The following is a 54524-nucleotide window of genomic DNA, read 5'->3' on the forward strand; positions in this document are numbered from 1 at the left end:
CTGGACGCGGATCACGTCCGGCTGCACGAGCGCGAAGTCGACGTGGAAGGCGACGAGCGCGCCCAGCCGCGGCGCGCCGTCGTCCGTCTCTGCGGCGACCCGGCGCCCGCCCTCCAGGAGCGCCTCCGACACCTCGAGCAGGAGGGCCCCCAGGACGGCCTGCTTTCCGGGGAAGTGGCGGTAGATCGCGGGCCCGCTCACGCCGGCCGCCGCACCGAGGTCCTCGAGCGACGCGCCGGCGAAGCCCTGCGCCGCGAAGAGCCCGGCCGCGGCGTCGAGGAGTGCCTGCCGGCGTACGGCCTTGGCCTCGCTGCGTGCGCTGGGTGACTCGCTCATGTCCCTCCTGTGCCGGACATCCCCGCTGTGCCTGGCTTCCCTGCTGTGTCTGGCTCCGCTGCTGTGCTGGACATCACAGTTAATACACATTAACCTAGATTCCGGTTAGTCACCACTAACTGAACCCGCCCACCGGAGGATCGATGGAGACCCTGACCAGCCGGATCGACCCGGCCGGCGCAGCGTTCGCCGAGAACGACGCCGCCCAGCGGGCCCTCGCCGCGGGCCTGCGCGAACGCCTCGCCGCGGCGGCCCTCGGCGGCCCGGAACGCTCCCGGGAACGGCATGTGGCCCGCGGGAAGCTCCTGCCGCGCGAGCGCATCGACGCGCTCCTGGACGAGGGGTCGCCGTTCCTCGAGGTCGGCGCCCTCGCCGCCAACGGCATGTACGACGACGAGTGCCCGGCGGCGGGTGTGATCGCCGGCATCGGCCTGGTCCACGGCCGCCACGTGATGGTGGTGTCCAACGACGCGACGGTCAAGGGCGGCACGTACTACCCCATGACGGTCAAGAAGCACCTGAGGGCGCAGGAGATCGCGCTCGAGAACCGCCTTCCCTGCATCTACCTCGTCGATTCCGGCGGGGCCTTCCTGCCCAAGCAGGACGAGGTCTTCCCGGACCGCGACCACTTCGGCCGCATCTTCTACAACCAGGCCCGGCTCTCCGCGGCCAAGGTCCCGCAGATCGCCGCGGTTCTCGGTTCCTGCACGGCCGGCGGCGCGTACGTCCCCGCGATGAGCGACGAGACGGTGATCGTGCGCAACCAGGGCACGATCTTCCTGGGCGGCCCGCCGCTCGTGAAGGCCGCCATCGGTGAGATCGTGACGGCGGAGGAACTGGGCGGCGGCGATGTCCATGCCAAGGTCTCCGGCGTCGCGGACCACCTCGCGGACAACGACGAGCACGCGCTCGAGATCGTCCGCAGCATCGTCGAGACCCTGCCGCCCCCCGCGGACGCTCCGTGGGCTGTGCGCCCCGTGGTCGAGCCGAAGGCCGACCAGGAGCAGCTCTACGGCGTCGTCCCGACCGACGTGAACGCCCAGTACGACGTCCACGAGGTCATCGCCCGGCTCGTGGACGGGAGCGCCTTCCACGAGTTCAAGAAGGACTACGGCGCGACCCTCGTCACCGGCTTCGCGCACATCGACGGCCACCCGGTCGGCATCGTGGCCAACAACGGCGTCCTGTTCGCCGAGTCGGCCATGAAGGGCGCGCACTTCATCGAGCTGTGCGACCAGCGCGGCATCCCGCTGCTCTTCCTGCAGAACATCTCCGGCTTCATGGTGGGCCGCGACTACGAGCACGGCGGCATCGCCAAGCACGGGGCCAAGATGGTCACGGCCGTCGCGACCACGCGCGTGCCCAAGCTGACCGTGGTGATCGGCGGCTCGTTCGGGGCGGGCAACTACTCCATGTGCGGCCGCGCGTACTCACCGCGGTTCCTGTGGATGTGGCCTGCGAGCCGCATCTCCGTCATGGGCGGCAACCAGGCCTCATCCGTCCTCGCGACCGTCAAGCGCGACCAGCTCGAGGCGCGCGGCCAGGAATGGTCCGCCGAGGAGGAAGAGGACTTCAAGGCCCCGGTCCGCGCCCAGTACGAGGCGCAGGGCAGCCCCTACTACTCGACCGCCCGCCTGTGGGACGACGGGATCATCGATCCGGCCGACACGCGCCGCGTGCTCGGCATGGCCCTCGCGGTCGTCGCCCAGTCCCCGCTGCCGGAGACGTCCTTCGGCGTCTTCAGGATGTGAGCCCCATGTCTGCAGATACCCCAGCCCCGGCCAGCGCGGGCCGCCCGTTCGCCAAGGTCCTCGTCGCGAACCGCGGCGAGATCGCCGTCCGCGTCCTGCGCACGCTCCGCCGCCTCGGCATCGCCTCCGTCGCGGTGTACAGCGACGCCGACGCCGGGGCCCGGCACGTGCGCGAGGCCGACGAGGCCGTGCGCATCGGCCCCGCGCCTGCGGCCCAGAGCTACCTGAGCATCCCCGCGATCGTCGCGGCCTGCCGCGCGACGGGAGCCGAGGCCGTCCACCCCGGCTATGGATTCCTGAGCGAGAATGCCGATCTTGCCCGTGCCCTCGCGGAGGCGGGCATCGTCTTCGTGGGCCCCGGCGCCGAGGCCCTCTCCGTCATGGGCGACAAGATCCGCGCCAAGAACCACGTGGCCTCCTTCGGCGTGCCCGTGGTCCCCGGCGTCGCCGAACCCGGCCTCACCGACGAGGAGCTCATCGCCGCGGCCGACGGCGTGGGGTTCCCCCTGCTGATCAAGCCCTCCGCCGGGGGCGGCGGCAAGGGCATGCACGTGGCCGAGTCCGCGGCCGAGCTCCCCGCGGCCCTCGCGACCGCACGCCGCGTGGCGACGGCCGCCTTCGGCGACGGGACGCTCCTCATCGAGCGCCTCATCCGCGCGCCCCGCCACATCGAGGTCCAGGTCCTCGCCGACTCGCAGGGCACCACGGTCCACCTCGGCGAACGCGAGTGCTCCCTGCAGCGCCGCCACCAGAAGGTCATCGAGGAGGCTCCCTCGCCGCTGTTCGACACCGAGGGCGGCGCCGTGACGCGCGCCCGGATCGGCGAGGCCGCATGCAACGCCGCCCGCAGCGTCGGCTACGTCGGGGCCGGCACGGTCGAGTTCCTCGTCTCCGACGAGGCGCCGGACGAGTTCTTCTTCATGGAGATGAACACCCGCCTCCAGGTCGAGCACCCCGTGACGGAGATGGTCACGGGCGTGGACCTGGTCGAGCAGCAGCTGCGCGTCGCCGCGGGGGAGCCCCTGGCCCTCGCCCAGGAGGACATCCGCCTGGACGGGCACGCGATCGAAGCCCGCATCTACGCCGAGGTCCCGGCCAAGGGCTTCCTCCCGGCCACCGGCCGGGTCGAGCTCCTGCGCGAGCCGGTGGGGGACGGCATCCGGGTCGACAGCTCCCTCACCGAGGGCCTGGCCATCGGCTCGGACTATGACCCCATGCTGTCCAAGGCGATCGCCTGGGGCGAGAATCGCGCCGAGGCCCTCGCCGGGCTGGACGCCGCACTGGCCGACTACACCGTCCTCGGCGTGGCCACGAACATCGAGTACCTGCGGCTCCTGCTCGCAGACCCGGACGTGCAGGCCGGGCACCTCGACACGACTCTGATCGAACGCCGCCTGGACCACCTCGACTTCCAGGCGCCGGGCGACGCGGAGTACGCCGCCGCGGCCCTCCTGGCCCTCGGTACGGCCGCCCCGGACGGGCGCCCGTGGGCACTGGACGGATGGCGCATGGGGGCGCCGGCCACCCGTCGCGTCTCGCTCGGATCGCCCGAGGGAGGCCTCGTGACCGTGAACGTGCACCCCGGTGACGGGCGCACGGTGCGGATCGACCGCGGCGATCAGCGCGGCCCCGAGCTCAAGGCGAGCCTGACGCCGGCCGGGGAGCGCGCCGTCGTGCTCGAGCTCGACGGCGAGGAGCACCGCTACTCCACCGCCGAGCGCGCCGCTGGGCACGGGTCCGGCGGCGAGGGCGCGGAGCGCACGGTCTTCCTGGGCGAGGGCGGCTGGTCGGTCGCGCTGCCCGTCCTGGACCGGGCCGGCCGGCTCGAGCGGGTCAGGGCCGCGCTGCACCGCCACGAGGGCGAGGCTGATCCGCAGGTCCGCACGCCGATGCCCGGCACGGTCGTGTCGGTGTCCGTCGAGAACGGGGCGCGGGTGGAGGCCGGGCAGGCTCTCGTCTCGGTCGAGGCCATGAAGATGGAGCACCAGCTCACGGCGGCCGTCACGGGCACTGTGCAGCTGCATGTGGCCGCGGGAGCCCTCGTCAAGGCCGACCAGGTCGTCGCGACCGTGGAGCCCGAACCCGCGCCGGCCACCTGACCTTCCACGACCCACCAGCACACGCCTCACACCACGAGCCAACCACCACCAGGAGATCCCATGGTCGACTTCCAGCTCAGCGACGAATACCGCGAGCTCAGCGACACCGTCCGCGAGTTCGCCGACGAGGTCGTGGCCCCCGTGTCCGCCAAGCACGACGAGGAGCACAGCTTCCCGTACGAGATCGTTGCCCAGATGGGGGAGCTGGGCCTGTTCGGCCTGCCGTTCCCCGAGGAGTACGGCGGGATGGGCGGGGACTACTTCGCCCTCGCGCTCGCGCTCGAACAGCTCGGCCGCGTGGACCAGTCGGTCGCTATCACGCTCGAGGCCGGGGTCTCCCTCGGCGCCATGCCGGTGTACCGCTTCGGGACGGACAAGCAGAAGGAGTCACTCCTGCCGGACCTCGCGGCGGGCCGCGCGCTCGCGGGCTTCGGCCTGACGGAGCCGGAGGCGGGCTCGGACGCCGGCGGCACCAAGACCACCGCCCGCCTCGAGGACGGCGCCGGCCCGGCCTCGGAGGGGCGCGAGTGGGTGGTCAACGGCTCCAAGGAGTTCATCACGAACTCGGGCACGGACATCACGAAGTTCGTGACCGTCACGGCGGTCACCGGCACCCAGGAGCGCCCGGACGGCAGCACCCGCAAGGAGATCTCCACGATCATCGTGCCCTCCGGGACCCCCGGCTTCCGCGCCGAGAAGGCCTACAGCAAGGTCGGCTGGAACGCCTCGGACACGCACCCGCTGAGCTTCAAGGACGTCCGGGTCCCGGAGGAGAACCTCCTGGGCGAGCGCGGCCGCGGGTACGCGAACTTCCTCTCCATCCTGGACGAGGGCCGCATCGCCATCGCCGCCCTGGCCACGGGCGCCGCGCAGGGCTGCGTGGACCAGTCGGTGAAGTACGCGAAGGAGCGCAGCGCGTTCGGGGCGAACATCGGCAAGTACCAGGCCATCCAGTTCAAGATCGCCCGCATGCAGGCCCGCGCGCACACGGCGCGCCTCGCGTACTACGACGCCGCCGCGCGCATGCTCGCGGGCAGGCCGTTCAAGACGGAGGCGGCCATCGCGAAGATGGTGGCGGGCGAGGCGGCGATGGACAACGCCCGCGACGCGACCCAGGTGTTCGGCGGCTACGGCTTCATCAACGAGTCGGTCGTGGCCAGGCACTACCGGGACTCGAAGATCCTCGAGATCGGCGAGGGGACCACGGAGGTCCAGCTCATGCTCATCGCGCGCGAGCTCGGCCTCTGACGCCAGGCCACCGCGGGGTGGGCCCTAGCCAAGGGCGCGCGGCGCGTATTGGATGGATTCCAGGCGGGCCCGACGAGGGCGAGAGGCCGGCAGGCTGCTGGCTCGACGAGGAGGGGAATGTGATCGACAAAGTGGTGGCAACCGCCGAGGAGGCGGTCGCGGACATCGGCGACGGCGCGTCGCTCGCCGTGGGCGGCTTCGGCCTGTGCGGCATCCCCGTGGCGCTCATCGATGCCCTGCACCGGCAGGGCACGAGGGACCTGACGACCATCAGCAACAACTGCGGCGTGGACGACTGGGGCCTCGGCATCCTCCTCGCGGACGGGCGGATCGCGCGCACCATCAGCTCCTACGTCGGGGAGAACAAGGAGTTCGCCCGGCAGTTCCTCGCCGGCGAGCTCGAGGTGGTCCTCACCCCGCAGGGCACGCTCGCGGAGAAGCTGCGGGCAGGCGGAGCGGGCATCCCCGCGTTCTTCACCGCGGCGGGGGTGGGCACGCTCGTCGCCGAGGGCGGTCTCCCGCAGAGGTACGACGCCGAGGGGACCGTCGCGCTCGCGTCCTCGCCCAAGGAGGTGCGCACCTTCAACGGCGCCGACTATGTGCTCGAGGAGTCCCTCACGCCGGACTTCGCCCTCGTCCACGCGCAGAAGGGCGACCGCCACGGCAACCTCGTGTTCCACGCGACCGCGATGAACTTCAACCCGCTGTGCGCCATGGCGGGGCGGATCACGGTCGCGGAGGTCGAGGAGCTCGTGGAGCCGGGGGAGCTCGACCCCGAGCACGTCCACCTGCCCGGCATCTTCGTCCAGCGGGTGGTGCACGTGCCGCCTGGCGGGCCCCACTCCGAGAAGCGGATCGAGAAGCGGACCGTGTCCGCGGGAGGGGAGTCCTGATGGCCTGGACGCGCAACGAGCTCGCGGCACGGGTCGCGGCCGAGCTCGAGAACGGGCAGTACGTCAACCTGGGCATCGGCATGCCCACGCTCATCCCGAACTACATCCCGGCCGGGGTCGAGGTGGTGCTGCACTCGGAGAACGGCATCCTCGGCACGGGCCGCTACCCGCGCGAGGACGAGGTGGACCCGGACCTCATCAACGCGGGAAAGGAGACCGTCACCGTGAACAAGGGCGCGGCGTTCTTCGACTCCGCGACCTCGTTCGGCATGGTCCGGGGCGGGCATGTGGACGTCGCGGTGCTCGGAGCCATGCAGGTCTCAGCCCACGGGGACCTCGCCAACTGGATGATCCCGGGCAAGATGGTCAAGGGCATGGGCGGCGCGATGGACCTCGTGTTCGGCGCGAAGCGGCTCATCGTCATGATGGAGCACACGGACCGGGACGGGAACCCGAAGATCCTCCCCGAGTGCACCCTGCCTCTCACGGGCCGCGGCTGCGTGGACCGGATTGTGACGGACCTGGGCGTGATCGACGTGGTGAGCGAGGGCCTGGGCGCGGGCATGGAGCCGGGGACGGGGCCCGTGCTCGTGCTGCGCGAGCTCGCCCCGGGCGTGAGCGAGGCCGAGATCCAGGCCGCCACGGGAGTGGAGCTGGAGGTGGAGATCCATGACAACGAGCCCTGACCCGGCACCCACGGCGGGCGAGCAGCGCGACGACCTGCGCGTCGTCGTGCAGCGCGGCCTGTACTTCGACGAGCTCGAGGAGGGCGTGGTGTACGCGCACCGGCCGGGCCGGACCGCCACGGAGACGGACAATGTGCTGTTCACGACCCTGACGATGAACACGCAGGCGCTGCACCTCGATGCGGCGTGGAGCGGGTCGCAGCCGTTCGGGCAGCGGCTCGTGAACTCGATGTTCACGCTCTCCACGATGGTGGGGCAGTCCGTCGCGCAGCTAACGCAGGGCACGATCGTCGCGCAGCTGGGCCTGACCGACGTGGTCTTCCCGCACCCCATGTTCCACGGGGACACCCTGTACACCGAGACGGTGGTGACCGAGAAGCGGCTCTCGTCCTCCCGCCCGGGGCAGGGGATCGTGACCATGGAGCTCACGGGACGCAACCAGGACGGCACCGTGGTGGGGCGGGCGAAGCGCTCGTGCCTCATGTGGCTGCGCGAGGCGCATAGGGTGGACGCATGATTCCCGCCGATCCCTGGAGCGCGCCCTTCGCCATGGGCCCGGCGCTGCTCTTCTGCCCTGCAGACCGCCCCGAGCGGTTCGCGAAGGCCGCAGACCGCGCCGACGCGGTGATCCTGGACCTCGAGGACGCCGTGGCCCCCGACGCCAAGGCGGACGCGCGCCGCAACCTCGTGGAGGTCCCGCTGGACCCCGAGCGGACCATCGTCCGTGTCAATGCCCTGAGCTCGGCGCACTTCGAGGCGGACCTCGAAGCGCTCGAGGAGACGCCCTACACGACCGTCATGCTCGCCAAGGCGGAGTCCGCCGAGGACCTCGCCCTCCTGCGCTCCTACCGGGTCATCGCGCTGTGCGAGACCGCCGCGGGCGTCCTGACCGCCCCGGCGATCGCAGCGGCGCCCAACACCGTGGCGCTCATGTGGGGCGCCGAGGACCTCATCGCCTCCCTCGGCGGGACGTCGAGCCGGTCCGCGGACGGCGCCTACCGTGCGGTCGCGCTGCACGCCCGCTCGAGCGTCCTGCTCGCCGCCGGGGCACACGGCAAGGCGGCGGTCGACGCCGTCTACACCGACATCCCGGACCTCGCCGGCCTCGCGGAGGAGGCGGCAGACGCGGCTGCCTCGGGCTTCGCGGCGAAGGCCTGCATCCACCCGAACCAGGCCGGGCCGGTGCGGGCCGCGTACGCGCCGACGGCCGAGCAGGTCGCCGAGGCGCGCGATCTCCTCGCCGCCGCCGAGGCCGCCGGGACCGGCGTCTTCCAGCACCGCGGCCAGATGGTGGACGGACCCATCCTGCGCCATGCCGAGTCAGTGCTCCGCCGAGCCGGTGACGAGGACTGACGCCGGAGACGAGGGCTGACCCGGAAGCCCGCCCCGACGTCCACGGTGTCCGTCGGCGTCCCGGGCCCACTCATCCGTTCCAGCGGTACCGGTTCTCCGGGCGTCCGGCGGTGCCGTAGCGGGGCAGCACGTCGACGAGCTGACGGGCTGCGAGGAATTCGAGGTAGCGCCGCGCGCTCACGCGCGAGAGGCCCAGCCCGCTCGCGACTTCGGCAGCCGACGCATCGGCTCCCGAAGCGCCCAGCTCGTCCATGCGCGCGGCGACGAGGCGCAGCGTGGTGGGCGACAGGCCCTTCGGCGGCTCGATTCCGTCGAGACGGGGCCGCGAAGGCCCGTTGGAGCTGGGGGCTGCCAGGAGCCGGTCGATGGACCCCTGGTCCAGCTCCGAGCCTCTCGTGTCCCGGACATAGGCCAAGGCCGCATGCCGATCAGCGAGTGTGGAGAGCCGTTCATGGAGCTGCTGGGAGCTGAACGGCTTGACGAGGTAGTGGAAGACGCCCCCCAGCATTGCCTCGCGCACCGTCTCGAGCTCGCGCGCGGCGCTGATGACCATCACCTCGGGGCTCTCGGCGCCGAGCCCGCGCAAGGAGCGGAGCACCTCGAGGCCGCTCGCGTCCGGCAGGTGGATGTCCAGGAGCACGAGGTCCGGCAAGAGCTCGCCGACGAGCCGGACCGCGTCCTCTGCCGTGTGGGCCACCCCAACGACCTCGAAGCCCCCACGGGCGAGCAGGAATCCCTGATGGACCCCGGCCACGGCAGGTTCGTCGTCCACCACGAGGGTCCGGATCACCGCGCACCGTCCAGGACCGTGCCGGGCGGCCCTGCCGTGCCGGCCGCTCCCGTGCTGGCCGCCAGACGCAGCTCCACCCGCACGCACGCCCCGCCCAGCGGGGACGGTCCAGCCGTGGCGCTGCCGCCCGAGCGTTCCGCGATGCGCTTCACGATCGCGAGCCCGAATCCCCGCGACGGCGCCGTGCCCTCCCCGCTCGCTGTGCCCTCCCCGCTCGCTGTGCCGCGCCGGCTCCCGACCGGCTTGGTGCTGAAGCCGATCTCCCACAGGCGGTGGGCCTCAGGCGGGAGCCCCGGACCGTCGTCGTGCGCTTCGACGACGAGCTCGTCCCCGGTGCGCGCCACGAGCAGCTCGATCCGGCCGCGGTGCCCCACCGCGTCGATGGCGTTGTCGAGGAGGTTCCCGACGACGACCGCGAGGTCAGCGGTCTGCTCGCCGCGGAGCCCCTCGGCGGGCCCGCACGCCAAGGCCCCCTCGGCCGGGGACGCACCGTCCGCCTCGACGACGAGCTCGATGCCCTTCTCACGGCACAGCGCGCCCTTGGCCAGGACCAGCGCCGCGAGCTCCGCGCTGCCCAGACGCTCGGCGTCGCCATGCACCGACGCGGCAGGCCCCGCGCCGAGCCGCTCGAGGTAGGCCGCCGCGGCGTCGGTCCGGCCGAGCTCGAGGAGGCCCGAGAGGACGTGGAGCTGGTTCGAGAACTCGTGGGCCTGGGCGCGGAGCGACTGCGTGAGGTCCCGCGCGCCGTCCAGGTCGCGCAGCATGGCCGTGACCTCGGTGCGGTCGCGGAGCACGAGGACCGCGCCCACGTGCTGGCCCTCCACCCCCACGCGCCGCGCCTTCGCGAGGAGGACCCGCTCGCCGGCGAGGACCGGCTCCTCGGTCCCCGCCGCCCGGGCGAGGAGGCCTGCCACCTGTGGCTCGAGGACCGCTGCCGCCAGCTCGCCCTCGGCGCCCTCGGCGAGGCCGAGGAGGCGGCGCGACTCGTCGTTGGCCAGGACGATCCGGCCCTGCTCGTCGACGGCGAGCACCCCGTCCCCGATCCCGTGCAGCATCGCGTCCCGCGCCTCGAGCAGCGCCGCGATCTGCTCGGGCTCCTGCCGGTAGACCCGGCGCCACGCGAGGCGCGAGATCCAGAACGCGCCCGCCGTCCCCACCCCGCCAGCAGCGAGGAGCCACGCGAGGAGCTCCGGCGCGCGGGCCCACAGCGCCTCGCTCAGCTCTGACTCGAGGATGCCCACGCTGACCGTGCCGATCACGTCCCCGGACTCGCTCCGCACGGGGACCTTCACCCGCCAGGACGAGCCGAGCGTGCCGGTCTGGGTGCCCACGTAGGTCTTCCCTGAAAGGGGCACGGAGGCGTCGGTCGAGACGGGCAGGCCGATGAGGGAGGGGTTCGGGTGGGACAGCCGCAGCCCGCGCGCGTCCGTCACGACGACGTAGCCGAGGTCCGCGGAGGTGCGGATGAGCTCGGCGAGGGGCTGGATCGCCAAGGCGGGCTCGTCGTCGTCGAAGGCCGCCAGGACGCTGGGCAGGCGCGAGACGCTCGTCGCGACCGCGACCATCCGCTCCTCGTAGGCGTCGCGCAGCTGCTGCTCCTGCAGGCGCAGCGTGACGGCGCCGACGATCGCGAGGACGCCGAGCACGATCCCGACCTGCAGCAGGAGGAGCTGGAGGCGGAACGGCACAGCGCGGGGGAGGAAAGGGAGCCGCGCCGTCGCGGCCCGCGGCACTGCGACGGGCATCACAGCAGTATCCCACGATGGGGCCTCACGTCCGGGGTGCATCCCGCGACCAGAACGACCAATACCACCACTACCACCGCATGCTTCCGGTCGCGCCGGGCGCGTTCCTACGCTCGTGCCGTGTCGGTGATGCGGGTCACACTCCCGCGGCCGCCGGCTTCCACACCGCCCCCTCATACCAGGACAAGGACGTCCCATGCTCCCCACCAGCCCCTTCCGCTCCCGTTCTGCAGCGCGGCCATTCACCCGCCGTGCCCTCCTCTCCGCCGCCGCGGCAACGGCGGTCCTCGTGACCGCCACCGCGTGCGGGGGAACCGCCCAGTCCGGCACCGCCGCCGCAGGGGAGGGCATCAAGAAGCTCTCCATCGTGGTTCCGGCGAACACCGGCGGCGGCTGGGACCAGACCGGCCGCGCGCTCGCGGACGCGGTCAAGGCCGGCAGCCTGGCCGGCTCCTCGCAGGTCGAGAACGTCCCCGGTGCGGGCGGCACCAACGGCCTCGCGAAGCTCGCCACCGAGAAGGACCCCAACACGCTCATGGTCATGGGCTACGTCATGGTCGGCTCGGTCGAGACGAACGGTTCCAAGAACCGCCTCGAGGACACCACGCCGATCGCACGGCTCACCGAGGAGCCGCTCGTGCTCGTGGTCCCGAAGGACAGCCCCTACCAGTCCGTGGACGACCTCGTGGCGGACATTGCCGCGAAGGGCAAGGACGTGGCGGTGACCGGCGGCTCCGCCGGCGGCGCGGACCACATCCTCATGGGCCAGATCCTCAAGGCCGCGGGCATCCCGAGCAGCCAGCTCAACTACATCGGCTACTCCGGCGGCGGCGAGTCCCTCGCGGCGCTGCTCGGCAACAAGGTGCAGGCGGGCATCTCGGGCGTCGGCGAGTACGCGGAACAGGTCAAGGCCGGCACGGTCCGCGCGCTCGCGGTCTCCGGCAGCAAGCCCTCCCCGGCCCTGCCCGAGGTGACGACCCTCACGGACCAGGGCATCGACGTCGTCCTCACCAACTGGCGCGGGGTCGTGGCCCCCGGCAGCATCGACGCCGACCAGAAGGCCGCGCTCGTCGAACTCGTGGGCAAGGTCCACGAGAGCGCCGAGTGGAAGGAGACCCTCGCGGCGAAGAACTGGGACGACGCCTACCTCTCGGGCGACGAGTTCGACTCCTACCTCGCGGAGGAGATCGAGGCCGTCAAGGCGACGCTCTCCGAGATCGGCCTGGTCAAGTAGCCATGCCCTCCCTCGGTTCCCTGCACGGCGCGTCCTCTTCGGACGCACCGCACGCCGCGGGCGGGCCGGGCGCACGGGAGGCCACGCGGGGCGCGGCGGGGAGGCGCCTCGGCGGCCTCCTCGCCGCGCTCGGCGTACTCGGCACCGGCGCGTTCATCCTCGCCACCGCCGGCTCCATCCCCGTCCCGCCGCTCGAGACCGGGATCGGGCCCCGAGCCCTGCCCTACGTGGTCGGCGCCCTCCTCACGGCCGTCGGCGCCGCGCTCGCCGTCCAGGAGCTGCGCGGCCGCACCGTGGGCGCCGAGGAGGGCGAGGACGTGGACTCCGCGGCGTCGATCGACTGGGCCACCCTGCTCAGGCTGGCCCTCTTCCTCGCCGCGCATGTGGTCCTCGTCGAGCCCGCCGGCTGGCCCGTGGCCGCGGCCGTCCTCTTCACCGGCGCCGCCTGGTCCCTCGGCGCGAGGCCCGTGTGGCGGGCAGCCGCCGTCGCCGTCGTCCTCGCCCTCGCCCTGCAGGCCGTCTTCGCGGGCCTGCTCGGCGTGGGCCTGCCCGCTGGACCGCTCCTGGAAGGGGTGCCCTTCCTGAATGGATAGCCTCACCGCCCTGCTCGAGGGCTTCGCGACCGCTGCGCAGCCCGTCTACCTGCTCTACGCGCTCTTCGGCGTCTTCATCGGCACCGCCGTGGGCGTGCTGCCGGGGATCGGGCCCGCCATGACCGTGGCGCTGCTCATGCCCATCACGTACTCGCTCGATGCGACGCCGGCCATGATCGTCTTCGCGGGGATCTACTACGGCGGCATGTACGGCGGCTCGACCACCTCGATCCTGCTCAACACCCCCGGGGAATCCTCGTCCATCGTCACGGCGCTCGAGGGCAACAGGATGGCCAAGCTCGGCCGGGGCGCCGCGGCATTGGCCACGGCGGCGATCGGCTCGTTCGTCGCGGGCACCGTGGCGACCGTCCTCCTGAGCTTCCTGGCCCCCGCAATCGTCCAGCTCGCCGTCCAGCTCGGCCCCGTGGACTACGTGGCGCTCATGGTCGTGGCCTTCCTCACCGTCGGGGCGCTCCTGGGCTCGTCGCCGCTGCGCGGGCTCGCCTCGCTCGGGCTCGGGCTCTTCGTCGGCATGGTCGGCGTGGACGACTCGACCGCGCAGCAGCGCTTCACGTTCGACAACCCCGCGCTCATCGACGGGATCGACGTCGTGCTCGTCGCCGTGGGCCTCTTCGCAGTGGGCGAGGCGCTCTACGTGGCCGCGCGACTGCGCCGGGGCCCGGTGCAGGTCATGGCCGTGGGCAAGGGGAAGCACTGGATGTCCCGCGAGGACTGGCGCCGCTCATGGAAGCCCTGGCTGCGCGGGACGGCGATCGGCTTCCCGATCGGCACCATCCCGGCCGGCGGCGCGGACGTCTCGACGTTCCTCTCCTACGCAGCGGAGCGGAAGCTCGCCAGGGGGAAGGCACGCGAGGAGTTCGGCCGGGGCGCGATCGAGGGTGTGGCCGGCCCGGAGGCAGCGAACAATGCGGCCGCCGCCGGCGTCCTCGTGCCCCTGCTCACCCTCGGCATCCCGACCACCGCCACCGCGGCGATGATGCTCACCGCGTTCCAGCACTACCAGATCCAGCCGGGCCCGCTGCTGTTCGCGAACGAGGGGCCGCTCGTGTGGGCCCTCATCGCGAGCCTGTACATCGGCAACCTCATGCTCCTCGTGCTGAACCTCCCGCTCGTGGGCCTGTGGGTGCGCATCCTGCGGATCCCGCGCCCGTACCTCTACGCGGGGATCCTCACGTTCGCCGGCCTGGGGGCCTACGCGGTCAACCTCAGCACGGCGGACCTCGTGGTCCTGGCCGTGGTGGGCGTGCTGGGCTTCCTCATGCGGCAGTACGGGTACCCGGTGGCGCCGCTCGTCATCGCCTCCATCCTCGGGCCGATGTTCGAGGTGCAGCTGCGCCGCTCGCTCCAGCTCTCGCAGAACGACCTCACCACGCTCGTCTCGACCCCGTTCACCGTGGCCGTCTACGCCTCGCTGCTGCTGATCTTCCTCGGCACGGTGTGGCTGCGCCGCCGCGAGCGGGCGATCCAGGCCGCCGTCCACCGGACGCCCGAGGGAGCCGCCCTCTGACCGGTGCGGAATACTGGGGGCATGCATTCCTCCGGCGCAGACCCGCGCTCCGATGACCCGCATGCCCACTCCACCCCTGGCGGCAGCAGCTCGGCTGGCAGCCGGCGTGCCGTGGGCCGGCGCGCTGGGGGCCCGGGCTCCGAGGGCCCGGGCTCCGAGGGCCCGGGCTCCGAGGGCCAGCGCACCGTCGTCCTCCTCGGATCGACGGGGAGCATCGGCACCCAGGCGATCGACGTCGTCGACAGCGCCCCGGACCGGTTCAGGGTCACCGCCCTCGCCGCTGGCGGGGCCAGCCTCGATGCGATCGCGGCCCAGGCCGTGCACACGCGGGCCGAGGCGGTCGGGGTCGCGGCCGGGAGCGTGGACGCGCTGCGCGAGGCGATCGCCGCGCAGGCGCGCCGGGCCGGCGTGCAGGGCTACAGCCCGGAGCTGTTCGCCGGCCCGGACGCCACCACCCGCATTGCCGCCTGGGACGGCGGGAGCGGCCCCGCCGACGTCGTGCTCAACGGGATCACCGGCAGCATCGGCCTGGCCCCGACCCTCGCCGCGCTGCGCTCCGGGGCGACCCTCGCCCTGGCCAACAAGGAGAGCCTCATCGTCGGCGGCGCCCTCGTCACCGGGGCCGCCGCCCCCGGGCAGATCGTGCCGGTGGACTCCGAGCACTCCGCCATCGCGCAGTGCCTGCGCTCCGGCCGGCCCGACGAGGTCCAGAAGCTCATCCTCACCGCCTCGGGCGGGCCGTTCCGCGGCCGCACCCGGGCGGAGCTCGCGGGCGTGACGCCCGCCGAGGCGCTCAACCACCCCACGTGGGACATGGGCAGGGTCGTCACGACCAACTCCGCGACCCTCGTGAACAAGGGCCTCGAGGTCATCGAGGCGCACCTGCTCTTCGGCACGCCGCTGGCGGCGATCGACGTCGTCGTGCACCCCCAGTCGATCGTGCACTCGATGGTCCAGTTCACGGACGGGTCGATCATCGCGCAGGCCTCGCCGCCGGACATGCGACTGCCCATCGCGCTCGGACTGGGCTGGCCGGACCGCGTCCCGGGTGCCGCCGCGCCCTGCGACTTCAGCGCCACGGCGGCCTGGACCTTCGAGCCGCTCGACGAGGAGGCGTTCCCCGCCGTCTCGATCGCCAAGCACGCCGCCCGGCAGGGCAGCACGTTCCCGGCCGTCTTCAATGCGGCCAACGAGGAGGCGGTCGAAGCGTTCCACGCCGGCGGCATCGGATTCCTTGACATCGTCGACACGGTCGAGGCCGTGCTGTCCGAGCACGGCGGCTCCGCCGAGCTCACGCTCGAATCGGTGCTCGAGGCCGAATCGTGGGCACGGGCGAGGGCCCTCGAACGTTTGGCTACCCGGAACTAAAGGAGCGTGAACGTGAGCCCCCTCGTCCTCTTCATCCTCGGCGTCGTGTTCGTCGCCCTCGGCATCGCCGTGTCCATCGCCCTGCACGAGGTGGGGCACCTGGTCCCCGCCAAGCTGTTCGGGGTGCGCGTCACCCGGTACATGATCGGGTTCGGGCCCACCCTCTTCTCGCGGCGCCGCGGCGAGACCGAGTACGGCATCAAGGCCATCCCCCTGGGCGGCTACGTGGCCATGGTCGGCATGTACCCGCCCAATGTGCGCGACGGCTCCGTGCGCTCCTCGAGCACGGGCCTGTTCCAGGGCCTCGCCGAGGCTGCGCGGGACCAGGCGCACGAGGAGGTGCGGCCCGAGGACCACGGCCGGCTGTTCTACCAGCTGCCGGTCTGGAAGAAGACCATCGTCATGCTCGGCGGCCCAGCCATGAACATCCTCCTCGGCATCGCCCTCACCGCGGTCGCGCTCGTGGGCTTCGGGCTCCCGCAGCCCACCACCCAGATCGCGTCCGTCTCTGCGTGCATGGTCGTGGAGGGCAGCCCCGAGAGCGAGGCCCCCGTGGACGAGTCCACGTGCACGAGGACCCCCGCCGCGGCCGCCGGGGTCAAGCCCGGGGACACCGTGGTCCGGTACGACGGGCGCGAGGTCACCGGGTGGGAGGAGCTCACCTCGTGGATCCGGGCGTCCGCCGGCCGCGAGGTCCCCGTCACCCTCCTGCGCGGCGGGGCAGAGGTCACGACGACGGTCACGCCCGTCCTGAGCGAGCGCCCGGTCATCGGGAGCGACGGCCAGCCGGTCACGAGGCCGGACGGCTCGTACGAGACGACCGAGGTCGGCTTCCTCGGCATCGGCTCGCGCCAGATGCTCGTCCCCGAGCCGGCCACTGCCGTGCTGCCCACGGTGGGGGAGAACCTCCGCCAGGTGGCCGGCGTCGTCCTCAACCTCCCCGCCCGCGTGGTGGGCGTGGCCGAGGCGGCCTTCAGCACCGCCGAGCGCGACCCGAACGGGCCCATCAGCGTGGTCGGCGTGGGCCGCGTGGCCGGCGAGGTCGCGGCGCTCGAGGAGGTCCCGATCGACGCCCGAGTCGCGACCCTGTTCAGCATCGTGGCGGGCGTGAACTTCGCGCTGGCCGTGTTCAACCTCATCCCGCTCCTGCCGCTCGACGGCGGCCACGTCGCGGGCGCGCTGTACGAGGGGGTGCGGCGCCGGCTCGCCGCGTGGCGCGGGAGGCCGGACCCCGGCCCGTTCGACATCGCGAAGCTCCTGCCGCTCACCTACGCCGTGGCGAGCGTGCTGATCCTCATGAGCGTCCTGCTCATCTACGCGGACATCGTCAAGCCCGTGAAGCTGTTCGGGTGAGCGGGGGATAGGCTGGATCCATGACTGTCTTCGCCGTCGAATACCGCTACGCCTCCGGAACGGAGTCGGCAGCCAGCCGCCTCGACGAGGTGCGCCCCGCCCACCGCGCCTGGCTCGCCGAACAGGCAGAGGCGGGAACCGTCCTCGCGAGCGGCCCGTACGAGGGCGGTGCGAGCGCCCTCCTCATCTTCCGGGCCGAGGACCGCTCGGCCCTCGACGCCGTCCTCGCCCAGGACCCGTTCGCCGAGGCCGGGCTCATCGAGTCCACCGAGGCCACCCCGTGGAAGCCCATCATCGGGCGCCTCGCGGATGCCGTGACGGCCTGAGCCGCACCACCCTCACGCCCAGCAGCGCCTGCAGCCCGCAGGACCTCCAGCCCCGCAGCACCTCTAAGGAGCCCCTCCCGTGACCTCGGTCAGCCTCGGAATGCCCGCCGCCCCGCCGCCTGTCCTCGCGCCCCGGCGCCCCACGCGGCAGATCAGGGTCGGGTCGGTCGGAGTCGGCTCCGAGTCCCCGGTGAGCGTCCAGTCCATGACGACGACGCCGACCACGGACATCAACGCGACCCTCCAGCAGATCGCCGAGCTCACAGCCGCGGGCTGCGACATCGTGCGCGTCGCGTGTCCCTCGGCGGACGACGCCGAGGCGCTGCCGATCATCGCGAAGAAGTCCCAGATCCCCGTGATCGCGGACATCCACTTCCAGCCCAAGTACGTCTTCGCGGCGATCGAGGCCGGCTGCGCGGCTGTCCGCGTCAACCCGGGCAACATCCGCAAGTTCGACGACCAGGTCAAGGAGATCGCCCAGGCCGCCAAGGACCACGGCACCTCCATCCGGATCGGCGTCAACGCCGGTTCGCTCGACCCCCGTCTGCTCGAGAAGTACGGCAAGGCCACGCCCGAGGCCCTCGTGGAGAGCGCCGTGTGGGAGGCCAGCCTCTTCGAGGAGCACGGCTTCCACGACTTCAAGATCTCGGTCAAGCACAACGACCCGGTCGTCATGGTCCGCGCCTACGAGCTCCTCGCGGAGCGCGGAGACTGGCCCCTGCACCTCGGCGTGACCGAGGCGGGCCCGGCCTTCCAGGGCACCATCAAGTCCGCCACCGCGTTCGGCGCGCTCCTGTCGAAGGGCATCGGGGACACGATCCGCGTCTCGCTCTCGGCCCCTCCCGTCGAGGAGGTCAAGGTGGGCATCCAGATCCTGCAGTCCCTCAACCTGCGCCCCCGGAAGCTCGAGATCGTCTCGTGCCCCTCGTGCGGGCGCGCGCAGGTGGACGTGTACAAGCTCGCGGACGAGGTGACGGCGGGCCTCGAGGGCATGGAGGTCCCGCTGCGCGTGGCCGTCATGGGCTGCGTCGTCAACGGGCCGGGCGAGGCGCGCGAGGCTGACCTCGGCGTCGCCTCCGGCAACGGCAAGGGCCAGATCTTCGTCAAGGGCCAGGTCATCAAGACTGTCCCCGAGGCGGACATCGTGGAGACTCTGATCGAGGAGGCGATGAAGATCGCCGAGGAAATGGGGGAAGCCGGTGGCGAAGATGCTGTCCAAGGCGGCCCCGTGGTCACCGTCTCCTAGAGGAGGCGCCGCCACGGCGGTGCGCAGGCTCGCCGACGAGGACACGCACGCCCTCGCCGCGCTCGCTGCTGCGGACCCCGTGGCGAACATCTTCATCGCCGCGCACCTCGAGTCCTCCGGTACCGCCGCACCCACCCCGGCGGGCGCGGAGGTGCTCGGCGCGTTCGACGCCGAGGGGCAGCTCGTGAGCGCATGCTGGGTCGGTGCCAACATCGTCCCCGTCGGCGTCACCACGGGCCAGGCCCGCGCGTACGCCGAGGCCATCGGGGCATCGCGGCGGCGCTTCGCCTCCATCTTCGGCCCCGCGGAGGGAACCCTTGCGATCTTCTCGGAGCTGCGCGGCATCGCCCCGCGCGAGGTGCGCGCCGAGCAGCCGCTCCTCGCGATCGAGGGGCCGCCCGCCGTCGAGCCCGACCCGCTCGTGAGGGTGAGCACCCCCGAGGACTTCGACTCGCTCGCACCGGCCTGCGTGTCGATGTTCGAAGAGGAGGTGGGGTACTCGCCGGTGGCCGGCGGCAGCGAGAACTACTACCGGCGCGTGCGCCAGCTCATCGCGTCCGGGCACTCGTTCGCCCGCTTCGGCGACCGCGGAGAGGTGGTCTTCAAGGCCGAGCTCGGCTCCGTGTCCGCCCAGGCGTCCCAGGTGCAGGGCGTGTGGGTGGCCCCGGAGCGCCGCGGGACGGGCCTGAGCCATGGCGGGATGGCCGCCGTGGTCGAGCACGCCCGCAGGATCGCCCCCGTGGTGAGCCTCTACGTCAACGACTACAACCACCGTGCCCGAGCCGCCTACCGCCGGGTCGGCTTCGAGCAGGTCGGCACCTTCGCCACGGTCCTCTTCTGATGCACCCGCTGTCCTGGTCCCGACCCGTTCCTGTTCCCCTGTTCTCCTGATCCCGCCGTCCTGAGGAAGGAACCCCTGCCATGGCCCTGTGGACGAGCCGCGTCCTGTCCGTGTGCGCCCTCGCCGTGGCCGCCGCTGCCCTGGCCGGCTGCCGGGGCCCAGAGATCCCACCCCCCTCGGGCGAGTACAGGGCCGGCCTGAACGCCGCCGGCCAGCAGCGGACGTTCGCCGCGGACGAGCTCGTCGCCACGGCCGCCGAGACCCGGACTGCCCTCGGCCTCGGCGGGACGGTGCTCGACCACGCCCAGCTTGCGCAGGTCCCGCGTTCCGGAGCTCCCGATGCGCGGGCCGGCGCGGGCGCAACGGCCGGCTTCCTGGGCGCCGCGGAGCCAGCGGCCTGCAGGGTGCTCGGCACGCCCGCGGCCACGCTCGGCACCCTGGGCGCCGGGGACGCTGGGAGGGCAGTGGTCCCCGGCGCCACGGCCCTCATCACGGCTCCCTCGGACTCCCGGGCCCAGAGGACCGCAGTAGGCCTCGCAAGCCACGCGGCACCGGAGGCCGCGGTCGACGCCGTTTCGGCCTTCGCGCAGCGCGCTGCGGCGTGCGCCCGCCACACCGCGGCGGTGGACGGAAGGCGGGTGCCCGTCGTCGTGCGCACGGCGGACCCGGGTGCATCCGCGGACAGCGCCGCCATGGCGACGGTGACCGCGCTCGTCCCCGACCCCGACGGGGGCGGCACGCCGCAGGAGCGCACCCTCGTCCACGCGGTCGCAGCAAAGGGCACCGTCACGGTCGAGGTGCTGCTCGTCCAGACGCGCCCGGACGACGCCGCAGCCGCCGTCCGCGCGTACGCGGACATGGCATTCTCCCGGCTGCCGCTCTAGCCGGCCCGCGCGCTGGGCTACATTGGTAGCTGATCCCTGCCTGCCTGCGCCGCCTTCTGGGCGCCGACTTCGAGAATGGATGACCGCGTGGTCCTGCGACTCTCCACCCTGTTCCTGCGCACCCTCCGCGAGGACCCGGCCGACGCCGAGGTCGCGAGCCACCGGCTGCTCGTGCGCGCGGGCTACATCCGCCGCGCGGCGCCGGGCATCTACACGTGGCTCCCGCTGGGGCTCGCGGTCCTGCGCCGGGTCGAGGAGATCATCCGCGAGGAGATGGCCGCGATCGGCGCGCAGGAGGTGCACTTCCCGGCACTCCTTCCCAAGGAGCCCTACGAGGCGACCAACCGCTGGACCGAGTACGGCGAGGGCATCTTCCGGCTCAAGGACCGCAAGGACGCCGACTACCTCCTCGCGCCCACGCACGAGGAGATGTTCACGCTCCTGGTCAAGGACCTGTACTCCTCCTACAAGGACCTCCCGCTCTCGCTGTACCAGATCCAGAACAAGTACCGCGACGAGGCCCGTCCGCGCGCCGGCCTGCTGCGCGGGCGCGAGTTCATCATGAAGGACTCCTACTCCTTCGACGCCGACGACGCGGGCCTCGACGCGAGCTATGCGCGGCACCGCGAGGCCTACGTGAAGGTCTTCGCCCGGCTCGGGCTCGAGGTGGTCCCCGTCAAGGCGACCGCAGGGGCGATGGGCGGATCCAAGAGCGAGGAGTTCCTGCACCCGACCGAGATCGGGGAGGACACCTTCGTGCGCTCGGCCGGCGGCTACGCGGCCAACGTCGAGGCCGTGACCACGGTGGTCCCGGACGAGATCGACTACACGGCCGCTCCGGCCGCGGTCGTGCTCGACACCCCGGACACGCCGACGATCGAGACGCTCGTCGCGGCGTCCCAGACCGTCTTCCCGAACCCCGAGCGCCCCTGGACCGCGGCGGACACCCTCAAGAACGTCGTCCTGGCGGTGACCCTGCCCACGGGCGAGAAGCAGCTCGTGGTCATCGGCGTCCCCGGCGACCGCGCGGTGGACCTCAAGCGGGTCGAGGCCAACATCGGCGCCTTCCTCCCGGTCGCGGGGGAGATCGGCCTCGAGGCCGCCGGCGATGAGGACCTCAAGCAGGCGCCGCTCATCGTCAAGGGCTACCTCGGCCCGGGCCTCGACCGCGATGACGCGCTCCTCGGCCTCGAGGGCAAGGCGAAGCTCCTCTACCTCGTGGACCCCCGTGTCGTGTCCGGCACCACGTGGATCACCGGCGCGAACGAGCACGGCAAGCACGTCTACGGCCTCGTGGCCGGTCGTGACTTCGGCTGGGACGGCGTCATCGAGTGCACCGAGGTGCGCGCCGGGGACCCGGCCCCGGACGGTTCGGGCCCGCTCGAGACGGCCCGCGGGATCGAGATGGGGCACATCTTCCAGCTCGGCCGCAAGTACGCCGAGGCCCTCGACCTCAAGGTCCTGGACCAGAACGGCAAGCAGGTCACGGTCACGATGGGCTCCTACGGCATCGGCGTGACCCGCGCGGTCGCGGCCCTCGCCGAGTCGAACCATGACGAGAAGGGCCTCGTGTGGCCCCGCGCCGTCGCGCCAGCAGACGTCCACGTCGTCGCCGTCGGCCGCGGCGAGGAGATCTTCGCCGAGGCCGAGCGCGTCGCCGCTGAGCTCGAGGCCCGCGGCCTCACCGTCATGCTCGACGACCGTCCCAAGGTCTCCCCGGGCGTGAAGTTCGGCGACGCCGAGCTCATCGGCGTCCCGACCATCGTCGCCGTCGGCAAGGGCCTCGCCTCGGGCACGCTCGAGGTCAAGGACCGCCGCTCGGGCACGGCCGAGGACGTGCCGGTGGCCGAGGTCGTGGACCGGGTCGCGGCAGCCGTGCTCGGGGCCCGCGGCTAGGTGGTCAGCGGCCTCGAGTCGCTGGACCCGGTCACCCTCGCGCTCATCGTCGCAGCCGGCTTCGGGGCCGGCTGGATCGACGCGGTCGTGGGCGGAGGGGGGCTCCTGCAGCTCCCCGCGCTCCTCGCCGTCCCCGGCATCACGCCCGTGCAGGCCCTCGCCACGAACAAGCTCGGCTCGGTGTTCGGCACGACGACGAGCGCCGTCACCTACGCACGCCGGGTCCGGCCGGACCTGCGCACGGCGCTCCCCATGGCGGGAGTCGCCCTCGCCGGCGCGTTCGGCGGCGCGGCCGTGGCGACCGTCCTGCCCGCGAGCGTCTTCAAGCCGATCATCCTCGCGGCGATCGTCGCCGTCGCGCTCTTCACCGCGTTCCGGCCGCAGCTCGGCCAGTACACGCAGCTGCGGCTCAGGGGCCGCATGCACCTCGCGGCGGCGTGCGGGCTCGGTGCCGTGATCGGCTTCTACGACGGCCTGATCGGCCCCGGCACAGGCTCGTTCCTCGTGATCGGACTCGTCTCCGGGATCGGCTACGCGTTCCTCGAGGCGAGCGCGAAGGCGAAGATCGTCAACATGGCCACGAACCTCGGCGCCCTCATCCTCTTCGCGGTCTTCGCGCCGCAGGGGACGCTCCTGTGGGGCCTGGGCCTCGCCCTCGGCGCGGCGAACATGTGCGGCGGGTACGTGGGGGCGAGGATGGCGGTCGCCCGCGGCAACGGGTTCATCCGCTGGGTCTTCCTGGGCGTGGTGGCCGTCCTCGCCGTGCGGCTCGGCGTGGATGTCTGGACCGAGGGCCTCGGCTGACGGGGCGCTGGCCGCCGTACCCCCCTCTCGCACCCTGTCCGGGCTGCCCCTGTCCCGGCCCCTGTCCCGCGGTGCGGGTCGGGCGTAGCATGCGGCCATGCTCACCCCCGAGGACTACAACGACCCCCTCGAGCGCGCCGCGCGCCATGCGCGGCGCTGGATCGGGAGCGTGCCCGATCGGCACACCGGCCCGCAGGCGACGGCGGACGAGCTCGCGGCGGACTTCGGCGGGCCCCTGCCCGAGGAGGGGATGCCCCCCGGCGAGGCCGTGGACCGGCTCGCGGCCGCGGCGGAGCCGGGCCTCATGGCCATGGGGTCGGGGCGCTTCTATGGCTGGGTGATCGGCGGGACGCTCCCGGCCGCGATGGCCGCCGACTGGCTCGTGAGCGCGTGGGACCAGAACGCCGGCCTGCGCTTCGCGACGCCCTCCGTGGTCGCCGCCGAGGAGGCCGCGGGCCGGTGGGTGCTGGACCTGCTCGGCCTCCCGGCCGCGTGCGACGTCGGCTTCGTCACGGGAGCGAGCATGGCCAATTTCGCTGGCCTCGCCGCGGCGCGCTGGCGCGTGCTCGAGAGGGCGGGCTGGGACGTCGGGGCCCAGGGGCTCGCGGGCGGGCCGCGCGTGCGCGTGCTCGTCGGCGCCGAGCGGCACGACACCGTCGACATGGCGCTGCGCTTCCTCGGCCTCGGGGCGCCCGAACCCATCGGCGTGGACGACCAGGGCCGCATGCGGCCCGAGGCCCTCGAGGCCGCCCTCGCCGCCGGGACCGGCCCTGTCATCGTGTGCCTCCAGGCCGGCAACATCCACTCCGGTGGGTTCGACCCCTTCGGCGAGTGCATCGCGACCGCCCACCGCCACGGCGCGTGGGCCCACATCGACGGGGCGTTCGGGCTCTGGGCCGCCGCCGCGGCGTCGACCCGGCACCTCATGGCCGGCGCCGAGGCGGCGGACTCGTGGGCCACGGACGCGCACAAGAACCTCAACGTCCCGTACGACTGCGGGATCGCCGTGTGCCGCGACGTGCCGGCGCTGCGGACCGCGCTCGGGATGCACGCCGACTACCTCGTCCACGATGCGCACGGTGACCACGGCCCCGGCGACCCGTTCGAGAAGGTTCCCGAGCTCTCGCGCCGCGCGCGGGGGGTCCCGGTGTGGGCGGCGCTGCGCTCCCTCGGCCGCTCCGGCGTGGACTCGCTCGTCGACGGCCTCGTCCGCCATGCGCGGGACCTCGCGAAGCGCCTCGGCGCCCTGCCGGGCGTCGAGGTGCTCAACGACGTCGTGTTCACCCAGGTCTGCCTGGGCATCGGCTCGGACGCGCGCACACAGGCGGTCGCCGCCGAGCTCGCGCGGGACGGGCGCGTCTGGATGAGCGCCTCGAGGTGGAGGGGCCGGCCGGTGCTGAGGATCTCGGTCGCCAACTGGTCCTCGGACGGCGCGGACGCCGAGATCGCGGTCGCTGCCGTGCAGGACGCCCTCGCCGCCGCGGGCCCGGACTCCTGACGGCGCCGGGCACCTGGCAGTCCCGGACCCTCAGTCCCGCATCCGTCGGCCCGGGCCCAGATGGGCCTCGCGGTCAGAGGATGCCCGCGGTCCCCAGCAGGCTGCCCAGGCCGAACGTCGTCGCGAGCGCGAGCGCGCCGCCGAGGACCACGCGCAGTGCCGCCCGGAGGCGCGAGCCCCCGCCGATCCAGGCCCCGGTCGCGCCCGTGACGGCGAGGGCCACGAGCACTACCGCGAATGTCGCTGCGACCCGCAGGGACTCGGGTGTGAGCAGGATCGCGAGGAGCGGCAGGAGCGCGCCGACGACGAACGACCCGGCGGACGCAATGGCCGCGTGCCACGGGCTCACGATCTCGTCCGGGTCGATCCCGAGCTCGATGTCCAGATGCGCGCGCAGCGGGTCAGCGGCCGTGAGCTCCTCGGCGACCCGGCGGGCCGTGGCGCGGGTGAGCCCCTTGGCGCGGTAGAGCTCCACGAGCTCGTCGAATTCCTCCTCGGGCTCCTCCGCGAGCTCGCTCCGCTCCTTGGCGATGAGGTTCTTCTGGCTGTCGCTCTGGCTGCTCACCGAGACGTACTCGCCCAGCGCCATCGAGATGGCGCCCCCGGCGAGCGCGGCCACGCCGGCGGCCAGGATGGGGCCGGTCTCCGCCGTGACCCCCGCGACGCCCACGACCACCGCGGCCACGGAGACGATCCCGTCGTTCGCCCCGAGGATCCCTGCCCGCAGCCAGTTGAGCCTGGCCGCGAGGTCGGTGCCCTGGGGCTCGGGATGCAGCCCGGTTCCGGCGTCGCTCGGCATGCCCCTACTCTCCCACGGCTGGACGGGCGGTTCCACGGCGTGCGTCAGCCCGCGGCGGGCGCCGATGCTGCCGTCTGGGCCGCGGCGTGGCCCGGGAACGCGGCCTCGGCGGGCGTCTGGGGGGCGTGGGCGGCCAGGAGCAGGGCCGCCTCGGCGAGGCGCCCGGCGGCCGCGGCGCGCTGCGCCGGGGGAGCGGCGCCCACGAGCTGGGCCCACGACTCCGCCGCGGCGCGCTCTACGAGGAGTGCCGCCCGCGGCGCAGGGTCCTCGAGCGCGAACGCCGGCTCGCGCGCCGGGAGGCTGACGCACGACGCCGCGGCGATGCCGGCGAGTGCCTCGGCCTGCCGTGCGTGGGCGGCGGCTGAATCCAGGCGCGCTGTCCGTTCCGCGCCCTCGGCCCGTGCGGCGAGCACGGTGTACGCCCATTCCGCGGCGGACTCCGCGGCGTGCACCGCCTCCCAGGCTGTTGCCGGGGTGGGGGCCGGGCAGGCCGTGCCGGCAAGGCCTTCGGAGGCCTGTGCCGCCTCGGGCTCCTGCCCTGCCTGTGCCTCCATGGGCTGGGCGCCGTCCTGCCCGCCCGTCGGGGAGCCGCCGGAGGCCCTGGGCCCGGCAGGGGCGAGTGAGCGTGCGGCGGCGGTGCGTGCGGCGGCGACGGATCCCAGGACGGAGGCGGTCGGGCCGTCGAGACCGTCGAGCCGGTCCACGATCGCAGCCGCGCTGCGGTCAAGGTCCGCGGCGAGGCCTGCAGCCTGCGCTGCGGGGCCTGCCGCGGGGGACGGGCTGGTCGCGGACGGGCTGGTCGCAGGGGGGGTGGGAACGGAGGCGCTGGCGGAAGACGGACCGGCCGTGGCTGCGGGGGCCGATGCGGGGTCGGTGGGCAGCTGGGGCCGGTCGGAGAGCACGCTGGCCTGGAGGCGCAGGACACCTGCCACCCGGCGGGCCGCCTGTGCCGTGGGCCCGCTCGAGGCGGCGGCCACGGTGTCCGCGACCGAGACGAGGCGGTCGGCGTCGTCCTCGGCCTGGGCAAGGGCCACCTCCTCGGGGGAGGCGGCAGGAGCTGAGGGGGCAGGTGCGGCGGCCAGGGCGGCCCCGGTGCCCAGCACGACGGCGGCAGTGACTGCAGCCACCCAGGCCCAGGCCCGTCGGGCCGGCCGTGGCCCCTCCGCATCGGGCGCAGGGGGCTGGTCAGGGGCGTCGGTGGTGGATGTCACGGCTCTGATCATCCCATGGGCGGCGCAGACTGCCGCGCGGCCCCCACGGAGCGGATAGTCTATGGGGACAACTGAGCAAAGGAGGCGGACTGCCATGTCCACGCCCGATCTGCCCCAAAAGGGCGGCCCGACGCAGGAACACGAGGCGCCCGCGGTGAACGGGGAAGAAGGCCGCCTCCACGCCCTGCTCGAACCTGCGGTGCACGCCCATGGGCTCATCCTCGAGGGCGTCACGCTCACCCAGGCCGGCCGGCATCGGGTCCTCCACGTCGCCGTGGACCTGCCCGAGGACCAGGAGGGCGGGGTGGGCCTCGACGCGATCGCCGAGGTATCGCGGGACGTGTCTGCAGCACTGGACGCCGACCCCGCGGGCGACTCGCGCCCGTACGACCTCGAGGTGTCCTCGCCCGGCGTGAGCCGGCCCCTCACCCAGCCCCGGCACTGGCGGCGGGCCCGGGGCCGCCTCGTGAAGGTCAACGTGATCCAGGGCGAGAACGTCACGGGGCGGCTGACCGAGGTCGCGGAGTCCGGGATCGTCGTCGTTCCCGACCTTCCCGCCAAGAAGGGCGTCAAGCCGAAGAAGGGCGAGCCGGTCGAGGTCCCGTTCGACCGGATCCGCTCCGGCCGGGTCGAGGTCGACTTCTCCCACCTCGACGAGGTCGAGCTGGGCCCTGAGACAGCACTCGAGGACGAGAAGACCACCGAGAAGAACGAGGAGGCCTAGTGGACATCGACATGAGCGCGCTCCGTCTGCTGGAGCGCGAGCGGGACATCCCGGTCGACAAGCTCATCCCGACCATCGAGCAGGCCCTCCTGCTCGCCTACCACAAGTCGCCGGGGGCGATCGACCGCGCCCGGGCCGAGGTGGACCGCAAGAGCGGCCACGTCACCATCTGGGCCGCGGAACTGGACGACGAGGGCAACGCCGTCGGCGAGTTCGACGACACGCCTGAGGGATTCGGCCGCATTGCGGCGATGACGGCCCGTCAGGTCATCCTCCAGCGCCTGCGCGACGTGGAGGACGACAACGTCCTGGGCGAGTTCAAGGGCCGCGAGGGCGAGCTCATCGCCGGCACCATCCAGCAGGGGCACAACCCGAGCATGGTCCAGGTGAACCTCGGCAGCGTCGAGGCCCTCCTGCCCCCGCCCGAGCAGGTCCCGGGGGAGGACTACCGGCACGGACGCCGCCTGCGCGCCTACGTCGTGGACGTGCACCGCGGACTCAAGGGCCCGTCGATCACGCTCTCGCGCTCCCACCCGGGGCTCGTGAAGAAGCTCTTCGAACTCGAGGTGCCGGAGATCGCGGACCATGCCGTGGAGATCGTCGCGATCGCCCGCGAGGCCGGCCACCGCACCAAGATCGCCGTGCGCGCCAACGTCGGCGGCATCAACGCCAAGGGCGCCTGCATCGGCGAGATGGGCTCGCGCGTGCGCGCCGTCATGACGGAGCTCAACGACGAGAAGATCGACATCGTCGACTACAGCGACGATCCGGCGACCTTCATCGCGAACGCGCTCTCGCCGTCGAAGGTCAGCTCGGTGACGATCGTGGACGCGGCGGCGCGGTCCGCGCGCGTGCTCGTGCCGGACTACCAGCTCTCGCTCGCGATCGGCAAGGAGGGCCAGAACGCCCGCCTCGCCGCGAAGCTCACGGGCTGGCGCATCGACATCGGGGCGGCTGAGGGCCAGTCCTGACGCGCCGGGCGCGAGAGCGCCCGGCAGACCCGCGCATTCAGGGATCGTGGACGCGAGGGTCTAGAATAGACAAGTCCGGGCCTGCGCCCGGCGGCAGAAGTGCAGGAAACCCGTCCGCGGCCCCCGCCGCGGCAGAGAGAGCAGTGGATGACGCGCAGCAACGCCCAGCCACTGCGGACCTGCATCGGGTGCCGCCGTCCAGGGGCCCGGTCCGACATGCTCCGGCTGGCCCGGGACCCTGCGGACGCCCAGCGCGTCCTCGTGGATCCGCGCCGCCGGCTGCCCGGTCGAGGTGCTTGGCTGCACCCCGACCAGGCATGCCTGAAGCTCGCCATCAAGCGGCGGGCGTTCAACCGGGCCTTCCGAGGGCACGTGGACGCCACGCAGGTCGACGGCTACTTCGGCACCACCGTTCCAGCCACTGCTGGTACGGGCACCGTTCAAGCTGAAAGCGGGTCAGAAATCTGATGGACACCCGATGAGTCCCCGTCCGATGAGTGCTTAGCCATGACTGTGGTGAGCACCGCCCTGGGCTCGTCAGCGTTCGCCCTGTCCAAGGAGTCCGCTGACGGGACCTGCAGCAAGCAGTAGACGGTTCGTGCCTGGCTCGGCGCGGACCGAGACAGGAGAAATGTGGCCAAGGTCCGCGTACACGAGCTCGCCAAGGAGCTCGGGATCACCTCCAAGGACGCCGTCGCCAAGCTCGCGGAGATGGGCGAGTTCGTCCGTTCTGCGTCCTCGACGATCGAGGCGCCCGTCGTGAAGAAGCTTCGCGACGCCTACCCCGCCGAAGGGAAGGCGGCGGGCGCGAAGCCTGTCGCCAAGACGGGCGAGAAGCCTGCCCGCCCGGCGTCCAAGCCCTCCGGTGCGTCCGCACCGACCCCCGGACCGGCGCGCCCGGCTGCCCCGGCGCCGTCGCCCGCCAAGTCCGCGCCGTCCGCGCCGCGCCCCGCTGAGGCGGACCGCCCGGCCGCCGAGGCCGCGCCCCGCCCCGGTGCGGAGCGCCCGGCCCCGGCACCCCGTGCCGAGGCTCCGCGCCCCGCGTCGCGTCCGGCATCCGAGGCTCCCCGCCCGGGTGCCCGTCCCGCCGGGACCCCGGGCCCCCGCCCGGGCGGACCGCGCCCGGGGAACAACCCGTTCTCGTCCTCCCAGGGCATGCAGCGCCCCGCCCGCGACGGCGACCGCGCACCGCGCCCCGGGAACAACCCGTTCGCGTCCTCGCAGGGGATGCCGCGGCCCGGTGGCGGGCGCGACGGCGGGCCCCGCCCCGGCGGTCCGCGTCCCGCAGCGCCCCGTCCTGGCGGCACGGCCGGCATTCCGCGTCCGGGTGCTCCGCGTCCCGGCGCCCCGCGCCCGGGCGCCCCGCGCCCTGGCGGCGGTGCCGGCGGTGCCGGCGGAGGCCGTCCGAACCCCGGCATGATGCCTCCGCGCACTGACCGGCCGCAGCCGGGCGCCCGCCCGGCGGGCACCGGCGGGCGCGGACCGGGCCGCCCGGGCGGCGGCCCCGGCGCGGGCGGCGGCGCTCCTGCCGGAGGCGGCTTCGGCAAGGGCGGCCGCGGTCGCGGCGGCACGCAGGGTGCCTTCGGCAAGGGAGGCGCCGGGCGCGGCAAGCAGCGCAAGTCGAAGCGCGCGAAGCGCCAGGAACTGGAGCAGATGAGCGCTCCGTCGCTCGGCGGCGTCTCGGTGCCCCGTGGCGACGGCAGCACGGTGGTGCGCCTGCGCCGCGGTGCGTCGATCACCGACTTCGCTGAGAAGATCGATGCCAACCCGGCCTCGCTCGTGACCGTGCTGTTCCACCTCGGTGAGATGGCCACGGCCACCCAGTCCCTCGACGAGGACACGTTCGCTGTCCTCGGCGAGGAGCTCGGCTACAAGATCCAGGTCGTCTCCCCGGAGGACGAGGAGCGCGAGCTGCTCGAGTCCTTCGACATCGACCTGGATGCCGAGCTCGAGGGCGAGACCGACGAGGACCTCGAGGCCCGTCCGGCCGTCGTGACTGTCATGGGCCACGTCGACCACGGAAAGACGCGCCTCCTCGACGCGATCCGCAACACGAACGTGGTGGCCGGCGAGCACGGCGGCATCACCCAGCACATCGGTGCGTACCAGATCGGCTTCGAGCACGAGGGCATCGAGCGTCGCCTGACGTTCATCGACACCCCGGGCCACGAGGCGTTCACCGCCATGCGTGCCCGTGGTGCCCAGGTCACCGACATCGCGGTGCTCGTCGTGGCCGCGGACGACGGCGTCATGCCGCAGACGGTCGAGGCGCTCAACCACGCCCAGGCCGCCAACGTGCCGATCGTCGTCGCGGTCAACAAGATCGACAAGGAGGGCGCCAACCCGGACAAGATCCGCGGCCAGCTCACCGAGTACGGTCTGGTCCCCGAGGAGTACGGCGGCGACACGATGTTCGTGGACGTCTCCGCGCGCCAGAACCTCAACATCGACGACCTGCTCTCCGCAGTCCTGCTGACCGCGGACGCGGCCCTCGACCTGCGGGCGAATCCGAACAAGGACGCCCGCGGCGTGGCCATCGAGGCGAACCTCGACAAGGGCCGCGGCGCGGTGGCCACCGTGCTCGTCCAGTCGGGAACGCTGCACGTCGGCGACACGATCGTGGCGGGCACCGCCCACGGCCGCGTCCGCGCGATGTTCGACGAGGACGGCGAGACCGTCGAGGCCGCGACCCCGTCGCGCCCCGTGCAGGTCCTCGGCCTGTCCTCGGTCCCGCGGGCCGGTGACACGTTCCTCGTGACCGAGGACGAGCGCACCGCCCGCCAGATCGCCGAGAAGCGCGAGGCGGCAGAGCGCAACGCGCAGCTGGCCAAGCGCCGCAAGCGGATCAGCCTCGAGGACTTCGACCAGGCTGTGGCCGAGGGCAAGATCGACACCCTCAACCTCATCCTCAAGGGCGATGTCTCCGGTGCCGTCGAGGCGCTCGAGGACTCCCTGCTCAAGATCGATGTGGGCGAGGACGTCCAGCTGCGCGTCATCCACCGCGGCGTGGGTGCGATCACCCAGAACGACGTCAACCTCGCAACGGTCGACAACGCGATCATCATCGGCTTCAACGTCAAGCCGGCCGAGCGCGTTGCCGAGCTCGCGGACCGCGAGGGCGTGGACATGCGCTTCTACTCGGTCATCTACGCGGCGATCGATGACATCGAGCTGGCGCTCAAGGGCATGCTCAAGCCGGAGTACGAGGAGGTCCAGCTGGGCACCGCCGAGGTGCGCGAGGTCTTCAAGTCCTCCAAGTTCGGCAACATCGCCGGCTCGATCGTCCGCAGCGGCCTCATCCGCCGCAATGCGAAGGCCCGCGTGCTGCGCGGCGGCGTGGTGATCGGCGACAAGCTGACCATCGAGTCGCTCAAGCGGTTCAAGGACGACGCGACCGAGGTCCGCGAGGGCTTCGAGTGCGGTATCGGACTGGGCTCGTTCAACGACCTCCAGCTCGAGGACGTCATCGAGACGTTCGAGATGCGCGAGAAGCCGCGCGTCTAGGGAGTCGTGACGAAGGGGGTCCCGCCCGCGGGGCCCCCTTCCGCGTCGCTGTCCCGTGTCCGAGGGCGCTCCCGTGTCCCTGTACGCTTCCCGGCAGCCCCGCTGCCAGACTGACCCACGACCCTAGGAGGGAACCATGGCTGATCCGGCACGCGCCGCGCGCCTCGCGCAGCGCATCAAGGTGGTGGTCGCCGAGGCACTGCGCAAGGCCGTCAAGGACGAGCGCGCCGAGCCCATCACCGTCACCGACGCCCGCGTCACGAACGACCTGCAGCACGCGACCGTCTACTACACCGTCTTCGGGGACGCCTCCGCGGCCCAGGGCGCGCGCGATGTGCTCGAGGCGAAGAAGGGCGTACTCCGCCGCGAGGTGGGCCGCAACCTCACCATCCGGCTGACGCCGACCCTCGAGTTCGTCCCGGACGAGATCCCCGTCAACGCTTCGCACCTCGAGGAGCTCCTGGCCCAGGCCAAGGAGCGGGACGCCGAGGTGGCCCGTCTGGCCGCCGGGGCCCAGCCGGCGGGGGAGAGCGACCCCTACCGCCGCGAGGGCGAGTCCGGCGCGGAGGGCGCCGACGGCGAGGGACCGGGAGCCGGCATGGATGACGCCGACGACCGGGACGACCTCGAGTTCGACGACGTCGAGGAGCGCGACGACGACTGACGCCGCGGCTGCGCGCGCGACGGAGGTTTGGGATAGCGAAGGAGCGGGCAATGGTGACGGCGTCGGCGCCCAGAGCGTCCGACACCATGATCGAGGAACAACCGACTGCGGGCCTTACCGCCGTTCTGGTCCACGACGGCCGGGCGACTGCGGGGGGAACGGTCCGCGCAAGGAGATACCGATGAAGACCAAGATCATTGCCCCACTGCTTGCCGCCACCCTCTCGGGCGCGGCCCTGGCCGCGGCCGGTCCGGCCACGGCGGCTCCTCCTCTCAACGCGGGACAGGCCCTGCCTGCGGCTGCTCCGTCGCTGACCGGCCTCGAGCCCGTCAGCGTCAATGAGGTCCTGGCGGACGGCTCGTCCCTCGCTGGAACTTTCAGCATCACGCAGTTCGTGGTCGAGAACGGCCAGCTCGTGGCCCAGGGCGTCTTCAATGGCACCTTGACCACCGCTGCTGGCGCGGTCACGCCCATCACGGACGCGGTCTCCTCTGTGGCGGTGGCATCCGCGGCCACCGATGCCGCGTGCGACATCCTGACGCTCGACCTCGGTCCGCTCCACCTCGATGTGCTCGGGCTCGTCGTCGACCTGAACGAGGTCAACCTCGACATCACGGCCGAGCCGGGTCCGGGGAACCTCCTGGGCAACCTGCTCTGCAGCGTCTCAGGACTCCTGGACAAGGGTGTCGGCCTGAATGGCGTAGCCAACATCCTGAACCGCCTCCTGGGCGTCTGAAGCGCGCTCTGACGGCCCGAGGCCGGCAGGCGGTCCTGGAGAGGGCCCGTCCCCCCGCGGACGGGCCCTCTTTCGGCTTTCCGTAGCATGGGAGCCATGAGTGCATACGATGGGGCCGCCCACGCCCCGGCCGATCCCGGGCAGCAGTACCTCGAGCGGGCCCTGGCCCTCGCCGTCGCGAATGTCGCCGACGGCGGCGGGCCCTTCGGCGCGGTCGTCGTCACCGCGGACGGCAGGGTGTTCGACGGCGTGAACCGCGTGACGCGTGACAACGACCCGACGGCGCACGCCGAGGTCGTGGCGATCCGCCGCGCCGCCTCCGCGCTCGGGGACTTCGACCTGCACGGGGCCGTGCTCTATGCGAGCTGCGAGCCCTGCCCCCTGTGCCTCGCCGCGGCCCTGTGGGCCCGCATCAGCGCCGTGCGCTTCGCCGCGGACCGGCATGACGCCGCGGCCGCCGGATTCGACGACGCGCTCTTCTACGAGTACTTCGGCGGCGAGGGCCGGACGCTCATGCCGGTCGAGCACGCAGAGGCCCCCGGGAGAGCGCGCCCCTTCGAGGCGTGGGCGGAGTACGCCGAGCGCGTCGAGTACTGACCGGCTCCATATACTGGGAGGCGTGCTTTCTGGACTGGTGATCGTGGACAAGCCGCGTGGGTGGACGAGCCACGACGTCGTGGGGAAGGTCCGCCGCCTCGCGGGGACCCGCAAGGTGGGGCATGCGGGCACCCTGGACCCCATGGCCACCGGCGTCCTCGTGGTCGGCGTCAACAAGGCCACGCGCCTGCTCTCCTACATCGTGGGCACCGAGAAGACGTACACCGCGACCATCCGCCTCGGGCAGAGCACGGTGACGGACGACGCCGAGGGCGAGGTCCTCGAGGAGCGCCTCGCCGCAGCCATCACCGAGGACCAGATCCGGGGCGGCGTGGGCCGGCTCACCGGCGAGATCCTCCAGGTCCCCAGCAGCGTGAGCGCCATCAAGGTGGCCGGCGAGCGCTCCTACGCGCGTGTCCGTGCGGGCAAGGAGGTGGCCCTCGAGGCCCGTCCCGTGACGATCCACTCCTTCGAGGTCCACGGCGTCCGGCGCGTGCGCGGTGGCAGGCTCCAGGACGTGGACGTGACCGTGCGCTGCTCGTCGGGGACCTACATCCGGGCGCTCGCACGCGACCTCGGCAACGACCTCGGAGTGGGAGGGCACCTCACCGCCCTCCGGCGCACCCAGGTGGGACCGTACGGCGTCGAGCAGGCCCGCACCCTCGAGGAGCTCGCGGAAGGCTTCACAATGCTCCCGCTCGACGACGCGGCGCGGGCGCTCCTGCCGACCCGCGAGCTCACCGAGCACGAGGCGGTCGAGCTGTCGTTCGGCCGCCGCATCGAGTCGACCCGCGCTGCCGCGGGCGCCGAGCGCGGCCCCGTCACGGCCGCCTTCGCCCCGGACGGCGCGCTCGTCGCACTCATCAAGGACACCGGCGCGCACGCCAAGCCGGAGCTCGTCTTCGCCGCCCAGGGGGACGGCGCGTGACCGTCGACCCCTTCTTCCTCGTTGGCGCTGGCCTCTGCGCGCTCTCGCTGCTCGTCTGCCTTGCAGCCACGGTGACCAAGACCTATCCCGGAGACGCGGCCATCGTGTCAGTCGGCCTGGTCGAGCTCTTCCTCCTCGCCTACGGGATCGGCGCGGGCATCCGTCAGGCAGGCGGCGAGGCGGTGCGCGGGGAGGCCTGGGAGTTCTGGGGCTACCTCCTCACCGCCCTCCTGATCCCGGTCGGCGCCTTCTGGTGGGCCGTGCTGGACAAGACCCGGTGGAGCAATGCCGTGCTCGCCGCGGTGCCCGTGACGATCCTCGTGATGCTGTTCCGCATGGAGCAGATCTGGGACGGAGCCCCTCTCTCATGACACAGCAGGCATCCCCGAGCACGCGCAGCGTGGGGCTCGGACGCATCATCGTGGCCGTCTACGCCGTCTTCGCGCTCTCCTCGACGGCGCGCGCCGGCTACCAGATCGCCACGAAGTTCGGCGAAGCCCCGGTCGCGTACCTCCTGAGCGCACTCGCCGCCGTGGTCTACATCGTCGCGACCGTCGCGATGGCGCGCCGCGGTGTGGCGAGCTGGTACGTGACCCTCTCAGCGGTGCTCGTCGAACTCGTCGGGGTCCTCGCCGTCGGGGCGGCGAGCGCCCTCGCGCCGTCGGCCTTCCCGCATGACACGGTATGGAGCGGGTTCGGCCGCGGCTACGGCTACGTGCCGCTCGTGCTCCCGCTCATCGGGCTCTTCTGGCTCTGGGCCAACAGGCCCCGGCGCGGAGCTGGGGCCCGATAGCACCGGGCCCCGGTTGCCCTCAGCGCTGGCCGGGGTCAACCACCTCGCCCGGGGTGAGGCCGGACTCGGACGGCGCCGCGCCCGGCAGGACGGGCCCCTGTCCCGCCTGGTCTATGCCGGTCTGGTCCACGCCGGCCTGGTGCCCGCTGGCCCGATCCTGCCCCGCGTCGGAGGTGGACTGCCGCCCGCCCAGGACACCGCCGAGCAGGTCGCCCAGGACGCCCCCGAGCCCGCCCTGCCCGGTCTGGCCCGTCTGGCCCGCGTGGCCGCCTGCGGCACCGCCGAGCATTCCCCCGAGCAGGTCGCCCAGCACGCCGCCGCCCAGCCCGCCGTCGGCAGGCGCCTGAGCGGGACCGGACGGTGCGCCCTGCCGGCCGAACACCTTCCCCGCGAGCCACGACATGACGATCGGGGCGAGCATGGGCAGGAGCCGCCGCACGAGCTCGCCTCCCACCCCGCCGAGCTGGGCGGCCCCCGCGAGGCGGGCGGCGACGTCGTCCTGCTGGCCCGCGAACGCGTGGGCGACGATCTTCTCGCCGTCCGCAGTGTCGACGCCGGAGAGGTCCACGCCCCCGTCGGCGAGCCCGTCGCGGTGCTCGGCGAGGGCCCCCTCGAGGGCCGCCGCCCCTGCGGGCTCCTGGGCGTTGTTGCCCAGGCCCGCGACGAGGGAGGGCAGGGCCGCCTCGGCGGCGGCGCGGGCGGTTGTCGGGTCGGTCCCGAGCTGCTCGGCGATCTGGTCGATGGGGAGTCTGGACAGGAGCTCGTCGATCTCGGACACAGGTTCCTCCTCGGTGCTGCCCTCGTGGGGCTCGAAGGGGCAGCCGCGAGCGGCCACCCACTGTGTTCGGCATCCTAGTCCCGTGGGCTCCGCGGGGGCAGCGGGCGGGGCGGTCTGCCGGCCAGCCGGTACGCTGGGGTAGCGACATTCACGGCGACGAGGCGAGGACGATGGCTCTGATCTGGCACGGCTTGGACGAGGTACCTCGGGACTTCGGTCCCACTGCGCTGACGATCGGCAACTTCGACGGCGTCCACCGCGGCCACCAGCAGGTCCTCTCCGAGCTCTCCCGCACGGCCCGCGCGGCCGGCAGCCGGGCCGTGGCCGTGACCTTCGACCCGCACCCCGCCGTTGTCCACCACCCAGACGCCGCGCCGCACCTGATCATGGACCTCGAGGACCGCCTCGCCGTCCTCGCCGGCCAGGGGCTGGACGGCATCCTCGTGCTCCACTACACGCTCGAGTTCGCCCAGCAGACCGCACAGCAGTTCGTGGAGAACGTCTTCGTGCGGGGCCTGAAGGCCAGCCACGTCGTCGTGGGCCACGACGTCCGGTTCGGCCGGGGCAACTCCGGGGACCTCTCGACCATGCAGGAGCTCGGCCGGCGCTTCGGCTTCGAGGTCGTGGTGGTGGAGGAGTACACCGAGCACGCGCGCGGCGGCGCGGCGGTGGAGGACGACGACGCCGAGGAGCGCCGCTGTTCGTCCACCTGGGTGCGCGAGGCACTCGAGGCCGGGGACGTGCGCACCGCGGCCGAGATCCTGGGCCGCCCCCACACGATGCACGGGGAGGTGGTCCACGGCGCGGCCCGCGGGCGCGCCCTCGGCTTCCCCACGGCGAACCTCGCCCACGATTCCGCGGGGCACGTCCCGGCAGACGGGATCTACGCGGGCTGGCTCGTGGACGAGGCGGGGACGCGGTGGCCGGCTGCCATCTCCGTCGGCTCGAACCCGACCTTCGCGGGCGTCGCGCGGCAGGTCGAGGCCCATGTGATCGACCGCCCGGACGAGGCGCCCGAGGACTTCGACCTCTATGGCCAGAAAGTGGCGGTCGAGTTCGTCGAGCGGCTCCGCGGCATGGTCGCCTACCGGGGGGCCGAGGCGCTCGTGGAGCAGATGAAGCTCGACGTCGACCAGGCCCGCCGGATCCTCGAGGGGACCGCGCGCCTCGCCTGAGGGCATGGCATGCCCGAACCGGCCTGGCCTGGCGGCCCTCGGCGACCGGTCCACCGTGTTTCGACACACGGTGCCGCCGCCGGATAGAATGCTCGGTGGCCCTCGCTGCAGTCCGTGGCGGCCTGGGCCGCGCCGGTGCCGCACCTCAGGTGTGATGGCCCGGCGTCCCCCGGGGACGAACCGTCCAGCGGGCCGCACGGCACAACACGAGGAGCTATCCATGGCTTTGGATCCCGCCGTCAAGCAGGAGATCATCAAGGAATACGCGACCAAGGAAGGCGACACCGGGTCCCCCGAGGTCCAGATCGCCGTTCTGACGAAGCGCATCAAGGACTTGACTGAGCACATGAAGCAGCACAAGCACGACTTCCACACGCAGCGGGGCCTCCTCGCGCTCGTGGGCCGTCGCAAGCGCATGCTCGCCTACCTGCACGACACGGACATCGCGCGCTACCGCTCGCTCATCGAGCGTCTCGGCCTGCGCCGGTAGTCTGGGGAGCGGCCCGTCCTTCCTGCTGCACCAGTGCTCTGGTGGGGAGGGTGCGGGCCGCTTCTTGCACACCCGGCTCCGGCGCCCGCCGGTTCCGGGACTGAACAACCACTTGGAGGCACCGGCAGCCTGCGGTCCTCGGTAGTGGCCCTTGCGGGCGCGCTGCGGCGCGCGCGAAGGGCCTCGATCGAAGACCGGGTTCCGGCCGCCTCCACCTGACACGGAAACGGAGGTGCTCTCCCATGGAGGGTCCCGAGATCCAGTTCGCTGAGGCCGTCATCGACAACGGCCGCTTCGGAAAGCGCACCGTGCGCTTCGAGACCGGCCGCCTTGCCAAGCAGGCCGCCGGCGCCGCGATGGCCTACATCGACGACGACACCGCCCTGCTCTCCGCCACGACGGCGGGCAAGTCCCCGCGCGAGGGCTTCGACTTCTTCCCGCTCACGGTGGACGTCGAGGAGCGCATGTACGCCGCGGGCCGCATCCCCGGCTCGTTCTTCCGCCGCGAGGGCCGCCCCTCGACCGAGGCCATCCTCGCGTGCCGCCTCATGGACCGCCCGCTGCGCCCCGCGTTCGTCAAGGGCCTGCGCAACGAGGTCCAGGTCGTCGTGACCGTCCTCTCCATCAACCCGGACGAGCTGTACGACGTCGTCGCGATCAACGCGGCATCGATGTCCACCCAGCTCGCGGGCCTGCCCTTCTCGGGCCCCATCGGCGGCGTGCGCGTCGCCCTCGTCCACGACGAGCAGGGTGCCCAGTGGGTCGCGTTCCCGAAGCACTCACAGCTCGAGAACGCGACGTTCGACATGGTGGTCGCGGGCCGCGTGGTCTCCGGCGATGCCGGGGACGACATCGCCATCATGATGGTCGAGGCCGAGGCCACCGACAACTCGTGGAACCTCATCAAGGAGCAGGGCGCCACGGCTCCGACCGAGGAGGTCGTGGCCCAGGGCCTCGACGCCGCGAAGCCGTTCATCCGCGCGCTGTGCGAGGCCCAGCAGGACCTCGCGAACCGGGCCGCGAAGCCCACGGGCGAGTTCCCCGTCTTCCTCGACTACGAGGACGACGCGTACCAGGCCGTCGAGGCCGCTGCGGCCGAGAAGCTCGCCGAGGTGTTCCAGATCGCCGACAAGCAGACCCGCGAGTCGGCGTCGGACGAGCTCAAGGACGAGGTGCTCGGCCAGCTCGCCGGGCAGTTCGAGGGCCGCGAGAAGGAGCTCTCCGCTGCCTTCCGCTCGGTCACGAAGAAGGTCGTGCGCCAGCGCATCCTCAAGGACCAGGTCCGCATCGACGGCCGTGGCCTCACGGACATCCGCCAGCTGACCGCCGAGGTCGAGGTGCTCCCGCGCGTGCACGGCTCCGCGATCTTCGAGCGCGGCGAGACCCAGATCATGGGCGTCACGACGCTCAACATGCTCAAGATGGAGCAGCAGATCGACTCGCTGTCCCCGGTGACGCACAAGCGGTACATGCACAACTACAACTTCCCGCCGTACTCCACCGGTGAGACCGGACGCGTCGGTTCGCCGAAGCGCCGCGAGATCGGCCACGGGGCCCTGGCCGAGCGAGCGATCGTGCCGGTCCTGCCGAGCCGCGAGGAGTTCCCGTACGCGATCCGCCAGGTGTCCGAGGCCCTCGGCTCGAACGGCTCGACCTCGATGGGCTCCGTGTGCGCCTCGACCCTCTCGCTGCTCAACGCCGGTGTGCCGCTCAAGGCGCCGGTCGCGGGCATCGCGATGGGACTCGTCTCCGACCAGGTGGACGGCCAGACCCGCTACGCGGCCCTCACCGACATCCTCGGTGCCGAGGACGCCTTCGGCGACATGGACTTCAAGGTCGCCGGCACGCCCGAGTTCGTCACGGCGATCCAGCTCGACACGAAGCTCGACGGCATCCCCGCCTCGGTCCTCGCTGCCGCGCTCAAGCAGGCCCGCGAGGCCCGCCTGCACATCCTCTCGGTCATCAACGCCGCGATCGACACCCCGGACGAGCTCTCCGAGTTCGCCCCGCGGATCATCTCGGTCAAGATCCCCGTGGACAAGATCGGCGAGGTCATCGGGCCCAAGGGCAAGATGATCAACCAGATCCAGGACGACACGGGTGCCGACATCTCCATCGAGGACGACGGCACCGTGCTCATCGGCGCCACCGACGGCTCCTCGGCGGAGGCCGCGCGCGCGGCGATCAACGCGATCGCCAACCCGCAGCTGCCGGAGGTCGGCGAGCGCTACCTCGGCACGGTCGTGAAGACCACGACCTTCGGCGCCTTCGTGTCCCTCACCCCGGGCAAGGACGGCCTCCTGCACATCTCCGAGCTGCGCAAGCTCGCGGGCGGCAGGCGCGTTGACAGCGTCGAGGACGTCGTCTCCGTGGGCCAGAAGGTCCAGGTCGAGATCACGAAGATCGACGACCGCGGCAAGCTCTCCCTCGCCCCCGTCGTGGCGGAGGACGCCGAGCAGTCGTCCGAGGAAGCCGTCACGGTCGAGGCGAGCGCCGAGTCTGACGCCTGAGGCATGGCAACCGTCGACCTGCCGCTGACCGCTGGCCAGCTCGTGGACGGCGCCCCGGCGTCGTCCACGCTCTTCGGGAAGGAGGGCGGCGCCGTCGTGCGCCGTTCCATCCTCCCCGGGGGCGTCCGCGTCCTGACGGAGGCGATGCCCGGCCAGCGGTCGGCGGCGATCGGCTTCTGGGTGGGGGTCGGCTCCCGGGATGAGGCGGAGGGCCAGCACGGCTCGACGCACTTCCTCGAGCACCTCCTCTTCAAGGGGACCGGGCGCCGCACCGCCCTCGAGATCGCCTCGGCGTTCGACGAGGTCGGCGGCGAGTCAAACGCCGCCACCGCCAAGGAGAGCACGTGCTACTACGCGCGCGTGCTCGACACCGACCTGCCGATGGCCATCGACGTCATCGCGGACATGATCACCTCCGCCGTCCTCGACCCGGATGAGCTCGAGCAGGAGCGCGATGTCATCCTCGAGGAGATCGCGATGGACAGCGACGACCCCACGGACGTAGCGCACGAGCACTTCGTGGCGGCCGTCCTGGGGGAGCACCCTCTGGGCCGTCCGATCGGCGGCACGCCCGAGGCGATCCGCGCGGTCCCGCGCGACTCCGTGTGGGAGCACTACCGGCGCTACTACCGCCCCAGCGAGCTCGTGGTCACTGCGGCGGGCGGCCTCGAGCACGACGCCGTGTGCGGGCTTGTGCTCGACGCCCTCCGGTCCGCGGGCTGGGAGCTCGAGGACGCCGCGGTCCCCGTGGCGCGCCGTTCGAGCGCGGCGGTCGAGATCCTCGGCCGGCCGGGCCTCACCGTCGTCAAGCGGCAGGTCGAGCAGGCGAACGTGATCATGGGATGCCCCTCGATCACGGCCACGGACCCGCGCCGGTACGTCATGAGCGTGCTCAACGCCGTCCTCGGCGGGGGCATGTCCTCACGGCTCTTCCAGGAGATCCGCGAGAAGCGCGGTCTCGTGTACTCGACCTACTCGTTCGCCTCCGCCTACGCGGACGCCGGCTACTTCGGCCTGTACGGCGGGTGCGCGCCCGCAAAGGTCCCGCAGGTGCTCGAGCTCATGGCCGCCGAGCTCGAGAAGCTCGCCGAGCACGGCATCTCCGACGAGGAGCTGCGCAAGGCCGTCGGCCAGCTCTCGGGCGGGATAGTGCTCGCGCTCGAGGACACGGGGTCGCGCATGTCACGCCTCGGCCGTGCCGAGCTCGTCTCGGGCGAGTTCCAGGACATCGAGGAGACGCTCTCGCGGATCGCGGGCGTCACCGCCAGCGAGGTGCAGGAGCTCGCGCAGACCCTCGCCTCGGCCCCGCGGACCGTCACCGTCGTCGGCCCCTTCGACGAGTCGGAGGCCTTCGGCCTCAGCTGGGCCTGACCCCCGCAACGTGGGTGGGGACATGCCCCCGCAACGTGGGTGGAGTGGCGGCGGGGTCATCCGCCGGCGAACGGTGGCAGGACATCCACCACGTCGCCGTCCGCGAGCGGGCGCGAAGGATCCTTCGCCGCGATCTCGTTGACGAGGAACGAGCACCTCCGCAGCACCTCCGCGAGCGGGGGCGCCGTCCTCTGCGCGGTCGCCAGGGCACCCGCTGCCGCGCCGGCGTGCGCCGTCGGCCCGCGGCCGACGCCGAGGACCGCCTCGAGCGCGTCGGCGAGGCGTGCGCCGTCGGGAACCTCGAGGGCCTCCTCGGGGACGCCGGCCGCGGCCTGGGCGGCCGCGTAGTAGCGCACTGTGATCTCCACGTTCTCTCCTCGTGCGTCGTCAGCCGCCGATGGCGGACATCGTGCGGTCGGGCTGGACGAAGTCTGCGGCCCCGAGCCCCGTGTGGTCCATCCCGTGCGCCTTCGGCTTGGCCCACATCGCATCCTGCCAGCGTGCCGCGACGTCCGCGTCCGGGGCCCCCGAGCGCAGGAGCGGCCTGAGGTCCGTCTCCTCGTGGGAGAAGAGGCAGCTCATCACCTTGCCCTCCGCCGTGATGCGGGTGCGCCGGCAGTCGGCGCAGAACGGTTCCGTCACCGAGGCGATGATCCCCACGGTGCCCAGGACGGGCCCGGCCTGCTCGGCGCCTGCGGCCCCTGTGCCGTCGTCGCCCCCGCCGCCGGACGCGTCGCCGGACACGTCCTGGCCGGCCGGGAGCGCGCGCACCTCGAAGCGCTCGGCGGGTGCGCCATCGCGCGCCCGGGGGTCCGGGGTGAGCCGGAAGCGGGTTCCGAGCAGGTCCCGGATCTCCGCGGCGGTGATCATGCCGTTGCGGGTCCAGCCGTGGTCCGCGTCGAGCGGCATCTGCTCGATGAACCTCAGCTCGTAGCCGCGCTCGAGGCACCAGGCCAGCAGCTCGGGCGCGTCGGCGTCGTTGACCCCGGGCATGAGCACGGCGTTGACCTTGATGGGCCCGAGCCCCGCGGCGTCCGCGGCCTCGATCCCGGCGAGCACGCGGTCCAGGACGGGGCGGCGGGTTAGCTCGGCGAAGGCCTCGGGGTGGAGCGTGTCGAGCGAGACGTTGAGCCGCGTGAGCCCGGCCGCCTTGAGCGCCTCGGCCTTGCGGTCGAGTCCGACGCCGTTGGTCGTGAGCGCGATGGGCAGCTCCGGGTGCTCGGCGCGCAGTGCTGCGACGATCTCGACGACGTCGGCCCGCACGAGCGGTTCCCCGCCGGTGAGGCGCAGCTCGCGGACCCCGAGGTCGCGCACCCCGATCCGCACGAGCCGGACGATCTCCTCCGCGGTCAGCACCGCGTCCTTGGCAAGCCAGGGGAGGCCCTCGGCAGGCATGCAGTAAGTGCAGCGGAGGTTGCACTTGTCGGTGAGGGAAAGCCGCAGATCCGTGGCCACCCGCCCGTACCGGTCCTGGAGCCCCTCCAGCTCGGGCCGCCCACCTCGGCTTTGACGCGGGCCCTCCGGGCGCGGGCCACCGCCGGCGGGGCCTCGGGGCGAGGGCATGCCGAGCTGGACAGTCATGCCCTCTACCGTACGCCAGGGCACGCGCGCGCGTCAGCGCATGACAGGCGGTGCGGCGGATCCGACGGCCGCCGCACGCCTATCCTTGAGGCATGGGAGCGCCAGAGCCCCGAGATCCAGAACCGGGCGGGCCAGAGCGGCGGGGGACCGTCCACGGCCGCGACCGCACCCGCCTGTGGGCCGCGGTGGCCGGTGCCGCGGCTGCGGCGGCGGGCGTCCTCGCGGGCGAGCTCGGCGCGGGCCTCGTGAGCCCCTCGCTGAGCCCCGTCTCGGCGGTGGGCGGCGCTGTTGTCGACCTCGCGCCGTCGGCTGCGAAGGACTGGGCCATCGCTGCCTTCGGCACCGCGGACAAGCTCTTCCTGGTCTCCGTCATCGCGGCTGCCGTGGTCGCGCTCGGCGCCGTCGCAGGGCTGCTCGAGCTGCGCCGCCGCGGCGCGGGAGCCTGGCTCGCAGCGGGCATCGGCGCGGTGGGCCTCGCCGCCGTCGCGACGCGGGCCCAGGCCACCCCGGCCGCCTGGCTCTGCGCGCTCGCCGCCGGCGCCGTCGCCGCGGGCCTCGTCCGCTGGCTCGTCGCTCGCCTGAGGCCTGCGGCGCCACCGGCGGTTGCGGCATCCGCACTCGACCGCCGGCGCTTCTTCCGCGCGCTCGCGGGGACGGCCGGGGCGATCGCGCTGGGAGGCGCACTGACCGCCGTCGTGCGCGGTGCGAGCCTCGCCGTGACGGCGGCCCGTGACGCCCTGCGCCTCCCCGTGCCCGCGGATCCCGCGCCGCCGGTGCCGTCGGCGGCCGAGCTCCGCGTCTCCGGGATCACGCCGCTCGTGACGCCGAACCGCGACTTCTACCGCATCGACACGGCCCTCGTCGTCCCCTCCGTGGACCCGGGCCGCTGGCGGCTCACGGTCACGGGGAAGGTCGAGGAGCCGGTGACGCTCACGTGGGACGAGCTCCTCGCCGCGCCGCTCGTCGAACGGCACATCACGCTCGCGTGCGTGTCCAACCCCGTCGGCGGGGACCTCGTGGGCAACGCACGCTGGCTCGGATGGCCCGTCCGGGAGCTGCTCGCGCGGTCGCGCCCCAAGGACGGGGCGGACATGGTGCTCTCCCGCAGCGTGGACGGTTTCACCGCGGGCACGCCGCTCGAGGTGCTCACGGACGAGGGCACGGACGCGCTCCTGGCGGTCGGCATGAACGGCGAGCCGCTCCCGCCGGAGCACGGCTTCCCCGTGCGGCTCGTGGTGCCCGGGCTGTACGGGTACGTCTCCGCGACCAAGTGGGTCACCGAGCTCAGGGTCACCTCGTTCGCCGAGGAGAAGGCCTACTGGAGCACGCGCGGCTGGAGCGAGCGCGGTCCGGTCAAGACCGCCTCGAGGATCGACGTCCCCCGCCGCGGGGCGAGGGTCCCGGCGGGCGTCCTGGCGGTGGGCGGGGTCGCGTGGGCGCAGCACCGCGGGATCTCGGCGGTCCAGGTGAGGGCGGACGACGGCGAGTGGCAGCCTGCGCGGCTCGGCACCGGCATCTCACGGGACACGTGGTACCAATGGGCAGCGGAGGTCACGCTCGCACCGGGCACGCACCGACTCTCCGTCCGCGCGGTCGACGGCACGGGCGAGGTGCAGACGGGGCAGGCCGCGCCTCCCGCGCCCGACGGGGCGACGGGCCACCACACCATCACGATCGAGGCGACATGACCGGAGACGACCGGCACGGAGACCACCGGCACGGACACGGCCGGCCCGGAGAGGACCGGCACGCAGCGGGTCCCGGCGCGGCCGAGCACGGCACTGGGGCCGGGCACGGCTCTGCATCCGGGCACCGGTCCGTGCCCGAGCACAGGGCCCGGCTCTCCGCGCTCCTCGCGCACCTCGCGGCGCGCGAGCCCGTGACCGTCTCCCTCGAGGAGGCGCAGGGAGCGGCGCTCGCCGAGGACCTCGTGGCGCCCGGCAGCCTGCCCCGCTTCGACAACTCCCAGATGGACGGGTTCGCAGTGAGCTCGGCGGACTTCGACCGCCCCCCGTCCACCCCGTCTGGTGCGTCCACCCCGTCCGCTGCGTCCACTGCCTTCACCGTCGCCGCCGCGATCGCCGCCGGCGACACCCCGGAGGCGCTCGCCCCGGGCCATGCTGCCCCGATCATGACCGGCGCCATGCTGCCCGAGGGCGCGGACGCCGTCGTGCCCGTCGAGCAGGCACATCCCCGCGCCTACCCGGGGCCGGGGGAGAGGGTCGAACTGCCCGCAGCCGAGCCGGGGACGTTCGTGCGGCGGGCCGGCAGCGACGTGGAGGGCGGCGCCGTCGTGCTCCGCGCAGGGACGGTGCTCGGCCCCCGCCAGCTCGGCCTCGCAGCAGGCCTCGGAATCGGGCGGGTGCGCGTCCGCCCACGGCTGTCCGTCGCCGTCGTGAGCACGGGGGCAGAGCTCGCCGAGCCGGGGGACGGTCTAGCCCCGGGCCAGATCCACGATGCGAACACGGCGCTCCTCGCTGCGGCGCTGCGCGAGGCCGGGATCACGGCCCGCACGGTGGCCGTGCGCACCGATGATCCCGCCGTGCTGCTCGGCGAGCTCGGATCGCTCACGGCTGGCAGCGGCCGGCCGGACGCCGTCATCACGACCGGGGGCGTCTCGCAGGGCGCCTTCGAGGCCACCAAGCTCGCGCTCGGCGGGCGGGACGTGGAGTTCGCGCACCTCGCGATGCAGCCGGGAGGGCCGCAGGGGCTCGGGACGTTCAACGGCACGCCCCTCATCGCGTTCCCGGGCAACCCGGTGAGCTGCTGGATCTCCTGGGAGATCCTGCTCCGGCCGGTCCTGTCCGCGCTCCTCGGCGCGCCGGCGCCCCGCCGCAGGCTCCGGGTCCCGCTCGCGGAGCCGCTCAGCTCGCCGCAGGGCAGGCTCCAGGTCCGCCGGGCGCGCCTGCTGCCGGACGGGCGGGCCGAGCTCGTGGGCGGGCCGGGCTCGCACCTCCTCGGCGCGCTCGCGGCCTCGGACGCCCTCGTGCTCGTGCCCGAGGACGTCACGCACCTTCCTGCCGGGGCGGACGTGGAAGTATGGCTCACGTGAACGACCCCCAGACGACCCCCAGCAGCGGCCAGACTGCCAGCACCGGCCCGGCACCCTCCTCGGACCGGACGGCCAGCACTGCCAGCACCGGCCTGACCCACGTGCGCCCGGATGGAACGGCCCACATGGTGGATGTCTCCGGCAAGCCCGAGACCTCCCGCGAGGCGACGGCCGAGGCCCTCGTGCGCACGACCCCCGACGTCGTCGCGATGCTCGCCGAGGGCGCGCTGCCCAAGGGCGACGCCCTCGCCGTCGCCCGCATTGCGGGCATCATGGCCGCGAAGAAGACCCCTGAGCTCATTCCGCTGTGCCACCCGCTGCCCCTCGCGAAGGCCACTGTCGACCTCGAGCCGAACGCCTCCTCCGGGACGGTGCGCGTCGTGGCGACGGTCAAGACGCGCGGCGTCACGGGAGTCGAGATGGAGGCGCTCACCGCGGCGTCGGTCGCGGCGCTCGCCGTCTACGACATGATCAAGGCCGTGGACCGGCACGCCGTCGTGGACGGGCTGCGGGTCCTCGCGAAGTCCGGCGGCAAGAGCGGCGACTGGGCCGTCCCGGCCTCCGGCGCGGACGGGGAGTGAACGGCATGGGCGAGCGCATCAGAGGCGTCCCTGTGCACGACCACGGCCACGGCGACGCTGGCGCCGGGCGGCGTGCGGGCATCGTCATCGCCTCCACCCGTGCGGCGACGGGCGTGTACACGGACCAGACCGGCCCGGTGATCGCAGACTGGCTGGCCGAGCACGGCTTCGAGGTGGTCCCGCCCGCTGTGGTCCCCGACGGGCCGAGCGTCGGTGCGGCGATCCGCGCGCTCCTCGCGATGGAGCCTGCAGTCATCATCACGAGCGGCGGGACCGGGCTGAGCCCGGACGACACGACGCCGGAGCAGACGCTGCCCCTGCTCGACCGCGAGGTGCCCGGGGTCGTCGAGGCGATCCGCCGGGTGGGGAGCCACAAGGCGCCCACATCCGTGCTCACGCGCGGGCACGCCGGCACGGCCGGGAAGACCTTCATCGTCAACCTCCCCGGCTCGCCCGCGGGAGTCATGGACGGGCTGGCGGTCCTCGACCCCATCCTCGGGCACATCTGCGGACAGCTGGAGGGCGGCCATGGGCACTGAGCGGGAAGACCACCTGGACGCCTCGCGCGGGACCGCCTCGCGCGGGACCGGCGCAGGCGGGACCGAGGCGGCGGGCCCGGGCTTCGTGATCGTGCACGCCGCGGTCACGACTGCCCCCCTCAGCGAGGCCGAGGCACGGGCGGGGGTCGACGCCGAGGACGCGGGCGCCGTCGTCCTCTTCGCCGGTGTCGTGCGGGACCATGACGAGGGCCGCGCCGTGACGCGCCTGGCCTACACGGCGCATCCGACCGCGCAGGCTGCCCTCGGGTCCGTGGTGCGCGCCGTGACCGCCGAGCATGCCGAAGCCCACGGCGGCTCGGAGCGGCCCGTGCGCATCTGGATCGCCCACCGCGTCGGCGAACTCGCGGTCGGCGACGCGGCGTTCGTGTGCGCGGTGTCCGCGGCCCACCGCGGGGAGGCCTTCCGGCTCTGCTCGGACCTCGTCGACCGGGTCAAGGCAGAGGTGCCGATCTGGAAGGAGCAGTTCTTCGACGGCGGCGGCTCGGAGTGGGTCGCGGCCCTCGGCTGAGCACTCCGCGCCGGAGGGGCGACGGGCCCTGCACAATTCTGAGGCGGGAGGGCGCCGCCGGTAGGCTGGGCCCCATGGCAGAACGACTTCCGGTGGCAGTGCTGGGCGCGAACGGGCGCATGGGATCCGAGGCCGTCACGGCCGTCACGGCGGCGCCGGACATGGAGCTCGTCGCGGCGCTCGGCCGCGGTGACTCCCTCCAGTCCGCGCTCGACGCCGGGGCCCGCGCGATCGTCGACCTCACCGTCCCGGATGCGACCGAGGCGAACGTGCAGTTCGCGGTCGAGAACGGCCTGCATGCCGTCGTCGGGACGACCGGCTGGACGGCGGAGCGCCTCGCCCGGCTCGAGGCCCTCCTCGCCCAGCGGCCCGGCATCGGTGTGCTGATCGCCCCCAACTTCGCCCTCGGCTCGGTGCTCGCCTCCGCCTTCGCCGCGAAGGCGTCCCGGTACTTCGAGTCGGTCGAGATCGTCGAGCTCCACCACCCGCAGAAGGTGGACGCCCCCTCCGGGACCGCCGTGCGCACCGCCCAGCTCATCGGCGCCGCCCGGGCTGAGGCCGGCGTCGGCCCCTCGCCGGACGCGACCGAGACCCAGCTCGACGGCGCGCGCGGAGCGGTCGTGGACGGCGTGCACGTCCACGCCGTCCGGCTGCGGGGGCTTGTCGCGCACCAGGAGGTGCTCCTGGGAGGGCCGGGCGAGCAGCTCACCATCCGCCACGACTCGTTCGACCGGGCATCCTTCATGCCCGGGGTGCTCCTGGGCCTGCGCAGGGTGGCCGACCACCCCGGTCTCACCGTGGGTCTCGACGGCTACCTGGACCTCGGCCTGTGAACGGGCAGGGCACCCTGGACTGGCTCCGCACCCACCGCACCAAGATCGGCGTCGCGGCCGTCTCGCTGCTGCTCGTCTTCTACCTCGTCGTGACGTTCGACAGGGCGCGGATCCTGCTGCTCGACCCTGAGCCCATCGCGAAGGCCATCGGGGCCGCCTACCTCGTCCTGCCGGTGGTGGGCGCCTGGGCGCTCGTGCGCGAGCTCGCGTTCGGGGCGAGCCTCGAGAAGCTCGGCCGCGAGCTCGACGCCGAGGGCGGCCTCCCTGAGGACAGCCTGCCGCGGACGCCGGGCGGCCGGATCGTGCGCGCCGCCGCGGATGCGGACTTCGGCCGCTACAGCGCGGAGGCGGAGGCGGCGCCGGAGGACTGGCGCGTCTGGTACCGGCTGGGCCTTGCCTACGATGCCGCGGGCGACCGCCGGCAGGCCCGCGCCGCCATGCGGAGGGCCGTCGCGCTGCACCGCTCGGCATAGGGCCGGGTCATTCCGGCCGCGGCGAGGGCACCTTCCCGCGGCTGCCCGCGAGGGCGCCGAGCCGCGATGCGCCGTGCGCGAGCGCCTCGAGGGGGCCCCGCCATCCGTTGGAGCGGACGAAGAGCCCTATGGCCAGCGCGGCGACGATGTGCGCAGCGAGCAGCGCCTCGCGGCTCAGCCCGGGCGTGCCGCCGCCCTCCGACCAGCCCAGTGCCGCCACGTGGGCCGTGTAGAGCGTGAGCGTCGTCGCGCCGGCGCCCGAGAGCGGGGAGAGGAGGCGCGTCTGGGCGAGGGGGCGCAGCCGGGCCAGGAGCAGGAATGCGCCGATCGCAGCGGCGGCGACCCCGGAGGTGTGGACGAGGTCCAGAGTCGTGCCGGAGTGGGGCGCTGCTGTCGCGAGCCACCACCAGGTCTCGGTCTGCTCGACTCCCGCGAGGCTGGCCTCGAGCATGGCCTGGAGGGGCCAGACGCGGGCCTGCTGTGTGGCGAGCAGGGCGTTGATCCCGCCGAGGGGGTAGAGGAGCGCCCACTCGGCTCCCTTCGCCAGAGCGGCGGCGGCGGTCCCCCCGACCAGGAGGGCCGTCTGGACGGATGCGCGCGCCAGCTGGGCGCGTCCGATCCACAGCCCCACGAGCACGTAGCCGAACCACTGGAGCACCGGGTAGAAGCCGGTCACGGCAATGTCCGCGGCGAGCGCGGCCGGTGTGAGGAGGTCCTCCCAGCGCGGACTGTGCTCGAGGCGCAGGGGCGGGACGGCGGCGAGCAGCGGAGCGCGCACGGCGAAGGCCACGATGGGGGAGAGGAGCAGCCACGAGGCCGCGAGGAGGCCGAGTGCACGCTGGCCGAGTCCCACGACCGCCGCCGAGGCGGCGAAGAGCACCGCGTACTGGACGAGGATGACGGCGACGTTGACCTCGACGAGGCCGAGGGTGAAGCCGACGGCGGCGATCACGGCGGCCCGCAGGACGAGTCCCAGCCGGTTGCGTGCTGCAGGAGTGCGGCCGAGCGTGAGCGAGACGCCCGCGAGGACAGCGAAGAGGGCCGCCGCCCGCCCCGAGAACACCGTTCCCGCCCACGTCGCCTCCCACGCGCCCGCGGGGCCGGTCTGCTCGAAGACGGGAAGGACGTGGGCCGCCATCATCGCCAGGAGCGCCGCGCCGCGGGCGAGGTCGATGCCCTCGAGCCGCTTCCCTGCACGGCCCCCGGACCCGGGCCTGCGCGCCGACACCCCCCGAGCTCCCATGCTCCTCATGCTCTCACGCCGCGCCGCGCCGCCGGCGGCACGGGCCCTTGCCTTCGAAACTTTGTTCTACTAGCCTCGTCAGCAGGGGAACGCCGTCGCCCCGTCCCTGTCCCACGGGGCGGCGGCTCCCTCTTCCCGCAGCTGGGGCAGAGGGCCCCTGCCGGCAGCCCCTGCCGCACCGCCCACCCCGGGGCGGCGGGGGCCGCCGGCCGCCCGGGACCCTCCACCTTGGCCGAGACCCCCAAGTGCCGGGAGCCCCGACGGCCGGGACCCCCAGAGTGGCCGGGCCCCAGAGTGGCCGGGGCCCTCCGGGCGCCAAGGACCCTCGAAGGGCCAGAGACAGCAGGGGAGCGGCAGGTGAGTCCCGCGCGCGGTGGCGGCTCGTGCCCATGGCCTAGGATGGCCGTATGTCCGCCGAGCTCACCGTGGCCGCCGTGCAGTCCGTCGCCCGGCCGGGCGGCCTCGCGGCGAACCTCGTCGAGCATGTGCGGCTCCTCGAGGACGCCCACGCGCATGGAGCCCGGCTGGCCGTCTTCCCCGAGCTCTCGCTCCTGGGCTACGACCTGGACCTCCTCGCCGACGACTCGGCCTGGCTCGTGAGCCCGTCCGCCCAGCTGGGCGTCCTGCAGGCCGCCTGCGAGGACATGGGCATCATCGCCGTCGTCGGCGCGGCCGCCCGCGAGCCGGACGGCACGCCCCGCCTGGCGTCGGTGCTCGTGCGCCCAGGCGCTGCCCCCCTCATCGCCGGCAAGATGCACCTGCACGGTGCCGAGCAGGGCCTCTTCGAGCCTGCGTCCCAGCCCACGGTCGTCGACATCGACGGCTGGTCGGTCGCCCTCGCCGTGTGCTTCGACCTCGCGCAGCCGAGCCACGCAGCCGCAGCCGCGCGGGCCGGGGCCGACCTCTATGCGGCCAGCGCCGTGTACGTCGAGGGCGAGGAGCGCCGCCTCGACCTCCACCTCGGAGCCCGGGCCATGGACAGCCGCTTCTTCGCCCTGCTCGCGAACGCGGGCGGCGTGACCGCTGCCGGCACCTCCTGCGGCGGGAGCGGGGTATGGGGGCCCGACGGCCACCGGATCGCCCACGCGGCAGGGAACGGCTCCGAGGTGGTCCCCGCGGTGCTGTTCCGGGCCGCCCTCGAGCGCGCCCGCCGGGTGTGACCTCGCCCACCGGGGCGGCCCGCAGCCGCGGATCGGCGGGGATCGGGGGCTTTCGCGCGTTGCCTAAAGCGCGCGGCGACAGGGTAACGTTCTTTGCATGGCTGAATCCGACCTCCGCACGCGCACTTTCGGCACGCTCCTGACCGCCATGGTCACCCCGTTCACGGCCGACGGCGAGGTCGACTATGACGCGGCGGGCGCGCTCGCGCAGAAGCTCGTCGACGACGGCTGCGACGGCCTCGTGGTCACCGGCACTACGGGTGAGACCTCGACGCTGACGGATGAGGAGAACCTCGGGACGTTCAAGGCCGTCCTCGAGGCGGTCGGCGGCCGGGCCAAGGTCATCGCCGGAACCGGCACGAACGACACGCGCCACTCGGTCAGCCTCTCCCGCCGCGCCGCGGAGCTCGGCGTCGACGGCCTCCTCCTCGTGACGCCGTACTACAACAAGCCGAGCCAGGCCGGCGTGCAGGCCCACTTCGAGACGGTCGCCTCCGCAACCGATCTCCCCGTCATGCTCTACGACATCCCGGGCCGCTCGGCGATCCCGATCGCCACCGAGACCATGCTCCGGCTCGCCGAGCATCCCAACGTCCTCGGCCTCAAGGACGCCAAGGCGGACTTCGGCGCCGTGACGCAGGTCCTCGCGAAGACCGACCTCGCCGTCTACTCGGGCGACGACGGGCTCACCCTGCCGTGGATGGCTGCGGGTGCGCTCGGCGTCGTGTCCGTGACCGCGCACGTCGCGACGCGACAGTTCCGCGAGCTCGTCGACGCGGCCCTCGCGGGCGACTTCGAGCGCGCCCGCCGGGTCCACTTCGAGCTCGACCCCGTCATCCGCGGGGTCATGACCCGCGTCCAGGGCGCTGTCGCGTCCAAGCAGATCCTCAAGTGGCAGGGAGTCCTGCCCAACTCCGTGGTCCGGCTCCCGCTCGTGGAGCCCGGCGAGGCGGAGCTCGACCTCATCCGAGCCGATCTGGCCGAAGCCGGAATGGACTTCGCCTAGGAAGAAGAAGCTATGACCCAGAACGCCCTGCCCGTCCTCACCACGCCGCCGCCGCTCCCCTCGGGAAGCCTGCGGATCGTCCCGCTCGGCGGGCTCGGCGAGGTGGGGCGGAACATGGCCGTGTTCGAGATCGCGGGAAAGCTCCTCGTGGTCGACTGCGGCGTCCTCTTCCCCGAGGAGACCCAGCCCGGCGTCGACCTGATCCTGCCCGACTTCTCGTACATCGAGGACCGCATGGACGACATCCTCGCGGTCGTCCTCACGCACGGGCACGAGGACCACATCGGTGCCGTCCCCTATCTCCTGCGCCGCCGCCGGGACATCCCGCTCGTCGGCTCGCAGCTCACCCTCGCCCTCGTCGAGGCCAAGCTCGCCGAGCACCGCATCACCCCGGTCCTCCGCGTGGTCGAGGAGGGCCAGGTCCTGGACTTCGGGCCGTTCCAGACCGAGTTCGTGGCGGTCAACCACTCGATCCCGGACGCCCTCGCGGTGTTCATCCGCACCGCCGGCGGCAGCGTCCTGCACACGGGCGACTTCAAGATGGACCAGCTCCCGCTGGACGGCCGCATCACGGACCTGCGCCACTTCGCCCGCCTCGGCGAGGAGGGCGTGGACCTGTTCATGGCCGACTCGACGAACGCGGACATTCCCGGCTTCACCACGGCCGAGAAGGAGATCGGGCCCACCCTGGACCGGCTGTTCGGACAGGCACGCAAGCGGATCATCGTCGCCTCGTTCTCCTCGCACGTGCACCGCGTGCAGCAGGTGCTCGACGCCGCGCACCACCACGGCCGCAAGGTCGCCTTCGTGGGGCGCTCCATGGTGCGCAACATGGGGATCGCGGCCAAGCTCGGCTACCTCGACGTGCCCCCGGGGATCCTCGTCGACATGAAGAACATCGACGACATCCCGGACCACCGGCTCGTGCTGATGTCGACCGGCTCGCAGGGCGAGCCGATGGCGGCGCTCTCGCGCATGGCCAACGGGGACCACCGGGTGCAGGTGAACGCGGGTGACATGGTGATCCTCGCCTCGAGCCTCATCCCCGGCAACGAGAATGCCGTGTTCCGCGTCATCAACGGGCTGCTCAAGCTCGGCGCGAATGTGGTGCACAAGGGCACCGCGAAGGTGCACGTGTCCGGCCACGCGGCTGCCGGCGAGCTCCTCTACTGCTACAACATCATCGAGCCGCTCAACGCGATGCCCGTGCATGGGGAGACCCGCCACCTCATTGCCAACGGCAACCTCGCACTCGAGACCGGCATGGAGCCCCAGAGCGTGATCCTCGCGGACAACGGGACGGTCGTGGACCTCGCGGGCGGCGTCGCGAAGATCGTGGGCCAGGTCGAGGTCGGCTTCGTCTACGTGGACGGCTCGAGCGTCGGCGAGATCACCGAGGTGGACCTCAAGGACCGCCGGATCCTCGGCGAGGAGGGCTTCATCTCGGTCATTACGGTCGTGAACCGCTCCACGGGCAAGGTGGTCTCGGGTCCCGAGATCCACGCGCGCGGTGTGGCCGAGGACGACTCGGTGTTCGACGACATCGTCCCCAAGGTCAACGCGGCCCTCGAGGAGGCCATCCTGGCCAAGCCGGACCACACGGCCCACCAGCTCCAGCAGGTGGTGCGCCGGGTGATCGGCACGTGGGTGAGCCGCAAGCTCCGCCGTCGCCCCATGATCATCCCCGTGGTGCTCGAGGCCTGAGCGAGGGCTTCCCGGCCGGGCCCCGGGTGCCGGCAGGAGGGCCGCCGCCCCCCCGGGTTTTCGCCGGGGGGGGGGGCCCTCGCGGGTGCGGGGGGCATAA

The 54524-nt window shown here is 73.0% G+C and carries 52 protein-coding genes (1 of these 52 running past the window's edge); 43 read left to right on the forward strand and 9 right to left on the reverse strand.

What is annotated here, in order from left to right:
• Positions 1-336, reverse strand: the 5' portion of a protein-coding gene (locus tag ABCQ75_RS01045; RefSeq protein ID WP_345882542.1) for a TetR/AcrR family transcriptional regulator. 267 nt of this gene lie to the left of the window's left edge; 336 of the gene's 603 nt are visible here — the first part of the coding sequence; it begins with the start codon at positions 334-336; its stop codon lies off the left edge, out of view.
• Positions 337-479: 143 nt separating this feature from the next.
• On the opposite strand from ABCQ75_RS01045, the gene ABCQ75_RS01050 reads away from it, so the two are divergent.
• From ABCQ75_RS01050 to ABCQ75_RS01080, 7 genes are all read left to right on the forward strand, one after another.
• Complete coding sequence (locus tag ABCQ75_RS01050; protein WP_345882544.1) at positions 480-2087, forward strand: carboxyl transferase domain-containing protein; 1608 nt, start codon at positions 480-482, stop codon at positions 2085-2087.
• 5 nt (positions 2088-2092) lie between these two features.
• Positions 2093-4186, forward strand: a complete 2094-nt coding sequence (locus ABCQ75_RS01055; RefSeq protein WP_345882546.1) for an ATP-binding protein — start codon at positions 2093-2095, stop codon at positions 4184-4186.
• A gap of 60 nt (positions 4187-4246) precedes the next feature.
• Positions 4247-5434 (forward strand): acyl-CoA dehydrogenase family protein, encoded by a 1188-nt coding sequence (locus ABCQ75_RS01060; protein ID WP_345882548.1) that lies wholly within the window; start codon positions 4247-4249, stop codon positions 5432-5434.
• Between the two features lie 119 nt (positions 5435-5553).
• Complete coding sequence (locus tag ABCQ75_RS01065; RefSeq protein ID WP_345882550.1) at positions 5554-6327, forward strand: CoA transferase subunit A; 774 nt, start codon at positions 5554-5556, stop codon at positions 6325-6327.
• Positions 6327-7013: a CoA transferase subunit B gene (locus ABCQ75_RS01070; RefSeq protein ID WP_345882551.1), complete on the forward strand. Its 687-nt coding sequence runs from the start codon at positions 6327-6329 to the stop codon at positions 7011-7013. The genes ABCQ75_RS01065 and ABCQ75_RS01070 overlap by 1 nt, the downstream gene beginning before the upstream one ends.
• Positions 6997-7530, forward strand: coding sequence for a MaoC family dehydratase (locus ABCQ75_RS01075; protein WP_345882553.1), 534 nt, complete (start codon positions 6997-6999; stop codon positions 7528-7530). Before ABCQ75_RS01070 ends, ABCQ75_RS01075 begins: the two co-directional genes overlap by 17 nt.
• Complete coding sequence (locus ABCQ75_RS01080; protein WP_345882554.1) at positions 7527-8366, forward strand: HpcH/HpaI aldolase/citrate lyase family protein; 840 nt, start codon at positions 7527-7529, stop codon at positions 8364-8366. The genes ABCQ75_RS01075 and ABCQ75_RS01080 overlap by 4 nt, the downstream gene beginning before the upstream one ends.
• A gap of 70 nt (positions 8367-8436) precedes the next feature.
• Here the strand turns inward: ABCQ75_RS01080 and ABCQ75_RS01085 are convergent, their stop codons facing one another.
• Positions 8437-9138, reverse strand: a complete 702-nt coding sequence (locus ABCQ75_RS01085; protein WP_345882556.1) for a response regulator — start codon at positions 9136-9138, stop codon at positions 8437-8439.
• Between the two features lie 14 nt (positions 9139-9152).
• A complete protein-coding gene (locus ABCQ75_RS01090) occupies positions 9153-10901 on the reverse strand; it encodes an ATP-binding protein (protein ID WP_345882558.1) in 1749 nt (582 codons plus the stop codon).
• 196 nt (positions 10902-11097) lie between these two features.
• Between ABCQ75_RS01090 and ABCQ75_RS01095 the strand changes: the two genes are divergently transcribed.
• The 12 genes from ABCQ75_RS01095 (at position 11098) to ABCQ75_RS01150 (ending at position 24472) form a co-directional block, all read left to right on the forward strand.
• The gene (locus tag ABCQ75_RS01095; RefSeq protein ID WP_345882560.1) at positions 11098-12135 is read left to right on the forward strand and encodes a Bug family tripartite tricarboxylate transporter substrate binding protein; all 1038 of its coding nucleotides are present in this window, start codon (positions 11098-11100) and stop codon (positions 12133-12135) included.
• Positions 12136-12137: 2 nt separating this feature from the next.
• Positions 12138-12728: a tripartite tricarboxylate transporter TctB family protein gene (locus tag ABCQ75_RS01100; RefSeq protein WP_345882562.1), complete on the forward strand. Its 591-nt coding sequence runs from the start codon at positions 12138-12140 to the stop codon at positions 12726-12728.
• Complete coding sequence (locus tag ABCQ75_RS01105) at positions 12721-14256, forward strand: tripartite tricarboxylate transporter permease (RefSeq protein ID WP_345882564.1); 1536 nt, start codon at positions 12721-12723, stop codon at positions 14254-14256. Before ABCQ75_RS01100 ends, ABCQ75_RS01105 begins: the two co-directional genes overlap by 8 nt.
• 21 nt (positions 14257-14277) lie before the next feature.
• Positions 14278-15624, forward strand: a complete 1347-nt coding sequence (dxr, locus tag ABCQ75_RS01110; RefSeq protein ID WP_345882566.1) for a 1-deoxy-D-xylulose-5-phosphate reductoisomerase — start codon at positions 14278-14280, stop codon at positions 15622-15624.
• A gap of 12 nt (positions 15625-15636) precedes the next feature.
• A complete protein-coding gene (locus ABCQ75_RS01115; protein WP_345882568.1) occupies positions 15637-16977 on the forward strand; it encodes a M50 family metallopeptidase in 1341 nt (446 codons plus the stop codon).
• Positions 16978-16997: 20 nt separating this feature from the next.
• Complete coding sequence (locus ABCQ75_RS01120) at positions 16998-17303, forward strand: YciI family protein (RefSeq protein WP_345882570.1); 306 nt, start codon at positions 16998-17000, stop codon at positions 17301-17303.
• 79 nt (positions 17304-17382) lie between these two features.
• The gene (ispG, locus tag ABCQ75_RS01125; RefSeq protein ID WP_345882572.1) at positions 17383-18549 is read left to right on the forward strand and encodes a flavodoxin-dependent (E)-4-hydroxy-3-methylbut-2-enyl-diphosphate synthase; all 1167 of its coding nucleotides are present in this window, start codon (positions 17383-17385) and stop codon (positions 18547-18549) included.
• Entirely contained in the window at positions 18512-19390 is an 879-nt protein-coding gene (locus ABCQ75_RS01130) for a GNAT family N-acetyltransferase (protein ID WP_345882925.1), read from the forward strand. The genes ispG and ABCQ75_RS01130 overlap by 38 nt, the downstream gene beginning before the upstream one ends.
• A gap of 80 nt (positions 19391-19470) precedes the next feature.
• Complete coding sequence (locus ABCQ75_RS01135) at positions 19471-20274, forward strand: hypothetical protein (RefSeq protein WP_345882573.1); 804 nt, start codon at positions 19471-19473, stop codon at positions 20272-20274.
• An 87-nt stretch (positions 20275-20361) separates the two neighbouring features.
• Positions 20362-22170, forward strand: a complete 1809-nt coding sequence (locus tag ABCQ75_RS01140) for a proline--tRNA ligase (protein WP_345882574.1) — start codon at positions 20362-20364, stop codon at positions 22168-22170.
• Positions 22171-22974 (forward strand): sulfite exporter TauE/SafE family protein, encoded by an 804-nt coding sequence (locus ABCQ75_RS01145; protein ID WP_345882575.1) that lies wholly within the window; start codon positions 22171-22173, stop codon positions 22972-22974.
• Positions 22975-23071: 97 nt separating this feature from the next.
• The gene (locus ABCQ75_RS01150; protein WP_345882576.1) at positions 23072-24472 is read left to right on the forward strand and encodes a pyridoxal phosphate-dependent decarboxylase family protein; all 1401 of its coding nucleotides are present in this window, start codon (positions 23072-23074) and stop codon (positions 24470-24472) included.
• A 73-nt stretch (positions 24473-24545) separates the two neighbouring features.
• Here the strand turns inward: ABCQ75_RS01150 and ABCQ75_RS01155 are convergent, their stop codons facing one another.
• The gene (locus tag ABCQ75_RS01155; RefSeq protein WP_345882577.1) at positions 24546-25271 is read right to left on the reverse strand and encodes a VIT1/CCC1 transporter family protein; all 726 of its coding nucleotides are present in this window, start codon (positions 25269-25271) and stop codon (positions 24546-24548) included.
• 44 nt (positions 25272-25315) lie between these two features.
• Positions 25316-26398, reverse strand: a complete 1083-nt coding sequence (locus ABCQ75_RS01160; protein ID WP_345882578.1) for a DUF4439 domain-containing protein — start codon at positions 26396-26398, stop codon at positions 25316-25318.
• Positions 26399-26576: 178 nt separating this feature from the next.
• Here ABCQ75_RS01160 and rimP point away from each other — a divergent pair, with 178 nt between their 5' ends.
• From rimP to ABCQ75_RS01210, 10 genes are all read left to right on the forward strand, one after another.
• Positions 26577-27206, forward strand: coding sequence for a ribosome maturation factor RimP (gene rimP, locus ABCQ75_RS01165; protein WP_345882580.1), 630 nt, complete (start codon positions 26577-26579; stop codon positions 27204-27206).
• Positions 27206-28177: a transcription termination factor NusA gene (gene nusA, locus ABCQ75_RS01170; RefSeq protein WP_345882582.1), complete on the forward strand. Its 972-nt coding sequence runs from the start codon at positions 27206-27208 to the stop codon at positions 28175-28177. The genes rimP and nusA overlap by 1 nt, the downstream gene beginning before the upstream one ends.
• 216 nt (positions 28178-28393) lie before the next feature.
• Positions 28394-28645 carry a YlxR family protein gene (locus tag ABCQ75_RS01175; protein WP_427916015.1) on the forward strand — a complete coding sequence of 84 codons (252 nt, stop codon included), beginning with the start codon at positions 28394-28396 and terminating at the stop codon, positions 28643-28645.
• Positions 28646-28810: 165 nt separating this feature from the next.
• The gene (gene infB, locus ABCQ75_RS01180; protein ID WP_345882585.1) at positions 28811-31681 is read left to right on the forward strand and encodes a translation initiation factor IF-2; all 2871 of its coding nucleotides are present in this window, start codon (positions 28811-28813) and stop codon (positions 31679-31681) included.
• Between the two features lie 136 nt (positions 31682-31817).
• Positions 31818-32345: a 30S ribosome-binding factor RbfA gene (rbfA, locus tag ABCQ75_RS01185; RefSeq protein WP_345882587.1), complete on the forward strand. Its 528-nt coding sequence runs from the start codon at positions 31818-31820 to the stop codon at positions 32343-32345.
• Positions 32346-32526: 181 nt separating this feature from the next.
• Complete coding sequence (locus tag ABCQ75_RS01190; protein WP_345882589.1) at positions 32527-33081, forward strand: ABC transporter substrate-binding protein; 555 nt, start codon at positions 32527-32529, stop codon at positions 33079-33081.
• Between the two features lie 96 nt (positions 33082-33177).
• Positions 33178-33678 (forward strand): nucleoside deaminase, encoded by a 501-nt coding sequence (locus ABCQ75_RS01195; RefSeq protein ID WP_345882591.1) that lies wholly within the window; start codon positions 33178-33180, stop codon positions 33676-33678.
• A 22-nt stretch (positions 33679-33700) separates the two neighbouring features.
• The gene (gene truB, locus ABCQ75_RS01200) at positions 33701-34606 is read left to right on the forward strand and encodes a tRNA pseudouridine(55) synthase TruB (protein WP_345882593.1); all 906 of its coding nucleotides are present in this window, start codon (positions 33701-33703) and stop codon (positions 34604-34606) included.
• Positions 34603-34977: a hypothetical protein gene (locus ABCQ75_RS01205; RefSeq protein WP_345882595.1), complete on the forward strand. Its 375-nt coding sequence runs from the start codon at positions 34603-34605 to the stop codon at positions 34975-34977. Before truB ends, ABCQ75_RS01205 begins: the two co-directional genes overlap by 4 nt.
• Positions 34974-35399, forward strand: a complete 426-nt coding sequence (locus ABCQ75_RS01210; protein ID WP_345882596.1) for a hypothetical protein — start codon at positions 34974-34976, stop codon at positions 35397-35399. The genes ABCQ75_RS01205 and ABCQ75_RS01210 overlap by 4 nt, the downstream gene beginning before the upstream one ends.
• Before the next feature lie 19 nt (positions 35400-35418).
• Here the strand turns inward: ABCQ75_RS01210 and ABCQ75_RS01215 are convergent, their stop codons facing one another.
• Positions 35419-36177: a DUF937 domain-containing protein gene (locus ABCQ75_RS01215; protein ID WP_345882598.1), complete on the reverse strand. Its 759-nt coding sequence runs from the start codon at positions 36175-36177 to the stop codon at positions 35419-35421.
• A gap of 170 nt (positions 36178-36347) precedes the next feature.
• Between ABCQ75_RS01215 and ABCQ75_RS01220 the strand changes: the two genes are divergently transcribed.
• The 4 genes from ABCQ75_RS01220 to ABCQ75_RS01235 all read left to right on the forward strand — a co-directional run bounded on the left by ABCQ75_RS01220 (position 36348) and on the right by ABCQ75_RS01235 (position 41723).
• The gene (locus ABCQ75_RS01220; protein ID WP_345882600.1) at positions 36348-37352 is read left to right on the forward strand and encodes a bifunctional riboflavin kinase/FAD synthetase; all 1005 of its coding nucleotides are present in this window, start codon (positions 36348-36350) and stop codon (positions 37350-37352) included.
• Between the two features lie 220 nt (positions 37353-37572).
• Positions 37573-37842, forward strand: a complete 270-nt coding sequence (gene rpsO, locus ABCQ75_RS01225) for a 30S ribosomal protein S15 (RefSeq protein ID WP_066497233.1) — start codon at positions 37573-37575, stop codon at positions 37840-37842.
• A 242-nt stretch (positions 37843-38084) separates the two neighbouring features.
• Entirely contained in the window at positions 38085-40352 is a 2268-nt protein-coding gene (locus ABCQ75_RS01230) for a polyribonucleotide nucleotidyltransferase (protein WP_345882609.1), read from the forward strand.
• Between the two features lie 3 nt (positions 40353-40355).
• Positions 40356-41723: a M16 family metallopeptidase gene (locus tag ABCQ75_RS01235; protein WP_345882610.1), complete on the forward strand. Its 1368-nt coding sequence runs from the start codon at positions 40356-40358 to the stop codon at positions 41721-41723.
• A gap of 56 nt (positions 41724-41779) precedes the next feature.
• Here the strand turns inward: ABCQ75_RS01235 and ABCQ75_RS01240 are convergent, their stop codons facing one another.
• Together ABCQ75_RS01240 and moaA are read right to left on the reverse strand one after the other, a co-directional pair.
• Complete coding sequence (locus ABCQ75_RS01240) at positions 41780-42085, reverse strand: MoaD/ThiS family protein (RefSeq protein WP_345882926.1); 306 nt, start codon at positions 42083-42085, stop codon at positions 41780-41782.
• A 25-nt stretch (positions 42086-42110) separates the two neighbouring features.
• Complete coding sequence (moaA, locus tag ABCQ75_RS01245; RefSeq protein WP_345882611.1) at positions 42111-43304, reverse strand: GTP 3',8-cyclase MoaA; 1194 nt, start codon at positions 43302-43304, stop codon at positions 42111-42113.
• A gap of 92 nt (positions 43305-43396) precedes the next feature.
• On the opposite strand from moaA, the gene ABCQ75_RS01250 reads away from it, so the two are divergent.
• The 7 genes from ABCQ75_RS01250 to ABCQ75_RS01280 all read left to right on the forward strand — a co-directional run bounded on the left by ABCQ75_RS01250 (position 43397) and on the right by ABCQ75_RS01280 (position 49311).
• Positions 43397-44992, forward strand: a complete 1596-nt coding sequence (locus tag ABCQ75_RS01250; RefSeq protein WP_345882613.1) for a molybdopterin-dependent oxidoreductase — start codon at positions 43397-43399, stop codon at positions 44990-44992.
• Positions 44989-46356: a molybdopterin molybdotransferase MoeA gene (locus ABCQ75_RS01255; RefSeq protein WP_345882614.1), complete on the forward strand. Its 1368-nt coding sequence runs from the start codon at positions 44989-44991 to the stop codon at positions 46354-46356. Before ABCQ75_RS01250 ends, ABCQ75_RS01255 begins: the two co-directional genes overlap by 4 nt.
• 92 nt (positions 46357-46448) lie before the next feature.
• The gene (gene moaC / locus ABCQ75_RS01260) at positions 46449-46937 is read left to right on the forward strand and encodes a cyclic pyranopterin monophosphate synthase MoaC (RefSeq protein WP_345882927.1); all 489 of its coding nucleotides are present in this window, start codon (positions 46449-46451) and stop codon (positions 46935-46937) included.
• Between the two features lie 5 nt (positions 46938-46942).
• The gene (locus ABCQ75_RS01265) at positions 46943-47476 is read left to right on the forward strand and encodes a MogA/MoaB family molybdenum cofactor biosynthesis protein (protein WP_345882615.1); all 534 of its coding nucleotides are present in this window, start codon (positions 46943-46945) and stop codon (positions 47474-47476) included.
• Complete coding sequence (locus ABCQ75_RS01270) at positions 47466-48005, forward strand: molybdenum cofactor biosynthesis protein MoaE (RefSeq protein ID WP_345882616.1); 540 nt, start codon at positions 47466-47468, stop codon at positions 48003-48005. Before ABCQ75_RS01265 ends, ABCQ75_RS01270 begins: the two co-directional genes overlap by 11 nt.
• 74 nt (positions 48006-48079) lie before the next feature.
• The gene (gene dapB / locus ABCQ75_RS01275) at positions 48080-48838 is read left to right on the forward strand and encodes a 4-hydroxy-tetrahydrodipicolinate reductase (RefSeq protein ID WP_345882617.1); all 759 of its coding nucleotides are present in this window, start codon (positions 48080-48082) and stop codon (positions 48836-48838) included.
• Entirely contained in the window at positions 48835-49311 is a 477-nt protein-coding gene (locus tag ABCQ75_RS01280) for a hypothetical protein (RefSeq protein WP_345882619.1), read from the forward strand. Before dapB ends, ABCQ75_RS01280 begins: the two co-directional genes overlap by 4 nt.
• A gap of 7 nt (positions 49312-49318) precedes the next feature.
• Here the strand turns inward: ABCQ75_RS01280 and ABCQ75_RS01285 are convergent, their stop codons facing one another.
• Complete coding sequence (locus tag ABCQ75_RS01285) at positions 49319-50554, reverse strand: heparan-alpha-glucosaminide N-acetyltransferase domain-containing protein (protein ID WP_345882621.1); 1236 nt, start codon at positions 50552-50554, stop codon at positions 49319-49321.
• A 407-nt stretch (positions 50555-50961) separates the two neighbouring features.
• On the opposite strand from ABCQ75_RS01285, the gene ABCQ75_RS01290 reads away from it, so the two are divergent.
• The 3 genes from ABCQ75_RS01290 to ABCQ75_RS01300 all read left to right on the forward strand — a co-directional run bounded on the left by ABCQ75_RS01290 (position 50962) and on the right by ABCQ75_RS01300 (position 54424).
• Positions 50962-51714, forward strand: a complete 753-nt coding sequence (locus tag ABCQ75_RS01290) for a carbon-nitrogen hydrolase family protein (protein ID WP_345882624.1) — start codon at positions 50962-50964, stop codon at positions 51712-51714.
• A gap of 97 nt (positions 51715-51811) precedes the next feature.
• Entirely contained in the window at positions 51812-52720 is a 909-nt protein-coding gene (gene dapA / locus ABCQ75_RS01295) for a 4-hydroxy-tetrahydrodipicolinate synthase (protein WP_345882626.1), read from the forward strand.
• Between the two features lie 12 nt (positions 52721-52732).
• Entirely contained in the window at positions 52733-54424 is a 1692-nt protein-coding gene (locus ABCQ75_RS01300) for a ribonuclease J (protein ID WP_345882628.1), read from the forward strand.
• Positions 54425-54524: the final 100 nt, after the last annotated feature.

It is taken from the genome of Sinomonas halotolerans (genome assembly GCF_039615075.1).
GTDB classification, from domain to species: domain Bacteria; phylum Actinomycetota; class Actinomycetes; order Actinomycetales; family Micrococcaceae; genus Sinomonas; species Sinomonas halotolerans.

Excerpts from the sequence above, each read along its gene's own strand:
- ABCQ75_RS01135 (WP_345882573.1), top strand. The coding sequence starts at position 19,471 with ATGGCCCTGTGGACGAGCCGCGTCCTGTCCGTGTGCGCCCTCGCCGTG.
- dapA (WP_345882626.1), top strand. The coding sequence starts at position 51,812 with ATGGCTGAATCCGACCTCCGCACGCGCACTTTCGGCACGCTCCTGACC.
- ABCQ75_RS01265 (WP_345882615.1), top strand. The coding sequence starts at position 46,943 with ATGGGCGAGCGCATCAGAGGCGTCCCTGTGCACGACCACGGCCACGGC.
- ABCQ75_RS01285 (WP_345882621.1), bottom strand. The coding sequence starts at position 50,554 with ATGGGAGCTCGGGGGGTGTCGGCGCGCAGGCCCGGGTCCGGGGGCCGT.
- ABCQ75_RS01250 (WP_345882613.1), top strand. The coding sequence starts at position 43,397 with ATGGGAGCGCCAGAGCCCCGAGATCCAGAACCGGGCGGGCCAGAGCGG.
- ABCQ75_RS01150 (WP_345882576.1), top strand. The coding sequence starts at position 23,072 with ATGCTCACCCCCGAGGACTACAACGACCCCCTCGAGCGCGCCGCGCGC.
- ABCQ75_RS01190 (WP_345882589.1), top strand. The coding sequence starts at position 32,527 with ATGAAGACCAAGATCATTGCCCCACTGCTTGCCGCCACCCTCTCGGGC.
- ABCQ75_RS01210 (WP_345882596.1), top strand. The coding sequence starts at position 34,974 with ATGACACAGCAGGCATCCCCGAGCACGCGCAGCGTGGGGCTCGGACGC.
- ABCQ75_RS01080 (WP_345882554.1), top strand. The coding sequence starts at position 7,527 with ATGATTCCCGCCGATCCCTGGAGCGCGCCCTTCGCCATGGGCCCGGCG.
- ABCQ75_RS01155 (WP_345882577.1), bottom strand. The coding sequence starts at position 25,271 with ATGCCGAGCGACGCCGGAACCGGGCTGCATCCCGAGCCCCAGGGCACC.
- ABCQ75_RS01175 (WP_427916015.1), top strand. The coding sequence starts at position 28,394 with ATGCTCCGGCTGGCCCGGGACCCTGCGGACGCCCAGCGCGTCCTCGTG.
- moaA (WP_345882611.1), bottom strand. The coding sequence starts at position 43,304 with ATGACTGTCCAGCTCGGCATGCCCTCGCCCCGAGGCCCCGCCGGCGGT.
- ABCQ75_RS01090 (WP_345882558.1), bottom strand. The coding sequence starts at position 10,901 with ATGCCCGTCGCAGTGCCGCGGGCCGCGACGGCGCGGCTCCCTTTCCTC.
- ABCQ75_RS01095 (WP_345882560.1), top strand. The coding sequence starts at position 11,098 with ATGCTCCCCACCAGCCCCTTCCGCTCCCGTTCTGCAGCGCGGCCATTC.
- ABCQ75_RS01120 (WP_345882570.1), top strand. The coding sequence starts at position 16,998 with ATGACTGTCTTCGCCGTCGAATACCGCTACGCCTCCGGAACGGAGTCG.
- ABCQ75_RS01105 (WP_345882564.1), top strand. The coding sequence starts at position 12,721 with ATGGATAGCCTCACCGCCCTGCTCGAGGGCTTCGCGACCGCTGCGCAG.
- ABCQ75_RS01255 (WP_345882614.1), top strand. The coding sequence starts at position 44,989 with ATGACCGGAGACGACCGGCACGGAGACCACCGGCACGGACACGGCCGG.
- ABCQ75_RS01100 (WP_345882562.1), top strand. The coding sequence starts at position 12,138 with ATGCCCTCCCTCGGTTCCCTGCACGGCGCGTCCTCTTCGGACGCACCG.
- rpsO (WP_066497233.1), top strand. The coding sequence starts at position 37,573 with ATGGCTTTGGATCCCGCCGTCAAGCAGGAGATCATCAAGGAATACGCG.
- ABCQ75_RS01075 (WP_345882553.1), top strand. The coding sequence starts at position 6,997 with ATGACAACGAGCCCTGACCCGGCACCCACGGCGGGCGAGCAGCGCGAC.
- ABCQ75_RS01130 (WP_345882925.1), top strand. The coding sequence starts at position 18,512 with ATGCTGTCCAAGGCGGCCCCGTGGTCACCGTCTCCTAGAGGAGGCGCC.
- ABCQ75_RS01290 (WP_345882624.1), top strand. The coding sequence starts at position 50,962 with ATGTCCGCCGAGCTCACCGTGGCCGCCGTGCAGTCCGTCGCCCGGCCG.
- ABCQ75_RS01060 (WP_345882548.1), top strand. The coding sequence starts at position 4,247 with ATGGTCGACTTCCAGCTCAGCGACGAATACCGCGAGCTCAGCGACACC.
- dapB (WP_345882617.1), top strand. The coding sequence starts at position 48,080 with ATGGCAGAACGACTTCCGGTGGCAGTGCTGGGCGCGAACGGGCGCATG.
- rimP (WP_345882580.1), top strand. The coding sequence starts at position 26,577 with ATGTCCACGCCCGATCTGCCCCAAAAGGGCGGCCCGACGCAGGAACAC.
- ABCQ75_RS01195 (WP_345882591.1), top strand. The coding sequence starts at position 33,178 with ATGAGTGCATACGATGGGGCCGCCCACGCCCCGGCCGATCCCGGGCAG.
- ABCQ75_RS01235 (WP_345882610.1), top strand. The coding sequence starts at position 40,356 with ATGGCAACCGTCGACCTGCCGCTGACCGCTGGCCAGCTCGTGGACGGC.
- ABCQ75_RS01050 (WP_345882544.1), top strand. The coding sequence starts at position 480 with ATGGAGACCCTGACCAGCCGGATCGACCCGGCCGGCGCAGCGTTCGCC.
- ABCQ75_RS01230 (WP_345882609.1), top strand. The coding sequence starts at position 38,085 with ATGGAGGGTCCCGAGATCCAGTTCGCTGAGGCCGTCATCGACAACGGC.
- dxr (WP_345882566.1), top strand. The coding sequence starts at position 14,278 with ATGCATTCCTCCGGCGCAGACCCGCGCTCCGATGACCCGCATGCCCAC.
- ABCQ75_RS01300 (WP_345882628.1), top strand. The coding sequence starts at position 52,733 with ATGACCCAGAACGCCCTGCCCGTCCTCACCACGCCGCCGCCGCTCCCC.
- ABCQ75_RS01220 (WP_345882600.1), top strand. The coding sequence starts at position 36,348 with ATGGCTCTGATCTGGCACGGCTTGGACGAGGTACCTCGGGACTTCGGT.
- ABCQ75_RS01270 (WP_345882616.1), top strand. The coding sequence starts at position 47,466 with ATGGGCACTGAGCGGGAAGACCACCTGGACGCCTCGCGCGGGACCGCC.
- ABCQ75_RS01070 (WP_345882551.1), top strand. The coding sequence starts at position 6,327 with ATGGCCTGGACGCGCAACGAGCTCGCGGCACGGGTCGCGGCCGAGCTC.
- rbfA (WP_345882587.1), top strand. The coding sequence starts at position 31,818 with ATGGCTGATCCGGCACGCGCCGCGCGCCTCGCGCAGCGCATCAAGGTG.
- ABCQ75_RS01055 (WP_345882546.1), top strand. The coding sequence starts at position 2,093 with ATGTCTGCAGATACCCCAGCCCCGGCCAGCGCGGGCCGCCCGTTCGCC.